57 protein-coding genes and 1 tRNA gene (1 of these 58 cut by a window edge) are annotated in these 56,881 nt (G+C 56.4%); 35 read left to right on the forward strand and 23 right to left on the reverse strand.

Translation table 11 applies throughout. The features are described 5' to 3' along the window. Positions 1-125: 125 nt before the first annotated feature. Positions 126-200, forward strand: a tRNA-Gln gene (locus QLG07_RS16940). A 148-nt stretch (positions 201-348) separates the two neighbouring features. Here QLG07_RS16940 and ubiF read toward each other — a convergent pair. Continuing rightward, positions 349-1,527 (reverse strand): 3-demethoxyubiquinol 3-hydroxylase, encoded by a 1,179-nt coding sequence (gene ubiF, locus QLG07_RS16945; protein WP_282469738.1) that lies wholly within the window; start codon positions 1,525-1,527, stop codon positions 349-351. A gap of 195 nt (positions 1,528-1,722) precedes the next feature. On the opposite strand from ubiF, the gene miaB reads away from it, so the two are divergent. From miaB to QLG07_RS16990, 9 genes are all read left to right on the forward strand, one after another. Next, entirely contained in the window at positions 1,723-3,147 is a 1,425-nt protein-coding gene (miaB, locus tag QLG07_RS16950; RefSeq protein ID WP_282469739.1) for a tRNA (N6-isopentenyl adenosine(37)-C2)-methylthiotransferase MiaB, read from the forward strand. A gap of 202 nt (positions 3,148-3,349) precedes the next feature. Next, a complete protein-coding gene (locus QLG07_RS16955) occupies positions 3,350-4,411 on the forward strand; it encodes a PhoH family protein (protein ID WP_048916759.1) in 1,062 nt (353 codons plus the stop codon). Further along, complete coding sequence (ybeY, locus tag QLG07_RS16960; RefSeq protein ID WP_048916760.1) at positions 4,408-4,875, forward strand: rRNA maturation RNase YbeY; 468 nt, start codon at positions 4,408-4,410, stop codon at positions 4,873-4,875. The genes QLG07_RS16955 and ybeY overlap by 4 nt, the downstream gene beginning before the upstream one ends. Positions 4,876-5,072: 197 nt before the next feature. Continuing rightward, a complete protein-coding gene (gene corC, locus QLG07_RS16965; RefSeq protein WP_048916761.1) occupies positions 5,073-5,951 on the forward strand; it encodes a CNNM family magnesium/cobalt transport protein CorC in 879 nt (292 codons plus the stop codon). 7 nt (positions 5,952-5,958) lie between these two features. Then, positions 5,959-7,494, forward strand: coding sequence for an apolipoprotein N-acyltransferase (lnt, locus tag QLG07_RS16970; RefSeq protein ID WP_282469740.1), 1,536 nt, complete (start codon positions 5,959-5,961; stop codon positions 7,492-7,494). Positions 7,495-7,963: 469 nt separating this feature from the next. Beyond that, complete coding sequence (locus tag QLG07_RS16975; protein WP_282469741.1) at positions 7,964-8,893, forward strand: amino acid ABC transporter substrate-binding protein; 930 nt, start codon at positions 7,964-7,966, stop codon at positions 8,891-8,893. Between the two features lie 315 nt (positions 8,894-9,208). Beyond that, positions 9,209-9,946, forward strand: a complete 738-nt coding sequence (locus QLG07_RS16980; RefSeq protein WP_282469742.1) for an amino acid ABC transporter permease — start codon at positions 9,209-9,211, stop codon at positions 9,944-9,946. Next, entirely contained in the window at positions 9,946-10,623 is a 678-nt protein-coding gene (gene gltK, locus QLG07_RS16985) for a glutamate/aspartate ABC transporter permease GltK (RefSeq protein ID WP_099753574.1), read from the forward strand. The genes QLG07_RS16980 and gltK overlap by 1 nt, the downstream gene beginning before the upstream one ends. Continuing rightward, a complete protein-coding gene (locus QLG07_RS16990; protein ID WP_048916766.1) occupies positions 10,624-11,349 on the forward strand; it encodes an amino acid ABC transporter ATP-binding protein in 726 nt (241 codons plus the stop codon). Between the two features lie 59 nt (positions 11,350-11,408). Here QLG07_RS16990 and QLG07_RS16995 read toward each other — a convergent pair whose 3' ends face one another. Next, entirely contained in the window at positions 11,409-11,891 is a 483-nt protein-coding gene (locus QLG07_RS16995; RefSeq protein WP_048916767.1) for a zinc ribbon-containing protein, read from the reverse strand. Positions 11,892-12,107: 216 nt separating this feature from the next. Between QLG07_RS16995 and leuS the strand changes: the two genes are divergently transcribed. The 13 genes from leuS to lipA all read left to right on the forward strand — a co-directional run bounded on the left by leuS (position 12,108) and on the right by lipA (position 25,848). Next, entirely contained in the window at positions 12,108-14,690 is a 2,583-nt protein-coding gene (gene leuS, locus QLG07_RS17000; protein ID WP_048916768.1) for a leucine--tRNA ligase, read from the forward strand. A gap of 14 nt (positions 14,691-14,704) precedes the next feature. Further along, the gene (gene lptE / locus QLG07_RS17005) at positions 14,705-15,304 is read left to right on the forward strand and encodes an LPS assembly lipoprotein LptE (RefSeq protein ID WP_048916769.1); all 600 of its coding nucleotides are present in this window, start codon (positions 14,705-14,707) and stop codon (positions 15,302-15,304) included. Next, positions 15,301-16,332 carry a DNA polymerase III subunit delta gene (gene holA / locus QLG07_RS17010; protein WP_048916770.1) on the forward strand — a complete coding sequence of 344 codons (1,032 nt, stop codon included), beginning with the start codon at positions 15,301-15,303 and terminating at the stop codon, positions 16,330-16,332. The genes lptE and holA overlap by 4 nt, the downstream gene beginning before the upstream one ends. Then, positions 16,325-16,978 (forward strand): nicotinate-nucleotide adenylyltransferase, encoded by a 654-nt coding sequence (gene nadD, locus QLG07_RS17015; RefSeq protein WP_282469743.1) that lies wholly within the window; start codon positions 16,325-16,327, stop codon positions 16,976-16,978. Before holA ends, nadD begins: the two co-directional genes overlap by 8 nt. Before the next feature lie 254 nt (positions 16,979-17,232). Next, positions 17,233-17,550 carry a ribosome silencing factor gene (rsfS, locus tag QLG07_RS17020; protein ID WP_048916772.1) on the forward strand — a complete coding sequence of 106 codons (318 nt, stop codon included), beginning with the start codon at positions 17,233-17,235 and terminating at the stop codon, positions 17,548-17,550. 3 nt (positions 17,551-17,553) lie between these two features. After that, positions 17,554-18,024, forward strand: coding sequence for a 23S rRNA (pseudouridine(1915)-N(3))-methyltransferase RlmH (rlmH, locus tag QLG07_RS17025; protein WP_012442067.1), 471 nt, complete (start codon positions 17,554-17,556; stop codon positions 18,022-18,024). Positions 18,025-18,058: 34 nt separating this feature from the next. Continuing rightward, positions 18,059-19,963 (forward strand): peptidoglycan DD-transpeptidase MrdA, encoded by a 1,905-nt coding sequence (mrdA, locus tag QLG07_RS17030; protein ID WP_048916773.1) that lies wholly within the window; start codon positions 18,059-18,061, stop codon positions 19,961-19,963. A gap of 6 nt (positions 19,964-19,969) precedes the next feature. After that, positions 19,970-21,082, forward strand: a complete 1,113-nt coding sequence (mrdB, locus tag QLG07_RS17035) for a peptidoglycan glycosyltransferase MrdB (RefSeq protein ID WP_048916774.1) — start codon at positions 19,970-19,972, stop codon at positions 21,080-21,082. 13 nt (positions 21,083-21,095) lie between these two features. Further along, the gene (rlpA, locus tag QLG07_RS17040) at positions 21,096-22,208 is read left to right on the forward strand and encodes an endolytic peptidoglycan transglycosylase RlpA (RefSeq protein WP_133624182.1); all 1,113 of its coding nucleotides are present in this window, start codon (positions 21,096-21,098) and stop codon (positions 22,206-22,208) included. A gap of 107 nt (positions 22,209-22,315) precedes the next feature. Further along, the gene (gene dacA, locus QLG07_RS17045; RefSeq protein WP_048916776.1) at positions 22,316-23,527 is read left to right on the forward strand and encodes a D-alanyl-D-alanine carboxypeptidase DacA; all 1,212 of its coding nucleotides are present in this window, start codon (positions 22,316-22,318) and stop codon (positions 23,525-23,527) included. Positions 23,528-23,679: 152 nt separating this feature from the next. Beyond that, complete coding sequence (gene ybeD, locus QLG07_RS17050; protein ID WP_048916777.1) at positions 23,680-23,943, forward strand: DUF493 family protein YbeD; 264 nt, start codon at positions 23,680-23,682, stop codon at positions 23,941-23,943. 84 nt (positions 23,944-24,027) lie between these two features. After that, positions 24,028-24,687, forward strand: a complete 660-nt coding sequence (lipB, locus tag QLG07_RS17055; protein ID WP_282469744.1) for a lipoyl(octanoyl) transferase LipB — start codon at positions 24,028-24,030, stop codon at positions 24,685-24,687. A gap of 195 nt (positions 24,688-24,882) precedes the next feature. Continuing rightward, entirely contained in the window at positions 24,883-25,848 is a 966-nt protein-coding gene (gene lipA, locus QLG07_RS17060) for a lipoyl synthase (RefSeq protein WP_048916779.1), read from the forward strand. A 121-nt stretch (positions 25,849-25,969) separates the two neighbouring features. Here the strand turns inward: lipA and tatE are convergent, their stop codons facing one another. The 6 genes from tatE to QLG07_RS17090 form a co-directional block, all read right to left on the reverse strand. Then, positions 25,970-26,161 carry a twin-arginine translocase subunit TatE gene (gene tatE / locus QLG07_RS17065; protein WP_048916781.1) on the reverse strand — a complete coding sequence of 64 codons (192 nt, stop codon included), beginning with the start codon at positions 26,159-26,161 and terminating at the stop codon, positions 25,970-25,972. Between the two features lie 117 nt (positions 26,162-26,278). After that, a complete protein-coding gene (locus QLG07_RS17070; protein ID WP_062818351.1) occupies positions 26,279-27,049 on the reverse strand; it encodes an amino acid ABC transporter ATP-binding protein in 771 nt (256 codons plus the stop codon). Then, on the reverse strand, positions 27,046-27,999 hold the full coding sequence (locus QLG07_RS17075) for an amino acid ABC transporter permease (RefSeq protein WP_062818352.1): 954 nt from the start codon (positions 27,997-27,999) through the stop codon (positions 27,046-27,048). Before QLG07_RS17075 ends, QLG07_RS17070 begins: the two co-directional genes overlap by 4 nt. Next, positions 27,996-28,883 (reverse strand): ABC transporter substrate-binding protein, encoded by an 888-nt coding sequence (locus QLG07_RS17080; protein ID WP_282469763.1) that lies wholly within the window; start codon positions 28,881-28,883, stop codon positions 27,996-27,998. The genes QLG07_RS17075 and QLG07_RS17080 overlap by 4 nt, the downstream gene beginning before the upstream one ends. A gap of 2 nt (positions 28,884-28,885) precedes the next feature. After that, on the reverse strand, positions 28,886-29,689 hold the full coding sequence (locus QLG07_RS17085; protein WP_187498681.1) for a deaminated glutathione amidase: 804 nt from the start codon (positions 29,687-29,689) through the stop codon (positions 28,886-28,888). A gap of 2 nt (positions 29,690-29,691) precedes the next feature. Further along, positions 29,692-30,651, reverse strand: coding sequence for a PhnD/SsuA/transferrin family substrate-binding protein (locus QLG07_RS17090; protein ID WP_282469745.1), 960 nt, complete (start codon positions 30,649-30,651; stop codon positions 29,692-29,694). Positions 30,652-30,780: 129 nt separating this feature from the next. Between QLG07_RS17090 and QLG07_RS17095 the strand changes: the two genes are divergently transcribed. Beyond that, on the forward strand, positions 30,781-32,139 hold the full coding sequence (locus QLG07_RS17095; RefSeq protein WP_282469746.1) for an aminotransferase class I/II-fold pyridoxal phosphate-dependent enzyme: 1,359 nt from the start codon (positions 30,781-30,783) through the stop codon (positions 32,137-32,139). Here the strand turns inward: QLG07_RS17095 and QLG07_RS17100 are convergent. The 3 genes from QLG07_RS17100 to pagP all read right to left on the reverse strand — a co-directional run bounded on the left by QLG07_RS17100 (position 32,123) and on the right by pagP (position 33,862). After that, complete coding sequence (locus QLG07_RS17100) at positions 32,123-32,548, reverse strand: GNAT family N-acetyltransferase (RefSeq protein WP_062818354.1); 426 nt, start codon at positions 32,546-32,548, stop codon at positions 32,123-32,125. The genes QLG07_RS17095 and QLG07_RS17100 overlap by 17 nt on opposite strands. Positions 32,549-32,930: 382 nt before the next feature. Then, positions 32,931-33,140, reverse strand: coding sequence for a transcription antiterminator/RNA stability regulator CspE (cspE, locus tag QLG07_RS17105; protein ID WP_004156612.1), 210 nt, complete (start codon positions 33,138-33,140; stop codon positions 32,931-32,933). Positions 33,141-33,292: 152 nt separating this feature from the next. Beyond that, entirely contained in the window at positions 33,293-33,862 is a 570-nt protein-coding gene (gene pagP, locus QLG07_RS17110; RefSeq protein WP_282469747.1) for a lipid IV(A) palmitoyltransferase PagP, read from the reverse strand. Positions 33,863-34,915: 1,053 nt separating this feature from the next. On the opposite strand from pagP, the gene QLG07_RS17115 reads away from it, so the two are divergent. From QLG07_RS17115 to QLG07_RS17130, 4 genes are read left to right on the forward strand one after another with little or no spacing between them, the layout of a single operon-like run. Further along, positions 34,916-35,611, forward strand: a complete 696-nt coding sequence (locus QLG07_RS17115) for an MtnX-like HAD-IB family phosphatase (RefSeq protein ID WP_282469748.1) — start codon at positions 34,916-34,918, stop codon at positions 35,609-35,611. Beyond that, positions 35,608-36,465 carry an alpha/beta fold hydrolase gene (locus tag QLG07_RS17120; RefSeq protein WP_282469749.1) on the forward strand — a complete coding sequence of 286 codons (858 nt, stop codon included), beginning with the start codon at positions 35,608-35,610 and terminating at the stop codon, positions 36,463-36,465. The genes QLG07_RS17115 and QLG07_RS17120 overlap by 4 nt, the downstream gene beginning before the upstream one ends. Next, entirely contained in the window at positions 36,462-36,818 is a 357-nt protein-coding gene (locus tag QLG07_RS17125; RefSeq protein ID WP_099753370.1) for an EamA family transporter, read from the forward strand. Before QLG07_RS17120 ends, QLG07_RS17125 begins: the two co-directional genes overlap by 4 nt. Next, positions 36,818-37,198, forward strand: a complete 381-nt coding sequence (locus QLG07_RS17130) for a hypothetical protein (protein ID WP_282469750.1) — start codon at positions 36,818-36,820, stop codon at positions 37,196-37,198. The genes QLG07_RS17125 and QLG07_RS17130 overlap by 1 nt, the downstream gene beginning before the upstream one ends. Positions 37,199-37,242: 44 nt before the next feature. On the opposite strand, the gene QLG07_RS17135 is transcribed toward QLG07_RS17130, so the two are convergent. From QLG07_RS17135 to ltnD, 6 genes are all read right to left on the reverse strand, one after another. After that, positions 37,243-38,622, reverse strand: a complete 1,380-nt coding sequence (locus QLG07_RS17135) for an aminotransferase class III-fold pyridoxal phosphate-dependent enzyme (RefSeq protein ID WP_048918648.1) — start codon at positions 38,620-38,622, stop codon at positions 37,243-37,245. Positions 38,623-39,049: 427 nt separating this feature from the next. Next, positions 39,050-40,405, reverse strand: coding sequence for a GntP family transporter (locus QLG07_RS17140; RefSeq protein ID WP_282469751.1), 1,356 nt, complete (start codon positions 40,403-40,405; stop codon positions 39,050-39,052). A gap of 97 nt (positions 40,406-40,502) precedes the next feature. Continuing rightward, entirely contained in the window at positions 40,503-41,279 is a 777-nt protein-coding gene (locus QLG07_RS17145) for an HPr family phosphocarrier protein (protein WP_282469752.1), read from the reverse strand. A gap of 2 nt (positions 41,280-41,281) precedes the next feature. After that, a complete protein-coding gene (locus QLG07_RS17150; RefSeq protein ID WP_048916789.1) occupies positions 41,282-41,905 on the reverse strand; it encodes an aldolase in 624 nt (207 codons plus the stop codon). After that, positions 41,902-43,164, reverse strand: coding sequence for a 3-oxo-tetronate kinase (otnK, locus tag QLG07_RS17155; RefSeq protein ID WP_282469753.1), 1,263 nt, complete (start codon positions 43,162-43,164; stop codon positions 41,902-41,904). The genes QLG07_RS17150 and otnK overlap by 4 nt, the downstream gene beginning before the upstream one ends. Continuing rightward, positions 43,164-44,078, reverse strand: a complete 915-nt coding sequence (gene ltnD, locus QLG07_RS17160) for an L-threonate dehydrogenase (protein WP_282469754.1) — start codon at positions 44,076-44,078, stop codon at positions 43,164-43,166. The genes otnK and ltnD overlap by 1 nt, the downstream gene beginning before the upstream one ends. A gap of 306 nt (positions 44,079-44,384) precedes the next feature. On the opposite strand from ltnD, the gene ygbI reads away from it, so the two are divergent. Continuing rightward, positions 44,385-45,146, forward strand: a complete 762-nt coding sequence (ygbI, locus tag QLG07_RS17165; RefSeq protein ID WP_282469755.1) for a DNA-binding transcriptional repressor YgbI — start codon at positions 44,385-44,387, stop codon at positions 45,144-45,146. Between the two features lie 153 nt (positions 45,147-45,299). Further along, complete coding sequence (locus QLG07_RS17170) at positions 45,300-45,545, forward strand: hypothetical protein (RefSeq protein WP_099753374.1); 246 nt, start codon at positions 45,300-45,302, stop codon at positions 45,543-45,545. A gap of 222 nt (positions 45,546-45,767) precedes the next feature. On the opposite strand, the gene QLG07_RS17175 is transcribed toward QLG07_RS17170, so the two are convergent. After that, positions 45,768-46,871, reverse strand: a complete 1,104-nt coding sequence (locus tag QLG07_RS17175) for a hypothetical protein (RefSeq protein ID WP_048916832.1) — start codon at positions 46,869-46,871, stop codon at positions 45,768-45,770. 1,038 nt (positions 46,872-47,909) lie between these two features. Here QLG07_RS17175 and QLG07_RS17180 point away from each other — a divergent pair. The 5 genes from QLG07_RS17180 (at position 47,910) to QLG07_RS17200 (ending at position 52,921) form a co-directional block, all read left to right on the forward strand. Continuing rightward, the gene (locus QLG07_RS17180; protein WP_048916794.1) at positions 47,910-49,334 is read left to right on the forward strand and encodes a cytochrome ubiquinol oxidase subunit I; all 1,425 of its coding nucleotides are present in this window, start codon (positions 47,910-47,912) and stop codon (positions 49,332-49,334) included. Between the two features lies 1 nt (position 49,335). Continuing rightward, complete coding sequence (gene cydB, locus QLG07_RS17185; protein ID WP_048916795.1) at positions 49,336-50,343, forward strand: cytochrome d ubiquinol oxidase subunit II; 1,008 nt, start codon at positions 49,336-49,338, stop codon at positions 50,341-50,343. Between the two features lie 150 nt (positions 50,344-50,493). Beyond that, complete coding sequence (locus QLG07_RS17190) at positions 50,494-50,748, forward strand: CsbD family protein (RefSeq protein WP_099753376.1); 255 nt, start codon at positions 50,494-50,496, stop codon at positions 50,746-50,748. Positions 50,749-50,907: 159 nt separating this feature from the next. Further along, a complete protein-coding gene (locus QLG07_RS17195) occupies positions 50,908-51,288 on the forward strand; it encodes a carbohydrate porin (protein ID WP_282469756.1) in 381 nt (126 codons plus the stop codon). Positions 51,289-51,583: 295 nt separating this feature from the next. Continuing rightward, a complete protein-coding gene (locus QLG07_RS17200; protein ID WP_282469757.1) occupies positions 51,584-52,921 on the forward strand; it encodes a carbohydrate porin in 1,338 nt (445 codons plus the stop codon). 506 nt (positions 52,922-53,427) lie between these two features. On the opposite strand, the gene fetB is transcribed toward QLG07_RS17200, so the two are convergent. The 5 genes in view from fetB to arnT are tightly spaced (at most 47 nt apart) and all read right to left on the reverse strand, a layout consistent with a single transcriptional unit that may run on beyond the window. Next, entirely contained in the window at positions 53,428-54,186 is a 759-nt protein-coding gene (gene fetB / locus QLG07_RS17205) for an iron export ABC transporter permease subunit FetB (RefSeq protein ID WP_048916799.1), read from the reverse strand. Further along, entirely contained in the window at positions 54,173-54,838 is a 666-nt protein-coding gene (locus tag QLG07_RS17210) for an ATP-binding cassette domain-containing protein (protein ID WP_099754947.1), read from the reverse strand. The genes fetB and QLG07_RS17210 overlap by 14 nt, the downstream gene beginning before the upstream one ends. A 47-nt stretch (positions 54,839-54,885) precedes the next feature. Then, complete coding sequence (gene arnF, locus QLG07_RS17215; protein ID WP_048916801.1) at positions 54,886-55,269, reverse strand: 4-amino-4-deoxy-L-arabinose-phosphoundecaprenol flippase subunit ArnF; 384 nt, start codon at positions 55,267-55,269, stop codon at positions 54,886-54,888. After that, on the reverse strand, positions 55,269-55,586 hold the full coding sequence (arnE, locus tag QLG07_RS17220) for a 4-amino-4-deoxy-L-arabinose-phosphoundecaprenol flippase subunit ArnE (protein WP_048916802.1): 318 nt from the start codon (positions 55,584-55,586) through the stop codon (positions 55,269-55,271). The genes arnF and arnE overlap by 1 nt, the downstream gene beginning before the upstream one ends. Beyond that, positions 55,583-56,881 carry the 3' portion of a lipid IV(A) 4-amino-4-deoxy-L-arabinosyltransferase gene (gene arnT / locus QLG07_RS17225; protein WP_230050103.1) on the reverse strand. 366 nt of this gene lie beyond the right edge of the window, so only the last 1,299 of its 1,665 coding nucleotides appear in the window; its start codon lies beyond the right edge, outside the window — the gene reads right to left on this strand; the stop codon is at positions 55,583-55,585. The genes arnE and arnT overlap by 4 nt, the downstream gene beginning before the upstream one ends.

Consider the following 56,881-nt stretch of genomic DNA (forward strand, 5'->3'; position numbering starts at 1 on the left):
AGGCTCTGGTTTCTGATACCAGCATTCCGGGGTTCGAATCCCTGCACCCCAGCCATATTTAGACGGCTGGTAATACGAGTCGCAAAGAAAAAGACGCCTGGTTCGCCAGTCGCATAAGTAATAATTGGGGTGTCGCCAAGTGGTAAGGCTCTGGTTTCTGATACCAGCATTCCGGGGTTCGAATCCCTGCACCCCAGCCAATTAGTAAAGAAGCCCGCGCAAGCGGGCTTTTTTACGTCTGAATAAAGGCGCGATCGGAAAAACATCGGCCCCGACGAAATGACCGGGCAGTGTTGCTAGCGGTAGAGGCTGACCCTCTGGTTCGGTCAGCCTGCCATCCCACCGTTGCTACAAACCTAACGCATACCTTAATGCCTGACGCTTAAGCACGCCCGAATGCTGCGCGACAATCAATCCAAGGTTACGCAACACCTTCAGGGGTGCCGACTGATTGCTGAAGGCAAAATAGAACAGGTCCATCCCGCTCTGCATCAGCAGGTTGTCCTTCAGGCGTTTGCGCTGATAGCGCTGTAATACCGCTGCGGATGCCCAGTCCTCCGCACGCAGCCGCGACGCACTCAACACCTCAATCAGCGCGTCCACGTCGCGATAGCCGAGGTTCACCCCCTGCCCGGCCAGCGGATTAATGGTGTGAGCCGCATCGCCCACCAGCGCCAGACCGGGCAGCACATAGCGCGTGGCATGGCGGCGCACCAGCGGGAAGGAACCGGCGGCGACCGGGGTCACTCTGCCCACTCGCGGCGGGAAGTGTGCCTGGATCTCCTTTTGCAGCTGGGGCATGCTCATCGCCTGCAGCTGGCGGATGCGTGCCGGGCTGTCATACCACACCAGCGACGCCCAGCGATCAAACAGCGGCAGGAATGCGCGTGGGCCATCCGGAGTGAACTGCTGCCAGGTGGTATCGCCGGCGTCATGCTCACAGCGCACGCTGATCAACATGCACGACTGAGAATAATTCCAGCCGTGTATACCAATCCCGGCCAGCTGCCGAACCTGGGAGTTCGCCCCGTCAGCGCCGACCACCAGCCGTGCGTGCAGCTGCTCACCGTTATCCAGCGTTAACTGCCAGCCGCCGTTTTCACTTTGCAGATCGCGCAGGCGAGCCGGGCAAAGTAGCTGAACCGGTTGCTGCTGCAGACGCTGCCACAGAGCCTGCTGCAACACGCTGTTTTCCACCATAAAACCCAGTTCTGGCAGGCCAAGCGACTCGGCATCAAAATTAACTGCTGCGGTCTGCCACTCCCAGGTTTCCAGCTTGCGGTAAGGCACTGTGCGCATCGCCAGCACCGCAGGCCAGACATCAAGCTGTTTTAGCAGCGCAGCGGAGGCAGCACCGATAGCGGAAATACGCACATCCGGATCGCTCCCCGCCACAAACTCTGCCGGCGTTTCCTGCTCCAGCACTGCAACCTGAAAACCGTGCTGCGCCAGACCACTCGCCAGCGCTGCGCCCACCATGCCGCCACCGACAATGGCCACGTCCACTTTCTGCTTTATTTCCGTCATTTTTTTTCCTTCGCCGGCCTGACCTGGCGTGCTGTGTGGCTACACCTCACCGGCTGAATTCTGTTATCCTGAGCGTGATTAAGTGTACCGGAATTTTCTGTGACAATCAGATCGCCGCAACACGGGCTTAATGGGCGTCTCTGCACGACAGAATACGCGCCCTGCTCCTCTTTCTGCATGACAAATGGCAAGTCGATGACAAAAAAACTACATATCAAAACCTGGGGCTGTCAGATGAATGAGTATGACTCATCCAAAATGGCTGACCTGTTAAACAGCACACACGGCTATGTTCTGACTGAAGAGGCGGAAGATGCCGACATACTGCTGCTCAACACCTGTTCGATTCGTGAAAAGGCTCAGGAAAAAGTTTTTGCGCTGCTTGGCCGCTGGAGAAAGCTGAAGGAAGCGAACCCCGATGTGATTATCGGCGTTGGCGGCTGCGTGGCCTCGCAGGAGGGTGCCCAGCTCCGCCAGCGCGCCAGCTGTGTCGATATCGTCTTTGGCCCACAGACGCTGCACCGCCTGCCGGAGATGATCAACACCGTGCGCGGCAGTAAAAGCCCGGTGGTGGATGTCAGCTTCCCGGAGATAGAAAAGTTTGACCGCATGCCGGAACCGCGGGCTGAAGGACCGACCGCTTTTGTCTCGATCATGGAAGGCTGCAACAAATATTGTACCTTCTGCGTGGTGCCCTACACCCGCGGTGAAGAGGTCAGCCGCCCTTCTGACGATATTCTGTTTGAAATTGCTCAGCTGGCCGCGCAGGGCGTGCGTGAAGTCAACCTGCTGGGCCAGAACGTCAATGCTTATCGCGGAGCCACCTATGACGGCGGGATCTGCTCGTTTGCCGAGCTGCTGCGGCTGGTCGCTGCCATTGATGGTATCGACCGTATCCGTTTTACCACCAGCCATCCGATTGAATTCACCGACGATATCATTGATGTCTATCGCGATACGCCGGAGCTGGTGAGCTTCCTGCATCTGCCGGTGCAGAGCGGCGCGGACCGTATTCTGACCCTGATGAAGCGCGCCCATACCGCGCTGGAGTACAAAGCCATCATCCGAAAACTGCGCGCTGCACGCCCGGATATTCAGATGAGCTCTGACTTTATCATCGGCTTCCCGGGCGAAACCCAGGCCGACTTTGAGCAGACCATGAAGCTGGTTGGTGAGATAAACTTCGATACCAGCTTCAGCTTTATTTACTCCGCGCGCCCCGGCACGCCAGCCGCCGATTTGCCGGACGATGTCTCGGAAGAAGAGAAAAAGCAGCGTCTCTATATTCTGCAGGACCGCATCAACCAGCAGGTGATGAGTTGGAGCCGCAGCAAGCTCGGCACCGTGCAGCGCATTCTGGTGGAGGGCACCTCACGCAAGAATGTGATGGAACTCTCCGGGCGTACCGAATGTAACCGCGTGGTGAACTTTGAAGGCACTCCGGAGCACATCGGCAAGTTTGTCGATGTGGAAATCGTTGATGTCTACGCCAACTCGCTGCGTGGCGTGCTGGTGCGCGCTGAAGATCAGATGGACCTGCGCACTCTTGAATCCCCAGCCTCCGTTATCGCACGCACGCGCAAAGAGAACGAACTCGGCGTGGGAACTTTCCAGCCTTGACCCCCAATTTTTGCGGCACGTCTTCAGATGTGCCGCATCATTTCATCGCGTTACACTTGCTTTCTGAAACACGCGCCCAAATATCCACACGGACGCTTGCAGCTTTGCGCTTCGCCATAAATAATTTCGCTATGGCTCTGCTGTTAAAGCCCGTCTCGCCATCCATTTCTCAACCTGGCCCTGTGTGACCCAAAGGATTAGTTTGAATATTGAAACACGTGAAATAACTCTGGAACCCATCGACAATACCCGGTTGCTGAGCCTGTGTGGCCCGTTTGATGACAATATCAAGCTGCTCGAGCGCCGTCTGGGGATTGAGATTAATCGCCGTGAGAATGCCTTTAAGCTGGTTGGCCGTGCGCTGAGTGTCGACGCCGCTGCCGATATCCTGCGCCATCTGTATGTGGATACCGCCCCGATACGCGGCCACATTCCGGATATCGATCCGGAACAGATCCATCTGGCGGTTAAAGAGAGCCGCGTACTGGAGCAGACAGCCGACAGCGTGCCTGAGTTTGGCAAAGCGATTCACATCAAGACCAAGCGTGGCGTGATTAAGCCACGTACGCCAAATCAGGCGCAATATGTGGCCAACATCCTCGACCACGATGTGACCTTCGGCATCGGCCCTGCCGGAACGGGTAAAACCTATCTGGCCGTGGCGGCAGCGGTCGATGCGCTGGAGCGCCAGGAGATCCGCCGCATTCTGCTGACCCGCCCGGCGGTTGAGGCCGGAGAAAAGCTTGGCTTTCTGCCGGGCGACCTGAGCCAAAAGGTTGACCCTTACCTGCGCCCGCTGTACGACGCTCTGTTCGAGATGCTCGGTTTTGAGCGCGTTGAAAAGCTGATTGAGCGCAACGTCATCGAAGTCGCGCCGCTGGCCTATATGCGCGGCCGTACGCTGAACGATGCCTTCATCATCCTCGATGAAAGCCAGAACACCACCATCGAACAGATGAAGATGTTCCTCACGCGCATTGGATTTAATTCCAAAGCGGTAATCACCGGTGACGTGACGCAGATTGACCTGCCGCGCAACCTGAAGTCCGGCCTGCGCCACGCCATTGAGGTGCTGTCCGACGTGAAAGAGTTGAGCTTTAACTTTTTCCACAGTGAAGACGTGGTGCGCCATCCGGTGGTGGCACGTATCGTCGTGGCCTATGAAGCCTGGGAAGCCGCCGACCAGAAACGTCGCGATGCTCAGGCAGAAGAACGTAAACGTGAAGCGCTTGCTGCTCAGCAGGCTTCACAGGAGAACAAATGAGTAATGTGATTCTTGATCTGCAGCTTGCCTGCGAGAACGCGCAGGGTCTGCCGCCAGAGTCGGACTTTCAGCGCTGGCTGGAGGCGGTTCTGCCGCAGTTCCAGCCGGAAAGCGAAGTCACTATCCGTCTGGTTGATGAGGCGGAGAGCCGTGAGCTGAACCACACCTATCGTAGCAAGGATAAGCCGACCAACGTGCTCTCATTCCCGTTTGAAGCACCGCCGGGTATTGAGCTGCCGCTGTTGGGCGATCTGATCATCTGCCGTCAGGTGGTTGAGCAGGAAGCGGCAGAGCAGGAAAAAGCGCTGGAGGCCCACTGGGCGCACATGGTGATCCACGGTAGCCTTCACCTGCTGGGTTATGATCACATCGAAGATGAAGAAGCCGAAGAGATGGAATCGCTGGAAACCGAGATAATGCTTGCTCTCGGGTATCCCGATCCGTACATTTCGGAGAAAGAATAACTGAATCAACCCAAAATGATTCGAATTGCAGCAAGGCGGCCAGATCGAGAGTTCCCGGCAACACAGTCAGCTATGTGACGGGGGCGAGCGAGCGCAGCCAAGGCACCTGCCGTTCGAAGTATCAAGGGTAAACACGCCTGCCCCTGAATAATTCGGGGCAGCCGATCACACAACAGAGAGACAAACTCAAAAACGCCATGAGCGATGACCATTCACAAAACAATGACAGTCCCCCGAGTAAAAAGGGATTTTTTTCACTCATTCTCAACCAGCTTTTTCACGGTGAGCCAAAAAACCGTGACGACCTGCTGGAACTGATCCGCGACTCCGAACAGAATGACCTGATTGACCCGGATACCAGGGACATGCTGGAAGGGGTGATGGATATTGCCGAACAGCGGGTACGTGACATTATGATCCCCCGCTCCCAGATGGTGACGCTGAAGCGTAACCAGACGCTGGAAGAGTGCCTTGGGGTCATTATTGACTCCGCGCACTCACGTTTCCCGGTAATCAGTGAAGACAAGGACCACGTTGAAGGCATCCTGATGGCCAAGGATCTGCTGCCGTTTATGAGCAGTGAATCTGAGCCTTTCAGCATCGAAAAAGTTCTGCGCCCTGCGGTGGTGGTACCGGAAAGCAAGCGCGTTGACCGCATGCTGAAAGAGTTCCGCTCGCAGCGGTACCATATGGCGATTGTGATTGATGAATTCGGTGGCGTTTCCGGTCTGGTCACCATTGAGGATATCCTCGAGCTGATTGTCGGTGAAATCGAAGATGAGTATGACGATGAAGAAGATCGCGATATTCGTCAGCTGAGTCGCCACACCTACACTATCCGGGCACTGACGCCGATCGAAGATTTTAATGAAGTCTTCGAGACCAGCTTCAGTGACGAAGAGGTCGACACCATCGGTGGCCTGGTGATGCAGGGCTTCGGCCATCTGCCGGCCCGCGGTGAAAGTATTGAGATTGACGGTTACCAGTTTAAAGTGGCGATGGCGGACAGCCGTCGTATTATTCAGGTCCATGTCCGTATCCCGGAAAATTCGCCGCAACCGACTCTGGAAGAGTAACTACCGTATGGCAATTGCCTCAATCTACCAGCGCCAGCGGGTTCGCCTGCTTTTAGCGCTGATTACGGGTGCCATTGGCACCCTTTCTTTCTCCCCCTATGATTTCTGGCCCGCTGCTTTAGTTTCACTGTTTGGCCTGCAGGCATTAACCCTTAACCGCACCACCCGCCAGGCCAGCGCCATTGGTTTTGTCTGGGGCTTTGGCCTGTTTGGCAGCGGTATCAACTGGGTGTATGTCAGCATCGCAACCTTCGGCGGAATGCCAGGGCCGGTAAATGTTTTCCTTGTACTGCTGCTGGCCGCCTATCTGTCGCTCTACACGCTGCTGTTCACCACGCTGCTTAACCGCCTGTGTCCGAAAGCCTCGCTGCTGCGCCTGGCGATTGCGGCTCCGGTGCTGTGGCAGATCTGTGAATTCCTGCGTGGCTGGGTGCTGACCGGCTTTCCGTGGCTGCAGTTTGGCTACAGCCAGATCAACGGCCCGCTGAAAGGGTTAGCTCCGCTGCTGGGCGTAGAAGGCATCACCTTCCTGCTGATGGTGATTGCAGGCCTGGCGGTTTATGCTCTGGTGCAGCGCCGTCTGGCCCCTGCTATCGCCGCCGCCGCCCTGCTGCTGCTGCCGTGGCCGCTGCGTCTGATTAGCTGGTTCCAGCCGCTGCCTGAACGGGCGGTGAACGTTGCAATGGTGCAGGGCAACATTGAGCAGTCCCTGAAGTGGGACCCGAATCAGCTGATCAATACGCTGAAAACCTACACGGCGCTCAGCCGTCCGTACGTGGGTAAAGCCCCGATCATCATCTGGCCAGAATCCGCCATTCCCGATCTGGAAACCAACCAGCAGCCGTTCCTGAAGTCAGTGGATGACCAGCTGCGCGACAGTGGCAGCAGCCTGGTGACCGGCATCGTCGATTCACGCCTGGAGAGTAATCGCTACCACGATTACAACACCATCATCGTGCTGGGCGGCCCGCAGCCTTACAACTACTTCAGCGGCAACCGCTACCAGAAGAATCATCTGGTGCCGTTCGGGGAATTTGTCCCGCTGGAGTCGCTGCTGCGGCCGCTGGCGCCCTTCTTCGACCTGCCGATGTCGTCATTCAGCCGCGGCAGCTACGTCCAGCCGCAGCTGCAGGTGGCGGGCTATAACCTCACCGCCGCCATTTGCTACGAAATCGTGCTGGGGCAGCAGGTGCGTGACAACTTCCGTCCGGATACCAACTTCCTGCTCACGATTTCGAACGATGCCTGGTTTGGTCACTCTATCGGGCCGTGGCAGCACTTGCAGATGGCGCGTATGCGCGCGCTGGAGCTGGGCCGCCCACTGCTGCGCAGCACAAATAACGGCGTGACGGCAGTGGTCGATGCCAGCGGTGACATCACCCACATCATTCCGCAGTTCAAAGCGGAAGTGTTAGCGGCGAAAGTGACCCCGACTACCGGCCTGACGCCTTATGCCCGCATCGGCAACTGGGGCATCTGGGCGATCTCATTGCTGTTTGCTATTGCCGGTCTGATTGGTTCACGTCGTTGTCGTCGTAAGTAGTCAGTCGGGGTCGATGCTCTTTTCGCTCGACCCTTGCCTGCCCTGTTGCGGGCTGACCGGAAAAAATGGTCAGCCCCAATTCATGCTACTCCTCCCCCTTCCCCCACAGTTTATGCTGCACTTTTGTTAAAACTCCCCCATTGGCACGATGATTGCTTCGTTTTTATGGATTGTTTCCATGGAAACCTGTGCTGGCCCCCGACGAATGTCACGATGAAATCGTCCCCGCACCGCTAAGGCGCATTAATTGCACCCTTGCGGAGCATTGCCTGGAATACCGCCCACATTTGGTGCGGCGCACCTCGCAAAAAAGAAACTTTTTCATTTCATGCCGTTAACATTCAGCTATGTTATTGGGGAACCACACGCGTTAAGCCGTGAAAAAAAACAGATAATTAGCAGGAAATACACACACAACATCACGTCGGCGCAGTTTTATTTCGCGCCACAACTGCAAAGGAGTAGGAACATGAAATTACGGAAACTGGGGCTTTGCCTTGCACTGGCAGGATTCGCCTCCGGTATCGCTCATGCTGAGGACGCCAAACCACAGGCCGCTGCAGATGCTCAACAGCAAATGCCTACCCTGGAAAAAATTGCCAAAAACGGCGTCATCGTCGTAGGTCACCGTGAATCATCCGTCCCGTTCTCCTATTACGATAATGCTCAGAAAGTGGTGGGCTACTCTCAGGACTATTCCAACGCGATTGTTGACGCCATCAAGAAAAAACTGAACAAGCCCGACCTGCAGGTAAAAATGCTGCCGATCACCTCGCAGAACCGTATCCCACTGTTGCAGAACGGCACCTACGATTTTGAGTGTGGTTCTACCACCAATAACCTCGAGCGCCAGAAACAGGCTGCGTTCTCTGACAGCATCTTTGTTGTCGGCACCCGACTGCTGGTGAAAAAAGGCGGCCCGATTAAAGATTTCGCCGATTTGAAGGGCAAAACCGTGGTTGTCACGTCCGGTACCACCTCAGAAATTCTGCTGAACAAGCTGAATGACGAGCAGAAAATGGGCATGCGTATTATCAGCGCTAAAGATCACGGTGACTCGTTCCGCACGCTGGAAAGCGGCCGCGCCGTGGCGTTTATGATGGATGATGCCCTGCTGGCCGGTGAACGTGCCAAGGCGAAAAAACCGGATGGCTGGGAGATCCTCGGTACGCCACAGTCGAAAGAAGCCTACGGCTGTATGCTGCGTAAAGGTGACGGTGAGTTTAAACAGCTGATGGATGACACCATCGCTCAGGCACAGACTTCCGGTGAAGCAGCTAAGTGGTTCGATAAATGGTTCAAGCAGCCAATCCCACCTAAGAATATGAACATGAACTTTGAACTGTCCGACGACATGAAAGCCCTGTTCAAGACACCTAATGACAAAGCATTGAATTAATAATCAAAAGAAATCCTGAATAATTAGCGTGGCGACAAGGCGGCAAGCGCATGAATCCCCGGGAGCTGACGAAAGTAAGTGACTGGGGTGAAAGAGTGAAGCCAACGCAGTAGCAACGTTAATTAGGACGGGTTAAGGGCAGGTAGCTGCCCTACGATTGTTGAAAACAGGCTCGGACAGACACAGCCAGGCTGATATGGCTCAAACCATACGGCCCGGTGAAGGTGCAAGCCGGTCGTTCCCCGGCGAGCACAGCAGAGCCTCTCATCAATCTTCAGGGTAGCGGTCGCTACCCTTTTTTTACCGGAGCTTTTTATGTCTATTGATTGGAACTGGGGAATATTCCTGCAGGAGGCCCCCTTCGGCAATACTACCTACCTCGGTTGGTTATGGTCTGGTTTCCAGGCCACCATTGCCGTCTCGGTCTGCGCCTGGATAATCGCCCTGCTGGTCGGTTCACTGTTCGGTATTTTACGTACCGTACCTAACCGTCTGCTCTCTTCACTCGGCACCTGTTACGTTGAACTGTTCCGTAACGTGCCGCTGATTGTGCAATTCTTTATCTGGTATCTGGTGGTGCCGGAACTGCTGCCAGAAGGGATAGGCATGTGGTTTAAATCGGAGATCGATCCGAACATCCAGTTCTTTACCTGTTCCGTGCTATGCCTGGGCTTGTTTACCGCCGCGCGCGTCTGCGAACAGGTACGTGCGGCGATCCAGTCGCTGCCTTCAGGACAGAAGAATGCCGGTCTGGCGATGGGCCTGACGCTGCCGCAAACCTATCGCTATGTACTGTTACCGAATGCCTACCGCGTGATCGTGCCGCCGATGACCTCGGAGATGCTGAACCTGGTAAAAAACTCGGCTATCGCTTCGACGATTGGCCTGGTCGATATGGCCGCTCAGGCCGGGAAACTGCTGGACTACTCGGCACACGCCTATGAATCTTTCACTGCTATCACCCTCGCCTACATCGCAATTAACGCGGTGATCATGCTGCTGATGAGCCTGGTTGAACGCAAAGTCCGCCTGCCGGGCCAGGGAGGCAAATAATGTACCAATTTGACTGGAGCACCATCGTTCCTAATCTGCCCTACCTGTGGAATGGCATGGTCATCACGCTTAAGATCACCGTCACCGCGGTGGTCTTCGGCATTATCTGGGGCACGCTGCTGGCAGTAATGCGCCTGTCGACGTTTAAACCGATCAGCTGGTTTGCCAAGATTTACGTCAATCTGTTCCGTTCTGTGCCGCTGGTGATGGTGCTGCTGTGGTTTTACCTGGTGGTGCCGAGTTTCCTGCAGCAGGTTCTGGGGCTGTCGCCGAAAACGGATATCCGCCTGATCTCAGCCATGGTGGCCTTCTCGCTGTTTGAAGCGGCCTACTATTCGGAAATAATCCGCGCCGGTATTTTGAGCATCGCCCGCGGTCAGGGCAACGCCGCGCTGGCGCTGGGCATGACCCAGTGGCAGTCCATGAAGCTGATTATCCTGCCGCAGGCGTTTCGCGCCATGGTGCCGCTGCTGCTGACGCAGGGCATCGTGCTGTTCCAGGATACCTCACTGGTGTATGTCTTAAGCCTTGCCGATTTCTTCCGTACCGCCGATACCATCGGGGTGAATAACGGTACCGAGATTGAAATGGTGCTGTTTGCCGGTGCGGTCTACTTTGTTATCAGCCTTAGCGCGTCGCTGTTGGTCAGCTATTTAAAGAAAAAAAGGACTGCTTAAATGATTACCCTGAAAAATGTTTCTAAGTGGTATGGTCACTTTCAGGTGCTGACCGACTGCTCAACCGAAGTGAAAAAAGGTGAAGTGGTGGTGGTTTGCGGTCCTTCCGGTTCCGGTAAATCCACGCTGATCAAAACCGTTAACGGCCTTGAGCCGGTGCAGAAGGGGTTGATCGAAGTTAATGGCACCCCGGTCAACAATAAGAAAACTAACCTGGCGCAGCTGCGCTCAAAAGTCGGGATGGTGTTCCAGCACTTTGAACTGTTTCCGCACCTGTCGATTGTTGAAAATCTGACGCTGGCGCAGGTAAAAGTTCTGAAGCGTAATAAAGAAGAAGCGCGTCAAAAGGGTCTGAAGCTGCTGGAGCGTGTCGGGCTGGGGGCACATGCCAACAAGTTCCCTGGCCAGCTCTCCGGGGGTCAGCAGCAGCGCGTGGCGATTGCCCGCGCGCTCTGTATGGATCCCATCGCCATGCTGTTCGATGAACCGACCTCGGCATTAGATCCGGAGATGATCAATGAAGTGCTGGACGTCATGGTCGAACTGGCTAACGAAGGCATGACGATGATGGTGGTGACGCACGAGATGGGCTTTGCGCGTAAGGTGGCGAACCGCGTCATCTTTATGGATGAAGGCAAGATTGTTGAAGACTCACCGAAAGATGAGTTCTTTAACAATCCGCAGTCGGAGCGTGCTAAAGACTTCCTCGCGAAGATCCTGCACTAAGCCCCAGGGGCCAGGTATACCTGGCCCCGGAGTCGGGCATGCCCGACCCGTAGGTTTATTTACGGTTCAAACGGCTGACGCACGAAGTGATCGTGGCCGCACTCCGGGCAGCGGGTCAGCACCTCAGGGGTGTAGATCGCCCGGGTAAACTGGCAGGTCTCACACACCAGATTGCCTAACCCCACGACTTCGCCACTCTGATACACGCCATGATGGTTGAGGTCCTGGAATACTTCACGCCACTCCAGCTGACTTTTGTCGGTAATATCCGCCAGCTCCTTCCAGATGCTTTGCCGGATCACGCGCATAAACACGCTGTCGCCCAGCTCCTGCTGATTTTCGGCATAGCTGCGGGCAAACTCTTCCAGATCGCGGCGTACGGCGCGGCTCACGTCATCAATTTCACTGCGCGTTAACTCGCCACGATTATTCATCCGCTGGCGCGCACTCTCAACCAGCGCATCGATATCGCGTTCTCCGCGTTCCAGACGCGTTGTCAGTGAAGATACCAGCTCACGATAATACTGAGCGACCTTGTTCATAGACTCTCCTTATTGATAACGAAAGCGTTTCCTCTCATTCTAGCGCCTGCTGAAAATTTACCGTGTTTCAACGATAAATTTTGCCGCCGCGCTTCCAGCTTGCAGAGAAATGCCCACCATCAGGACGCTTACTGTTGTTGCCACAGTTGCTTATCAGCTATGCTATGCGGATCTGAACGAACACAAAAAAATCGATACAAAGGACCACTGGCTACTATGCAAGAGCAATACCGCCCGGAAGAGATAGAATCCCACGTCCAGCAGCACTGGGATGAGAAGCAAACGTTCAAAGTGACCGAAGAGGAAGGTAAAGAGAAGTATTACTGCCTCTCCATGCTGCCCTATCCTTCTGGCCGCCTACACATGGGCCACGTGCGCAACTATACGATTGGTGACGTGATCTCCCGTTACCAGCGCATGCTGGGTAAAAACGTGCTGCAGCCAATCGGCTGGGATGCCTTCGGCCTGCCTGCTGAAGGCGCCGCGGTGAAAAACAAAACCGCACCGGCCCCGTGGACCTACTCCAACATCGACTACATGAAAAACCAGCTGAAACTGCTGGGCTTTGGCTATGACTGGAACCGCGAACTCGCCACCTGCCAGCCAGAGTATTACCGCTGGGAACAGTGGTTCTTCACCAAGCTGTATGAAAAAGGCCTGGTCTACAAAAAGACCTCGGCGGTGAACTGGTGCCCGCACGACATGACCGTGCTGGCTAACGAGCAGGTTATTGACGGCTGCTGCTGGCGCTGCGACACCAAGGTTGAACGCAAAGAGATCCCACAGTGGTTTGTCAAAATCACCGACTATGCCGACGAACTGCTGAATGACCTCGACAAGCTGGAAAGCTGGCCTGAGCAGGTCAAAACTATGCAGCGCAACTGGATTGGCCGCTCCGAAGGGGTGGAAATCGAGTTCAGCGTTATCGACAGCGCAGAGAAGCTGAGCGTCTACACCACGCGCCCGGACACCTTTATGGGTGTGACCTACTTGGCCGTCGCTGCGGGCCACCCGCTGGCCGCTCAGGCGTCTGCAACCAACCCGGCGCTGGCTGACTTCATCGCCGAGTGCCGGAACACCAAGGTGGCCGAAGCTGAAATGGCGACCATGGAGAAGAAAGGCATGGCGACCGGCCTGTTTGCTGAACATCCACTGACCGGTGAGAAATTGCCGGTGTGGGTAGCAAACTTTGTGCTGATGGAATACGGCACCGGTGCCGTAATGGCCGTACCTGGCCACGACCAGCGCGATTGGGAATTCGCCACCAAGTATGACCTGGCCATCAAGCCGGTGATCCTTGCCGCTGACGGCAGCGCGCCAGACCTGAGCGAAGCCGCGATGACCGAAAAAGGCACGCTGTTTAACTCCGGTGAGTTTGACGGTCTGTCCTATGAAGACGGTTTCAACGCCATTGCCAACAAACTGGCCGACAAAGGGGTTGGCGAGCGTAAGGTAAACTACCGCCTGCGCGACTGGGGTGTCTCCCGTCAGCGTTACTGGGGTGCGCCAATTCCAATGGTGACGCTGGAAGATGGCACCGTGATGCCAACGCCTGAAGACCAGCTGCCGGTGATCCTGCCGGAAGATGTGGTGATGGATGGCATTACCAGCCCAATTAAAGCCGACCCCGAGTGGGCGAAAACCACCGTCAACGGTCAGCCTGCGCTGCGCGAAACCGATACCTTTGATACCTTTATGGAGTCTTCCTGGTACTACGCACGCTACACCTGCCCGGACTATGACAAAGGCATGCTGGACCCGGCGGCCGCTAACTACTGGCTGCCGGTCGATCAGTATGTGGGGGGCATTGAGCATGCCATCATGCACCTGCTCTACTTCCGCTTCTTCCACAAGCTGCTGCGTGATGCCGGGCTGGTAAACTCTGACGAGCCGGCTAAACGCCTGCTGTGCCAGGGTATGGTGCTGGCAGATGCCTTCTACTACAGCGGTGCCAACGGCGAGCGTAACTGGGTTTCTCCGGTTGACGTCACCGTTGAGCGCGATGAAAAAGGCCGTATTACTAAAGCAACTGACGAAGCAGGCCACGAGCTGGTTTATGCCGGCATGAGCAAAATGTCGAAGTCAAAAAACAATGGCATCGACCCGCAGGTGATGGTGGAGCGCTACGGTGCTGACACCGTGCGTCTGTTCATGATGTTCGCTTCCCCGGCGGAAATGACGCTGGAGTGGCAGGAGTCCGGTGTGGAAGGGGCCAACCGCTTCCTGAAACGCGTCTGGAAACTGGCCTTTGAGCACACCGCAAAAGGTGCTACCGTCGCGCTGGACGTTGATGCGCTGGACGACGCTCAGAAATCCCTGCGTCGCGATCTGCATAAAACCATTAACAAAGTGTCCGATGATATCGGCCGCCGTCAGACCTTCAACACTGCGATTGCCGCAATTATGGAGCTGATGAACAAACTTGCCCGTGCCCCGCAGGAGAGCGAGCAGGATCGTGCGCTGATGCAGGAAGCGCTGCTGGCCGTGGTACGCATGCTTAACCCGTTCACTCCGCACGCCAGCTTCGTGCTGTGGCAGTCGCTGGGTGGCGAGGGCGACATCGACAACGCACCGTGGCCGCAGGCAGACGAAGCGGCAATGGTCGAAGATTCTCTGCTGGTTGTGGTACAGGTTAACGGCAAGGTGCGCGGGAAGATTACCGTCGCAGCTGACGCTAACCAGGAACAGGTGCAGGCTCGCGCTGCGCAGGAGCATCTGGTGGCCAAATATCTTGATGGCGTCACCATTCGTAAAGTGATTTACGTACCGGGCAAGCTGCTTAACCTGGTCGTGGGCTGATGTCAGGAGGAATTGTGCGACATCCGATAGTCTCGTTATTACTCGGCATGGCGGTGTTGATCACCGCCGGTTGTGGCTACCATCTGCGCGGCACCACCTCGGTGCCGCCGGAGATGAAAACGCTGGTTCTTGATACCGCTGACCCGTATGGCCCGCTGACGCGTGCCGTGCGCGAACAGCTGCGTCTGAACAACGTCACCATCCTCGATAACGCGGCGGAGCGCACCGATGTGCCTTCACTGCGTCTGCAGGGTGAGAGGAGCGGCCGCGATACCGCCTCGATCTTCCAGGACGGGAAAACCGCCGAGTACTCGATGGTGATGACCGTGAGCGCCTCGGTGCTGGTGCCGAATAAGGGCATCTATCCGATCAGCGCCACCGTCTACCGTTCATTCTTCGATAACCCGCTGGCCGCGCTGGCAAAAGACTCCGAGCAGCAGATCATTGTGAATGAGATGCGTACTCAGGCGGTTGAGCAGCTGGTGCGTAAGCTGCTGACGGTGCATGCGGCGGAAAAGAACCCGGCCATTAACACGCTCGACAGCACGCCTTCAGCGGTGGATAACCTGCCGGGTGCTGCCAACAGCGTGTCGGACAGCTCTTACACACGATGATCAGGATTTACCCTGAGCAACTGGGCGCGCAACTCCGAGAGGGGCTGCGCGCCTGTTATCTGTTAAGCGGTAATGAACCGCTGCTGCTGCAGGAAGCGCAGGACGAGATCCGCGCCGCCGCCCAGCAGCAGGGGTTTACTGAACATTTCAGCGTAGTGCTGGAAGCGGGAACCGACTGGCAGGATATATTTGCCACCTGCCAGGAGCTCAGCCTGTTTGCCAGCCGCCAGACGTTGCTGCTTATTTTGCCGGAAAACGGCCCAAATGCCGCCATGAGCGAACAGCTGCTCATGCTCTCCACGCTGCTGCACAGCGATATCCTGCTGGTGCTGCGCGCCAGTAAACTCACCAAAGCTCAGGAAAACAGCGCCTGGTTTAAGGCGCTGAGCGCCCACGGTGTGCTGGTTCCCTGCCAGACGCCGGAACAGGCGCAGCTACCGCGCTGGGTCGCGGCCCGCGCTAAAAAACAGCAGCTGACGCTGGATGATGCCGCCAATCAGCTGCTGTGCTACTGCTATGAAGGCAATCTGCTGGCCTTGTCTCAGGCACTGGAACGGCTGGCTCTGCTGTGGCCGGACGGGAAACTGACGCTGCCGCGCGTTGAGCAGGCGGTCAATGATGCCGCGCATTTCACGCCGTTCCACTGGGTTGATGCCCTGCTGGCCGGGAAAAGTAAGCGCGCACTGCACATCCTGCGCCAGATGCGTTCAGAAGAGAGTGAACCGGTAATCCTGCTGCGCACCCTGCAGCGCGATCTGCTGCTGCTGGTGACGCTGCAGCGCCAGATGGCCAGCACGCCGCTGCGCACGCTGTTTGACCAGCACCGGGTATGGCAGAACCGCCGCACGCTGTTTAGCGATGCGCTGCAGCGCCTGAGCAGCGCGCAGCTGGGCCAGGCCGTGCGCGCACTGACGCATATCGAACTGACGCTGAAGCAGGATTACGGCCAGTCGGTTTGGGCGGAGCTGGAGACGCTGGCGCTGGTGCTGTGCCACCCGGCTTTCCCGCCGAGTTTCTGTGATGTGTGACACCATTAAACTGCACGCGCTGCTCGGCGGCACGTTTGACCCGATCCACTACGGTCACCTGCAGCCGGCTGAAGCGCTGGCCGCACAGGTCGGGTTGCAAAAAGTCACGCTGATGCCAAACAACGTGCCGCCGCATCGCCCGCAGCCGGAGGCCACGCCCGCACAGCGCGTGGAAATGGTCAGGCTGGCGATTGCCGGGAACCCGCTGTTCGAGCTGGACCTGCGTGAAATGCAGCGCAGCACCCCCTCTTACACCCTCGAAACGCTGGAAGAGCTGCGCGCCGAGCGCGGGGCGCGCCAGCCGCTGGCCTTTATCATCGGTCAGGATTCCCTGCTAACCTTACATAAGTGGCACCGCTGGCAGGCGCTGCTGTCATTATGTCATCTGCTGGTCTGTCAGCGTCCGGGCTATCGCAGCGAGATGGAAACGCCGGAGCTGCAACGGTGGCTGGACCAGCATCTGACGCGCGACGCGCTGCTCCTGCAACAAACGCCCGCCGGTAAGGTGTTTCTCGCCGACACTCCGCTGGTCGACATTTCGGCTACCGAAATCCGCACGCGTCGTCATCAGGGCAAGTCAGATAGCGACCTGCTACCCCCGGCCGTCAGCGATTACATCGATCGCGAGGGGTTATACACACAATAATTCGAATTGCAGGCAGGCGGCCCACCAGCAAGTCCCGATGAGCTTACTCAAAGTGATTCGGGTGAGCGCGAGTAGCCAACCCATCTGCGGCTCGAATCAGGACGTGTATATCGCAACCTGCCACAGCGTGATATACTTCGCCGCTAATTTTTCGGGGCATTCGCCCGGCTAAAACATCATGTTACGGTTGTCGACAGCGCTTTACGCGTGAATATGCGATAACCCTTCAGACTTAAATCCCAAGGGGGAACCTTTTGCAAGGTCAAGCACTCCAAGACTTCGTCATTGATAAATGTGACGATTTAAAAGCTCAGGACATTGTCGCTATCGACGTTCAGGGCAAATCAAGCATCACCAGCTATATGGTGATTTGCACCGGCACCTCAACCCGCCATCTGGTTTCCATCGCTGAACACGTGGTTCAGGAAGCGAAGCAGATCGGTCTGGATGCTTTTCGCGTTAACAGCCGTGCGCCAAGTGACTGGGTGGTTGTTGACCTCGGTGAAGTGATCCTTCACGTCATGGAAGCAGACAGCCGTCAGCTGTACGAACTGGAAAAGCTCTGGAGTTAAGCCGTGAAGCTGCAACTGGTCGCCGTTGGCACCAAAATGCCGGACTGGGTTCAAACGGGTTTTATGGAATATCTGCGTCGGTTTCCGAAAGATATGCCATTCGAACTGACTGAGGTCCCGGCCGGAAAGCGCGGCAAGAATGCCGATATCAAACGCATTCTGGAAAAAGAAGGCGAAATGATGCTGGCAGCCACCGGTAAGGGCAACCGCATCGTCACGCTGGATATACCCGGCCAGCCGTGGGAAACCCCACAGCTCGCCAGTCAACTGGAACGCTGGAAGCAGGATGGCCGCGATGTCAGCCTGTTGATTGGCGGACCGGAAGGCCTGTCACCCGCCTGCAAGGCCGCGGCGGAACAAAGCTGGTCACTCTCAGCGCTGACCCTGCCCCATCCGCTGGTTCGCGTGTTGGTTGCAGAGAGTTTGTATCGTGCATGGAGCATTACTGCGAATCATCCTTATCATCGTGAGTAACGGATAAGGCTAACCGGACAGACAAAAGCAGCGGATGAAATTACAACGTAACTCCTTTCGTGACTATACCGCCGAGCAGACGCTGTTTGTTCGTCGGGCGCTAATCGCATTTTTTGGCATTTTGCTGCTTTCCGGTGTGCTGGTGGCGAACCTTTACCACCTGCAAATTACCCGCTTTGACGACTACAGCACGCGCTCCAATGAGAACCGCATCAAATTGGTTCCGGTCGCGCCCAGCCGTGGCATTATCTTCGACCGTAATGGCGTCCCCCTGGCGCTTAACCGCACCATTTACCAGCTCGAGCTGGTGCCTGAAAAAGTCGATAACCTGCAGCAAGTCCTGCAGGAGCTGAAGCCTATCGTCGATCTGACCGATGAAGATATTGAAGCATTTGAAAAAGAGCGCAAACGCTCGCGTCGCTTTACCTCTATTGCGGTGAAAACCAGCCTGAATGACGTTCAGGTAGCGCGTTTTGCCGTCAATCAGTACCGTTTCCCCGGCGTTGAAGTCAAAGGCTATCAGCGCCGCTACTACCCTTACGGCTCCGCCCTGACCCACGTGCTCGGCTACGTGTCGAAAATTAACGACCGCGACGTCGAGCGCCTGGATAAAGAGGGCAAGTGGCCCAACTATGCTGCCACCCACGACATCGGCAAGCTGGGTATTGAGCGCTATTACGAAGATGTACTGCACGGCAAAACGGGGTATGAAGAGGTCGAAGTGAACAACCGCGGCCGCGTTATTCGCCAGCTGCACGAGCAGTCTCCGCAGGCCGGGCGCGATATCTACCTGACGATTGACCTTAAGCTCCAGCAGTATATTGAGACGCTGCTGGCGGGCAGTCGTGCCGCCGTAGTGGTCAGCGATCCGCGTAACGGTGAATTACTGGCGATGGTCTCCATGCCCAGCTATGACCCGAACCTGTTTGTCGACGGTATCTCCAGCAAGGACTATAACCGCCTGCTGCATGATGAAAACCGCCCGTTGATTAACCGCGCGACACAGGGCGCCTACCCTCCAGCGTCCACGGTGAAACCGTATATTGCGGTGTCAGCCCTGACCGCCGGCGTCATCACCCGCAACACCAGCCTGTTTGACCCGGGCTGGTGGCAGCTGCCCGGGTCCGAAAAACGTTTCCGCGACTGGAAACGCTGGGGCCACGGCCGCCTGAACGTCACCAAATCGCTGGAAGAGTCCGCGGATACCTTCTTCTATCAGGTTGCCTATGATATGGGCATCGACCGGCTCGGCGAGTGGATGAGTAAATTCGGCTACGGCCATCTTTCCGGTATCGATCTGATCGAAGAGACCGCCGGCAACATGCCCACCCGTGACTGGAAGATGAAGCGCTTCAAGAAACCCTGGTATCAGGGGGACACCATACCGGTGGGTATCGGCCAGGGGTACTGGACCGCCACGCCGGTACAGATGAACAAAGCGTTGATGATCCTGATTAACGATGGCGTGATTAAAACTCCGCATCTGATGATGGACGCCATGCAGGGCAGCACTAAAGTGCCATGGCGTCAGCCGCCGGAGGCCCCGGTCGCAGACGTCCACTCCGGCTACTGGGAAATTGCCAAAGACGGCATGTATGGCGTGGCGAACCGTCCAAATGGTACTGCGCGTAAGAGCTTTGCGGACGCTTCCTATAAAATCGCCGCCAAGTCAGGTACCGCACAGGTATTTGGCCTGAAAGCGAATGAAACCTATAACGCCCACAAGCTGACGGAACGCCTGCGCGACCACAAGCTGATGACGGCCTTTGCGCCTTACGATCATCCCCGCGTGGCCGTCACTATCATCCTTGAGAATGGCGGCGCAGGTCCGGCCGTCGGGACTATCATGCGCCAGATCCTCGACCACATTATTCTTGGCGATAACAATACTAACCTGCCTGACGCTGCGCCAACGCCGCCAGGCTACGAAGGTGAATAACCGGTTATGAATGATAGCCATCAGAAAAGGACAATCTGGACGCGTATCCATATTGATCCGACATTTTGCCTGATCATCGCCGCGCTGCTGATTTACAGCGCGCTGGTGATGTGGAGTGCCAGCGGCCAGGATCCGGGCATGATGGAGCGCAAGCTCGGTCAGATTGCCATGGGAGTGGTCGTGATGCTGGTGATGGCGCAAATCCCGCCGCGCGTGTATGAAGGCTGGGCGCCCTACCTCTATATAATCTGCGTGATCTTGCTGATCGCGGTGGACGCCTTCGGGCAGATCAGTAAAGGGGCACAGCGCTGGCTGGACCTCGGCGTGGTGCGCTTCCAGCCCTCGGAGATTGCCAAAATCGCCGTACCGCTGATGGTGGCACGCTTTATTAACCGCGATGTCTGCCCGCCGACCTTGAAAAACACCGCCATCGCGCTGGTGCTGATCTTTATGCCAACCCTGCTGGTAGCGGCACAGCCGGATCTCGGTACTGCAATATTGATCGCTGCCTCCGGGCTGTTCGTGCTGTTCCTCTCCGGCATGAGCTGGAAGCTGATCGCCATTGCAGTGCTGCTGGTGGCGGCATTTATTCCGGTGCTGTGGTTCTTCCTGATGCACGACTATCAGCGCGACCGCGTGATGATGCTGCTCGACCCGGAAAGCGACCCACTCGGCGCGGGCTACCATATTATCCAGTCGAAAATCGCCATCGGCTCAGGCGGGCTGCGCGGTAAGGGCTGGCTGCATGGAACCCAGTCACAGCTTGAGTTCTTGCCCGAACGCCATACTGACTTTATTTTTGCGGTACTGGCCGAAGAATTAGGATTAGTCGGGGTACTGATTCTGCTGATACTCTACGTGCTGCTGATCATGCGTGGCCTGACGATGGCTGCACGTGCGCAGACCACCTTTGGTCGCGTGATGGCCGGTGGATTAATGCTGATCTTCTTTGTCTATGTTTTTGTTAATATTGGCATGGTAAGCGGTATATTGCCGGTGGTAGGCGTGCCGTTACCGTTAGTCAGCTACGGCGGCTCCGCACTGATCGTCCTGATGGCCGGGTTTGGCATCATAATGTCGATTCACACCCACCGAAAACTGTTGTCGAAGAGCGTTTAAGAGGCATAAACACATGCGTAAGGATTGGCTTTGGGTTGCCCTGGCATCAGCACTGCTGGCAGCCTGTACTACAGACAACGACCAGCAGGCGCCGGTCACGCAGCAGCAGGCCGCCTATAACGGCCCGGTGGTGGAGATTGGCGGTGCAGAGCCGCGTTATGAACCGTTTAATCCCGGCACCCTGCAGGATTACTCGGTTAACGGCAAAAGCTACACGGTAGTGAAAGACCCGTCGAATTTTAGCCAAACCGGTCTGGCTGCGTCGTATGGCGAAGAGATGGGTACCAATCGTACCGCCACGGGTGAAGAGTTTGACCCCAATGCCATGACGGCGGCACACCCGACGCTGCCGCTGCCAAGCTACGTGCGCGTCACGAATCTGGCCAACGGCCGCATGATCGTAGTACGCGTCAACGATCGTGGTCCCTACACGCCTGGCCGTATTATTGACCTGTCGCGTGCCGCCGCAGATCGCCTGAATACCTCGAACAACACCAAAGTGCGCGTTGACTTCATCAGCGTCGCGCCGGACGGTAGCCTTTCCGGCCCCGGCACCATCGGGACCACGGTCGCTAAGCAGAGCTATGCCCTGCCTTCACGCCCGGATATCGGTGGCGGCATGACCATGGGCGCAGGCGCTGCCGTTATGAGCAACTCGCAGCCGCAGCAATACAACAGCCCGCAGCCGCAGGAAGTGCAGCAGCAGCAGTCGCGCCCGGTGGATAACAGCACCCTGAATAGCGAAGACAATATGGGCGCGCCAGTGCGCAGCAGTGGCTTCCTCGGTGCCGCACAGCCATTGCAAAACGGCGTGCTGGAAGGCAGCGAACCGGTTGCCGCCCCTGCTGCAGTGGCCGCTCCGGCCGCCGCAGCGGCTGCTGCCCCAGCTGCCAGCGCCTCCGGCACCTACGTGGTGCAGGTCGGCGCGCTGAGCGACGGCACCCGCGCCCGCGCGCTCGCCAGCAGCCTCGGCAAGCAGTTCGGCGTCCCCGGCTCTGTCGATAGCCGCAACAATGTTTATCGCGTGCAGCTGGGCCAGTTCAGCTCGCGTTCGCAGGCCGCCGCTTTGCAGCAGCGACTGGCGAATGAAGCCCAGCAGCAATCGTTTATTACCGTCGCACCTTAAGCAGGTAAATCCCCCCTTTCCCGCCTGAATTAGGCGGGTTGTGGCTGGATGATTTTGCTATAGTGAGTCACTTTTTTAACTTAGCCCATGGATGTTGTAGTCCTTACATGAACACTTTGAACCCATCCCGATTACTGAAACGCCTGACGACAGGCACCCTGATCGCGCTCAGCCTCAACGCTGTCGCTCTTGCCGATGACGTCAACATCAAAACCATGATCCCCGGCGTGCCGGACATTGACGCTGAAGCCTATGTTCTGATCGACTACAACTCAGGTAAGGTACTGGCAGAGAAGAATTCCGACGCGCGTCGCGACCCTGCCAGCCTGACCAAAATGATGACCAGTTACGTTATCGGTCAGGCGGTGAAAGCGGGAAAAATCCATCAGGATGATATCGTCACCGTGGGCAAAGATGCCTGGGCAACCGGTAACCCGGTATTCAAAGGCTCTTCTCTGATGTTCCTGAAGCCGGGCGACCGCGTGCCGGTTTCCCAGCTGACGCGCGGTATCGTGCTGCAGTCCGGTAATGACGCCTGCGTGGCGATGGCCGACTATGTGGCCGGCAGCCAGGACGCCTTCGTCGGGCTGATGAACAACTATGTGAAAGCGCTGGGCCTGCAGAATACTCACTTCCAGACCGTGCACGGTCTCGATGCCGAAGGCCAGTACAGCTCGGCGCGCGACATGGCGCTGATTGGCCGTGCGCTGATCCGCGACGTGCCGGATGAGTACGCGGTTTACCATGAAAAAGAGTTCACCTTTAACAATATCCGCCAGATAAACCGTAACGGCCTGCTGTGGGATACCAGCCTGAACGTTGACGGCATTAAAACCGGGCATACTGATGCGGCGGGTTACAACCTGGTGGCCTCCGCGACAGAAGGCCAGATGCGCCTGATCTCTGCGGTAATGGGCGGTCATACCTACAAAGGGCGTGAAACAGAAAGTAAAAAACTGCTGACCTGGGGCTTCCGTTTCTTTGAAACCGTTGCGCCACTGAAGGCCGGTAAAGAGTTTGCTTCTGAGCCGGTGTGGTTCGGTAACAGCGATCGCGTACAGCTGGGCGTCGAGAAAGATGTCTATCTAACGATTCCACGCGGCCGTATGAAAGACCTGAAAGCCAGCTACACCCTGAGCAATACTGAACTGCACGCGCCGCTGAAGAAAAATCAGGTGGTAGGCAGCATCAACTTCCAGCTGGATGGCAAAACCATTGAACAGCACCCGCTGGTGGTTCTGAACGATATGCCGGAAGGCGGTTTCTTCGGCCGCATCGTTGACTACATTAAGCTGATGTTCCATCACTGGTTTGGTTGATCCCCGCTGTCATTAAGGGTCGAGCGCCGTGCACCAGACGGGCCGAGCGCCGATCGGCCCCTACTTGAAATCTTCCTGAAATATCCCCATATTGTTAGTATCTGTGAACTCCCGCTACGGCGGGAGTCCTTATTTGTGTCACCGGAGTCAATATGAAAACCAACCTTAAAGAACTGCTCGAATTCCCCACCTCTTTTACCTATAAAGTGATGGGGCTGGCGCAGCCAGAGCTGGTCGATCAAGTGGTTGAAGTGGTGCAGCGCCATGCGCCGGGTGACTACTCACCGGACGTGAAGCCCAGCAGTAAAGGCAACTACCATTCGGTGTCGATCACCATCACCGCAACGCATATCGAGCAGGTCGAAACCCTGTATGAAGAATTAGGCAAAATCGAAATTGTTCGCATGGTGCTGTAATTCCTGAATGCTGGTGAGGGCATGGTTCTTGCCCTGCACCAGCGTTATACTACTCCCCCTGTTTTGCCAACCGGACCCTTCGCTTTGCCTCCAGAAACTCTGATCGTTCGCCAGCTTGGCCTGCAGCCATGGGCACCCGTTTCCCTCGCTATGCATCAGTTCACTGACCAGCGCGATGATGCGACGCCGGATGAGATCTGGCTGGTCGAGCATCACCCGATATTTACCCAGGGTCAGGCGGGAAAAAGTGAGCACCTGTTAATGCCTGGCGACATTCCAGTCGTGCAGAGCGATCGCGGTGGCCAGGTGACCTATCATGGCCCCGGTCAGCAGGTGATGTACGTGATGGTGAATCTGAAGCGGCGTAAAGTTGGCGTGCGCCAGCTGGTCACCGCCATCGAACAGACGGTGGTGGAGACGCTGGCACAGCTCGGCGTTAGCGCCAGCGCGCGCGCGGATGCCCCCGGGGTCTACGTTGACGGCAAAAAAATCTGTTCGCTTGGTCTGCGCATTCGCAACGGCTGCTCTTTCCATGGCCTGGCGCTCAACGTGGCGATGGATCTCACCCCGTTCCTGCGCATCAACCCCTGCGGTTATGCCGGGCTGGAAATGACCCAGCTGTCGCAGCTTAAGCCGGCGGTGCAAATGGCTGATGTAAAGCCGTTGCTGATTGAGAATTTTGCCCGTCAGCTGGCAATTACTGACATTCAGTGGAGCAATAGCGCAGAACTCCCGCTAACATAGCGGATAAAATGGCGATTGATTTACAATTCTGTAACGCTTCTCGCACTGCCAGTGCTGAATCTGCCGCGCGGAGATGATATAATTTTTTGCGCTTTATCAAAAAAAGTTGAAAGTCACCAACTCATTGAGTGTTCGCGGTAATGCAGATTCGGCAACGAATTGACTACCGTAATCCAACCTGGAACCTGCAAGATTATGAGTAAACCGATCGTGATGGAACGCGGTGTCAAATACCGCGATGCAGACAAAATGGCGTTGATACCGGTGAAAACCGTGGTCACCGAGCGTACGGAAGTGTTACGTAAGCCGGAATGGATGAAAATCAAACTCCCCGCCGATTCCAGCCGTATTCAGGGCATCAAAGCCGCGATGCGCAAAAATGGTCTGCACTCCGTTTGCGAAGAGGCTTCCTGCCCTAACCTTGCCGAGTGTTTCAACCACGGCACCGCGACCTTTATGATCCTCGGGGCTATCTGTACCCGCCGCTGCCCATTCTGCGATGTGGCACACGGCCGCCCAACCCTGCCAGATGCTAACGAGCCGGGTAAACTGGCGCAGACTATCGCCGATATGGCGCTGCGCTACGTGGTGATCACTTCCGTTGACCGCGACGATCTGCGCGACGGCGGTGCTCAGCACTTTGCCGACTGCATTACCGCCATCCGCGAGAAAAGCCCCACGATTAAGATCGAAACGCTGGTGCCGGACTTCCGTGGCCGTATGGATCGCGCCCTGGACATTCTGGTTGCCACTCCGCCAGACGTGTTCAACCATAATCTTGAGAACGTGCCGCGCGTTTACCGTCAGGTTCGCCCGGGTGCTAACTACGACTGGTCGCTGAAGCTGCTGGAACGCTTTAAAGAAGCGCATCCGCACATTCCAACCAAGTCTGGCCTGATGGTCGGTCTGGGTGAAACCAACGCCGAAATCGTTGAAGTAATGCGCGACCTGCGTCGCCACGGTGTGACCATGCTGACGCTGGGGCAGTATCTGCAACCAAGCCGTCACCACCTGCCGGTACAGCGCTACGTTAGCCCGGCTGAGTTTGATGAAATGAAAGAAGCCGCAATGGAAATGGGCTTCACCCACGCGGCCTGCGGCCCGTTTGTGCGCTCTTCTTATCATGCCGATATGCAGGCGAAAGGATTAGAGGTCAAATAAGCCTGAAGGGGTCAGGCATGCCTGACCCGGTTTAAAACGGGAGGGGCATGCCCCTCCCCTACGGTTTCAGGCATAAAAAAACGGATGACCCAGTCATCCGTTTTTTTATGCCTGAACAGCATCACTCTTTAGGAGCAATCTTTTCGGCGGGCTTTGCTTCAGCCGCAGCAGCATTATCGTCATTCATGGCCTTCTTGAAGCCCTTAATCGCTGAGCCCAAATCGCCACCCAGGGTACGCAATTTCTTAGTGCCGAATAACAGTACGATTAATGCGCCGACGATCAGCAGTTTGGCGAGACTGATACCTTCCATACTTACCTTCTTCTATTTACCTGACCGTCATCACGGTCTTTAACCGACCTGTATTAACGCGCTGAACGTGCGGGAATACAACTGCAATCTGTAACAGAATATGCAGCGGCGATCTTATCAGATAAAACGGCTGAGAAAAGCCTGGGTGCGCGGATGCTGCGGGTTGACCAGCACGGCTTCCGGCGGCCCCTGCTCCACCACATGTCCACCGTCCATAAACACCACCCGGTCAGCCGCTTCACGCGCAAAGCCAATTTCATGCGTTACCACCACCATGGTCAGCCCGCCATCGGCCAGCGTGCGCATCGTGGCCAGCACCTCTCCGACCAGCTCCGGGTCGAGTGCCGAGGTCGGCTCATCAAACAGTATCAGTTTCGGCTTAATTGCCAGCGCCCGGGCAATCGCCACGCGCTGCTGCTGCCCCCCTGATAGATGGCGCGGCCAGGCATCGGCCTTATCGCTTAAGCCAACGGTCGCCAGCAGCTCACGCGCCTCACTCATCGCTTCTGCCCGCGGGCGCTTGTGCACACCGACCGGCGCTTCAATAATATTTTGCAGCACCGTCATATGCGGATAGAGATTGAACTGCTGAAACACCATGCCAATCTCCTGGCGCTGGCGGGCAATACGCTTTGGCGACAGGCGATGCAGCAGCCCCTTTTTCAGCTCAAAGCCAACCTGCTGTTCGCCGATCATAATCGAGCCGGCGTTAAGCTCTTCAAGATGATTAATGCAGCGCAGGAAGGTCGACTTACCGGAGCCGGAAGGGCCGAGGATCACCACCACTTCCCCCGGCAGCACGTCGAGGTCGATCCCCTTCAGCACCTGATTATCGCCGTAACTTTTTTGTACGTTGCGCGCCCGTACCAGCGGTTCAGCTCTGCTCATCGTTCTTCCTTCTGGACCAGGGGACGTACTGCCATCGCTGGCGGGTGCTTTTTACTGCTGGCAACCACCCGGCGCGTACCGCGAGCGTAGTAGCGCTCAATCGCCGACTGGCCGACGTTCAGCACCGAGGTGATCAGCAGATACCAGATCACCGCCACCATCAGCATCGGGATAATTTCAAAGGTGCGGTTGTATACCGCCTGCACCGAGTACAGCAGGTCACCCATCGCGATGACGCTAACCAGAGACGTCGCTTTAATCATGCTGATCAGCTGATTGCCGGTCGGTGGAATAATGGCGCGCATTGCCTGCGGAATAATAATGCGCCGCAGCGCCCGCGCCCGGCTCATGCCGAAGGCCTGGGTGGTCTCAACCTGGCCGTTATCCACCGACTGCAGCCCGGCACGAATGATCTCCGCCATATACGCGGCTTCGTTTAACGCCAGCCCGGCAATCGCCGCGGTCAGCGGGGTGATCACATCGTTGGTATTCCAGCTCGCCAGTATCGGCCCACCAAACGGCACCGCCAGCGAGATCTGCGGAAACAGCGTCGAGAGGTTGTACCAAAATATCAGCTGCACCAGCAGCGGCGTGCCGCGAAAGAACCAGATGTACAGACCGGCCAGGCCGCTCATCAGGCGATTATCGGACAGGCGCGCCACCGCCAGCAGCAGGCCAATCGCCACGCCAAGCAGCATGGAGACCACGGTCAGACCGAGCGTCACTTTCAGCCCGGTCAGCACCGACCCCTCCATAAACCACTGGTACACCACGTTCCACTCGAAATTAGGATTGGTGGCGATTATCCAGAGAAAATTCACCGCGACCGCCAGCACCAGCAGCCAGCCGAGCAGTCGTCCGTAGCGGGGAGCGCTGAGAGCCGAGGCCACATCGCGTCGCTGTGCGTCTGTCCGATCCCTGGTTGAAGATTGCGTGGCGGGCTGGGTCATTTTGCTGCCCCCTGTGCAAGGTTACGTCCCGGCGCGCTGATAATGTTGCCGCTCAGCTGCCATTTTTTCATGATCGCTGCATAAGTCCCGTTAGCAAACAGCACTTTATAGGCGTCGAGCACCACTTCCCCGAGCGGAGAGTCTTTCGGCACCACGGTGCCCTGGAAAATATCGCCAAAACCATTTTTCTGGCCGGTGCCGGTCAACTCCAGCTGCCCTTCCGCCTTCTGCACAAAATAGACCAGCGGCGCCTGAGAGGAGAAGAACGCATCGGAACGTTTTGAGCGCACCGCCAGAATCGACGATGGCTGGTCGGTGAACGACTGCACGGTCACCGCCGGTTTGCCTGCGGTGGTACAAACGGTCGACTGCTTGCGGATCACCTGCTCAGCTGAACCGCCCGCCATCACTGCAATGCGCTTTCCGCAGGTATCTTCCAGCCCGTTGATGTGAGCCGGGTTGCCTTTCTGTACGGCAAACACCACGAACTCCTGTACAAAATCGATAAAGTCATTTTTCTGCTGACGGTCCGGATAGTCGCCAACCGGGCCGATTGCCAGCTGGTAGCGGCCGGATTTTATTCCGGCCAGCAGGCCAGGCAGACCGCTGACGGTGGCGTGCTCAATTTTCACTCCCAGCAGCTGTGCCAGCGCTTCGGTGAGGTCGGCTGAAGCACCGGTCATCGACGTTGGGCCTTCCACTATTTCATACGGCGGGAAGGAGCCGTTGTTTACCGAGGTCATCTTTCCGGCGCTCTTCACCGTGTCCGGCAGGCGATCGTGCAGGGCCGGGTCCATCTTCTGCACCGGAATAGCCTCAGCCGCGTGGCTGGCCGCGCTCAGCGTGGTCAGCATCAGCGCCAGTGCAATAGCGTGTTTATTCATGGTCATTGCGCCTCCCCGGCGTCAAGTTCTGGGCGGGAAAAACGGCGATTAGCCAGCACGGGCAAGGCACGGCGCACATCCTGAATACGCTGTGGATCAAGGTCAGCAAACACCAGCGCCGGGCCTTCTGCGGCCCTGGCAATCGCCACGCCGAGCGGATCGACCACCAGACTGTTGCCAATATTACGTGGACCACACTCGCCGACCGCCACAACGTAGCAGGTATTTTCCAGCGCACGCGCCGTCACCAGCACTTCCCAATGCATCTCCTTCAGCGGGCCTTTTACCCAAGCCGCAGGCAGCACCAGCAGGTCCGCACCGTCCAGCACCAGGCGGCGCGCCAGCTCCGGGAAGCGGATGTCATAACAGGTCATCAGCCCGACCTTCATGCCGTCAACCTCCACCAGCGGCGGCACCTCGTTACCGGCGGTCACATTGCGCGACTCCTGCATCGCAAAGGCGTCGTACAGGTGCAGCTTGTCGTAGCGGGCGATAATCTCGCCATTGCGCATCGCCACCAGCACGTTCAGCGCACGGCCATCTGGAGTCGGTACGTGTACCGTCATCATGGTGGTCAGGGTATTTTCCCGGCTTGCCGCCAGCATCTGAGTGAGAAACGGCCCGTCGAGCGGCTGCGCGGCTTTCAGTACCAGATCCGGATCGGTGATATCACGCGCCAGCACCCCTTCCGGCAGCACCAGCAGCCTTGCCCCCTGCTGCTGCGCCTGAGCCATTAAACCGATGCAGATATCGGCGTTTTCCTGCCACTCGCGGCTGACCGCGAACTGTCCTAATGCCACTTTCATCGTTATGCTCCTGGGGTCATTGCCGGAAACAGTGCTTGCGCAGTCAGGCGTTCAGCCGTCAGCCCCTGAGCAAACAGCTCCTGGCAGAAATCGTTAATCATCTTCTTATTAGCCTGGAAGCCGTTGGCATTCCAGCCGGCAGGTAAATCCTGCGCGGTGCGCCGCAAATCGTCGAGCAGCCACGGGGTCGTGTCGGCATACTTCTCGCGCTTCTGCTGCCAGACGCGGGCAGATTCATCAATCAGGGCGCTGAGTTCGCTGGCGATACCCGGGTGGCGCTCTTCCAGCCCGGCTTTCAGCGCCAGCAGATGAATGCCGGGGATATAACCGCAGCGCTGAAAGTACTCCAGCTCGGCCTGGCGAAAGTCGGTTTGCAGCTGACGTAACCCGGAATCCGGCAGGAAAAAGCCCTCCGGCATAAAAGGCGTAAACACCGCATCCAGCTCACCGGCGCGCAGCAGGTCGATCAGCGGGTGCTCTCCCGGCACGGCCTCTATCCGGCCTGGGCGACCAAAACCATTCAGGCGATCGACGATCGGATGGTCCCCCGTCAGGCGGCCGACAAACCAGTAAGCATCATCGATTTCGACTCCGGCTTCACGCAGCAGCGTGCGCGTCCAGGTGTTGCCCGAATCCTGCCAGCCGGTAAGACCGATTTTCCTGCCTTTCAGCTGGTCCAGGGAGGTCAGCGGGCTGTCAGCGGTGGTGATAATGCAGCGCTGGCGGAAACCGCGCATCAGGAAATGGGGCACCGCCAGCAGGCTGAAATCCCCGCGCGCGCGGGCCTGAGCAAAGCGACTGAAAGAGACCTCGGCCGCGTCGTACTGCTCGCTGTTTGCCAGATCGCCGACCAGCGTCGCAACGCGATGCACCTCCAGCTTAAATCCCTGAGGGCGAATATCCCCCAGCGCCAGCGGCGTAAAATAGTCCCAGTCGCGTACCGCCAGCCTGATGGTCACCATGTGCAATCTCTCCGGTTTAGCGCAGCCCTGCCGCGTTCAAAAAAACACCAATACCTGCTTGAATTTGATACTAGATCGATAATATTATCTGTACAATGTTTTCTTTGTTACTGAACAAATGGATTTCTTATGACCACGCTGCTGGATGTGAACTGGTTGAGTGCCCGCATAGAAGAGGCTTCGGTGAAAGGCATCACCGCGACGACTGCGCGGCTGATCCGTGAAGGTGAGATCCCGATTGGCACCCAGCTGCCGGCGGTGCGCGATCTGGCAGAGAAGCTCGGCGTCAGTCCGGCCACGGTCTCCGCCGCATGGGGAGAGTTAAAGCGCCATAAGGTCATTGCCGGTAAAGGCCGCAGCGGAGTGTGGGTATGTGGCGATCAGGTCACGCCACGCCCGGTGCGCTTTGAAAAAATTGGTCACTACGGCAGCCAGATCAAAGCCGATCTGGCGATGGCTTCCCCCGACCCTGACCTGCTTCCCGATCTCAGATGCGCCATGCAGCAGGGGATCCTGGCGCCCAATCTCAACAGCTATCAGCGCGAGGCGATCGCCCCGGCCCTGCTGGCCGCCGTGCAGGGCGACTGGCCTTTTGTCGCCGAAGCCTTTCTGGCAACCGACGGGGGCTATGATGCGATGAACTGCATTATGCAGACGCTGTTTTCACCCGGCGATAAAGTGGTGATCGAAGATCCGACTGCCACGCGCCTGTTGGATATGCTGGATAATGTCGGGGCGGAAGTTCTGCCCCTGGCCTGCGATGAGCAGGGGCCGCTGCCCGGCCCGCTAAGCCTGCTGCTGCGCCAGCGCCCGGTAGCCATTATTTACCAGCCGCGCACCCACTCCGCCACCGGTCATACGCTCAGCGAAGCGCGCAGCAGTGAGCTGGCAGCGGTGCTGAGCGGTACAACGCCGTGGATTGTTGAAGATGACGGTATCGGCGCACTGTCAGCGCATCCGCTGTGGAGCCTGGGGCGTTTCTTCCCCGAGCGCACGCTGCACGTGCGTTCATTCTCTAAAGCGTATGGCCCCGATCTGCGGCTTGGCGTGCTTTCGGGGCCGGAAGCGCTGGTGAAGCGCATTCGGTCATGGCGCAACTTCGGTGCCAGCTGGACCAGCCGCATTCTGCAGCAGAGCGTAGCATGGATGCTGGCTGACGAGGGGGTTCAAAAGAGTATTGCGCAGGCGCGTGAAGTGTATCGTCAGCGGCGGCAGCGCCTGCTCTCCGCCCTGATCCTGCGCGGCGTGGCGCTGCCGGATCGGGACGGGTTAAGTATTTATCTGCCGGTGCAGTCGGAGCAGTTTGCGATGATCACCCTGGCCGCCAGGGGCATTGCCGTGCTGCCAGGGGAGCGCTGCCGCAGCGGCAGCGGGCAGTTTGTGCGCGTCAGTACCTCCATGCTGCCTGAACATCTGGTAGACGAAGTTGCCGACGCGCTGCTGATCGCCAGTGGTCGCGAGCCGGGGGCGATCAGGTCAGATCTTTGATGTGATAGCGCGGGGACTCTTCATAACCCTCGCGCGCATAAAAAGCATTGGCCTTTTCGCGGCGCTGGTGACAGTGGACTTCCATACGGTCGCAGCCGCGCTCGGCGGCCAGCCGTTCAGCGTGCTGCAACAGCTGCTGCCCGGCCCCTTTACTACGCTCTCCTTCGGCAATACAGAAGTAGCTGATGCGCGCAAAATCTCCGGCCAGCGCCAGCTGTGGGATAAAATGCAGCGAGAGGAACCCCAGCACCGTATTACCCTGCTCGGCCATTAGCAGCCTCTCTGTATCATCCGCCATCAGTTGGGCAAGACGCCGTTCAATGAACGGCGCGGTATCGGCATATCCCAGTTCCGCTAACAGAGCGCTGAGGGCAAATGCATCTCTCGATTCAGCCAGACGAATATTCATTACTCATTCTCCGAAGTCAGCCAGCAGCAAAGGTTAGCAGTCAACATCTCTGCTTATGTTTATAGCCTTAGCGCAGCGATCCCTGCAAGGAGACAGATCACACGGTAATGTTACAGAAGCTGATTAATGTAAGATTTAGCTTACTCATTAACGATGAGGGCGAGCGTTAATGTTTCCTTAATACTGTTTCGCCACACTGGTTATCATTCAGCCATCCGAGGGGATAATGATGAACTGGCTTCCGCGCAGTAAAAACGAACTACTTGCTTTCACTCTGGCCTGTGCCGCAACGCTCGCCTGGCTGGTACAGTATCTCAGCTAGCGATCTGCAGGCGAAAAAAAACCCGCCTTCAGGCGGGTTTTAAGAATTCTGTCTGATAACTTAAATAGCGGCAACGTTAGCAGCAGATGGGCCTTTGGCGCCGTTGGTGATTTCGAACTCTACGCGCTGACCTTCTGCCAGAGTTTTGAAACCGTTGCTCTGGATGGCAGAGAAGTGAACGAACACATCTTTGCTACCATCTTCAGGAGTAATGAAACCGAATCCCTTGGACTCATTAAACCACTTAACGCTACCTTTGATCTTAGACATCTATATTACCTTTACATGAAAAATGGACACTAAACTGTGTCGAGGGTTAGTACAGCAATTGCGAAGGCTTTTGTCCAGTAGCCGACGACGAAAAAGTGATAAATATCGACTTTTTTTTACCCTATGTCATTTTGATGACAGGCCTGGCGCCATCAAAACTGCCAGCGCAGCCAGGCGAAATAGACGTTACCGTTATTGTAAGTACCCGGAATATAAGTCATCTGGAAAGTTGCTGGTCCATATCCCACCGAGGCTAATGGCAGCACTAATGGGATGGGAATATAGTTCCAGTTGTCACGCATCGTCACCCCGGCGGTATAACCAAGGCCAAGATGAAAATCGCGATCGTTCAGTGGTCGCCAGGTTTTCTCCCAGCCATAGCCACCAATCGGCTCCCACTTATTGAAGGAGTCCTTAAACGCCATCAGATAGATGCCGTTCCAGTTACCCTTTTCATCATAATGGGAGATCCCGCCCCCGGCACCCCACGGGCGTTCGTTGTACTTATCCGTTTTCTCTTTGTCATAAGTCCAGCGGTTATGCCATGTGATAGCCGGGACATAGAGATCGACCGTCTGCGGGTCGTTCCACGTTTCGCTGACGTTATCACTAAATGCCTGCCAGGTATCAGAAATGCCATTTACCAGAGTCGCGGCCTGTGCAGCCTGAAGCCCTACCCCGGCGACCAGCGCGGAAAGGGATATAATCGTTTTGATTTTCATACTAAATTTCACTGCTCCCTGGATGGCGCTATCTTACGGCATCCTGAAAAGGTCAAAAAATGTCGACCGAAAATAATCAATGCTTGTGGAAATGATTATATCAAACTCACCTAAACACTCCATTAATCACTAACTTATTAAGAGATTGATGAAAATGAATTTTTATTCACTCAGTGAGCAAAACTATTGATATGGTTGAATAAAACAGAATCTCCCCGCAGAGTTAAAACTCCAGGAATTTTCGCAATTATCAGGAAACATATTCCGATTATCACGCCAGTACTAGCTTAGTTCTGTCTTTACACTTTGTTTTAAGCATTATGTAAACAAAATTGACTGAAATCATCAAAAGGCCATCACAGTTGATAGTTTTTATCATTTAACAATCTATAATGTCGAGAAAAATCAGTTTAAATTATTTAATTCAATGAGTTATGCGTTTAAGGGATTTTACTAAATCAATTAATTTTATTTATAGATCTCTGCGTTTTTTTTGATAAGATAATTCTTACCAACCACGGGACTGGGAACGGTGAGGTGTCAATAATGCTAAGGTGTGGCAGATGCGGGTGTCGTAAGTTTATTTTTACTACCGCCGGCGATGAATTCGATAAACCCCACGGTGCTATCTGCGCGCTTTGTCACAAGCAGCTAAACGCGCGAGATATACGTATCAATTTTAGGGAAGTTTCTTCAACCTGGCCGGCCACCTACGGTGATGACACACCTGTCTACCATCATCCTGATAAAAGCTGAAAATTTTCTCACCCCGCAGCGGCTCATGGTGAACGCCTTTCACCATTATTATTCTTTATCTCTTCCTGCTACTCCCTATTATCTCTCATCGCGATTTACCCCCCGTTGATATCCGCTGACTTACTCTGCCCATGCAAACCAAAGAATAACCGCTGCGGACAATTACGGCGTTAAGGATGACAAATGAAGAGGTTATTTCCTTCATCAAACCAGGCCTCCAGGCCAGATGGTCAGTTATCAGGAAACTTACTCCTGATATAGCGTAATCAGTTATCAAATTAAGTTGCGGGTAAATCAATGACGCTTCCCGAAATAATCCTTCCCGGCAGCCACGCCTGCTGGACTGTTTTTTGCGATTTTGACGGCACAATTAGCGGCCAGGACGTGACTGACACGCTGATGGCGCAGTTTGGTATGCCGGGATGGCAGCAGCTTGAAGAGCGATGGGTGCAAGGGGAAATTGGCTCCCTCGCCTGTCTGAGTGGGCAAGTCGCCCTGCTGGATGCATCGCGCCAGCAGCTGGAAAGCTGTCTGGATAATATCGAGCTCGATCCTCATTTCGCGGCTTTCGCGCGCTGGTCACGCTTAAACCATGTTCCTCTCTATATTGTCAGTGACGGGTTGGATTATGCCATCGCGTATCTGCTGCGCAGGGAGCGGATTTCCGGGGTGCCCATTTTCGCCAACCGCTTGCAGCAGATTGCGCAGCGGCGCTGGCGGTTAAGCTCACCCTATTCTGACCCACTGTGCAGCCAGGCCAGCGGTACCTGCAAGTGCGCCCTCGTCAGGCGTCTGTCCAGACAGCATCTACTGACGATCGGCGATGGGCGCTCTGATTTCTGCGTCGCCGCTAAGGCCAGCCATGTGCTGGCCAAAAGCAGCCTGATCGCCGAGTGCCAACGAGCCGCTCTTCCCTTCACCCCATTCCATGATTTCAGCGAGGCTCAAACCTATTTTGAGGCTCTGCTCACTCGCCCGCAGGCATCTTCATGAAATATGACTATTGGCTATCCGGGGGCAGCCAGGGGGTATTGCTGATTCATGGCTTAACCGGAACGCCGACCGAAATGCGCGGCGCAGCGAGAGCGTTTAATCGCGCCGGTTTTACCGTCTATGCCCTCCAGCTGGCCGGGCATTGTGGCACGGTTGAAGACCTGGTCGCCACGCGCTGGCAGGACTGGTATCAGAGCGTGATCGACGGGGCGGATCGCTTGCGCCAGCAGGTCAGTACGCTGTTTGTTGCGGGGCTGTCAATGGGCGCATTGCTGGCGCTAAAGTACGCCTCTGACTATCCCAGCCGGGTTGACGGTGTGCTGGTTTATGCCGTTACCTTTCGCGGAGATGGCTGGAGCGTCCCAGCGCTAAAACGTATTGTCGGCCCCTGGCTACTGCAGTTGGCCGCACGACTGAAAATAGGCAGCTGCCGTTGCGTTGATGAACAGCCCCCCTACGGCATTCGTAATGAACGCCTGCGTAAAAAAATTGCGGCAAAGATGTTGAGCGGTAACAGCGCCGCCGCCGGGCTTCGGGGTACCCCGTGGGCATCGCTGAACGAAATGATCGTGCTGTCGCGCACGGTGCGTCTCAGGCTGCACTGCACCACTTCACCCTGCCTGATCCTGCACGCCAGCGAAGATGATATTTCCCACCGGCGCAATGCGGAACTGGTGCGCGACAGCGTGAGTGGCCCTGCAGAACTGGTGCTGCTGGCCAATAGCTACCATATGATCACTATTGATAACGATCGCCGTGAACTTTTTCAGCGTTCCATCGCTTTTATCAATCACTTCTCATCCCCTGACGGCACTCCCCGACCTGCGGTAGATGACGACCGCCTGCTGCAATGAGCCGCCTGACGCTGCTGCTGTGGCTACTGACTACCCTGCTCGACTGCTGCGGGCAGCTCGCCTTTAAGACCGCAGCGCTAAGCAGCGCCCACAGCTCAGGCACGCAGCCGTGGCGTTATATGCTGGCCCGCCCCTGGGTCTGGCTGGGCTTTGTCAGTTACGCAGTCCAGTTTCTGCTGTGGCTGGCATTTCTCTCGCGGGTCGCGCTGTCGCAGGCCGTGCTGCTGGCATCGATTAACGTGGTAGCGATCATGCTGGCAGCCCGCTGGTGCTTTAACGAACGTCTTACCCGCTGGCGGCTGGCCGGCATGCTGTTGATTTCACTGGGCGTTATTATCGTGGGGCTCGGCTGATGAAAAAGTTTTACCTGGTCGGTTTTCTGGCGCTACTGATGTTCGATACGCTGGCGCAGGTCAGTTTTAAGCTTGCCGCACTTCACGCGGCCCCACTGACGCTGGATGCGGCATGGCTGTTACGTCTATCTAGCCAGCTATGGATTTACGCTGCGCTTCTCGGCTATGCCGGGGCATTCTTTACCTGGATGAATTTGCTGAGGTCTGCCCCACTCGGCCCGGCGTTTGCCGCCTCGCACCTTGAGATCCTCAGCGTGACGCTGGTTTCCGTCTGGCTGTTTGATGATGCATTAACGCTGGTCAAAGCCCTTGGCGGCCTGTTGATTCTCGCTGGCGTACTCTGCCTGGCGAAAGGGGAAACGGTGGCTCAGTCAGCATAAAAAGAGGCGCCAGATGGCACCTCAACAACGGAAATAAAGCAGGATTAGCGCTGCTGTTTGGCGCGGGTCAATGCCTGGTCGAGCAGCGTTATGGCCTGGTCAATCTCCGCCCGACTGATTTCCAGTGAGGGTGCGAAGGTGATGACATTTTTATAGTAGCCGCCGACATCCAGCACCAGTCCGGTTTTCTGCCCCTGGTACTCCAGCGTGCCGGAGAGACCAATATCCACCATTTTGTCGAGCAGCGCTTTATCCGGGGTAAAGCCATCGGCCTGGCACAGCTCGGCGCGCAGGGCCAGGCCAAGACCATCGACATCACCGATCTCTTTATGCTGGCGCTGCAGGGTTTTGAGCCCCTCCAGGAAATAAGCGCCTTTTTCTGATACCTGCTTTTCATAATCCTTCTCGGCCAGCATCTGCATCACTTCCAGCCCCACCGCCGTTCCCAGCGGATTAGAGGCAAAGGTGGAGTGGGTGGAACCCACCGGGAAGATCTGCGGATTGATCATCTCTTCGCGTGCCCAAATTCCGGCGAGCGGGTTCAGTCCGTTGGTCAGCGCTTTGCCGAAGATCAGCACGTCCGGCGTTATACCAAAGTGTTCAACCGACCACAGTTTACCGGTGCGGTAAAAGCCCATCTGGATCTCATCCACCACCAGCAAAATACCGTGCTCATCCAGCACTTTTTTCAGCGCCGGGAAGAAATTGCGCGGTGGAATAACGTAACCGCCCGTGCCCTGAATCGGCTCAATATAAAAAGCCGCAAATTCCGCTTCGCGCACCCTGGGGTCCCAGACGCCGTGATACTCATTTTCAAACAGGCGGGCAAAATCGGCCACCAGCTTCTCGGCATACTCTTCCGCCGTCATCCCTCTTTGACGGCGGAAGGGATAGGGAAAAGGAATAAACTGGGCGCGTTCACCAAAGTGGCCAAAGCGGCGACGGTAACGATAGCTGGAGGTGATGGCAGAAGCGCCGAGCGTACGCCCGTGATAGCCGCCTTCAAAAGCAAACATCCGGCTTTTGCCGTGGGTGAAATTGCGCACCAGCTTCAGCGAGTCATCAACGGACTGCGACCCGCCCACGTTAAAATGCACCCGGCCCGGCAGGCCAAATTTGCGCTCCATATCCTGAGCAATCACCTTCGACAGCTCAATTTTTGTCGGGTGCAGATACTGGCTCGCCAGCTGTGGCAGAACATCGATCTGTTTTTTCAGCGCGTTGTCGAGACGGGGATTGGCATAGCCGAAATTCACGGCGGAGTACCACATCTGCAGGTCAAGATAAGGGGTTCCCTGGGCATCAAACAGATAACTGCCCTGGCAGCGTTCAAAGATTTTGGGGGGATTAACATAGTGGACGGTATCACCGTGCGAACAGTACCTGGCTTCATCTGATAACAGCTGCTCTTCATTCATGCTCATAGCATTTCCCGCATTTTCATTTTGAGAAGTGCGAGTATATCTGTTGGGTTTTATATTTAATGTAGTGAAAGGGTGATATTGAAGCGGTATTGATATTATGCGCAGGAATCGTCAAACGACACCTCAGGAAATAACAAACCAATAAAATAAATAATAAATTACATTTCAAAATCGTGGTTATAATTTCAAAACATACAATTACAGGCAGCCCGAATGAGTGACTCTTCAGGCTGCCAGAACGTAATCTTAGAATATCAACTTAAACACGCCCGTCACTGTTAATAAGCCAACGATAAAGATGATCGCAATAATCCAAAGGATAATTTTCATTCCATGCCCTCTAATGTAAAAAAAAAGTCACTACGTTGTAGTGACTTGAGTATAGAAGAAGATAACTGATTCGCCTGGTTTGCGATGTTACCCGCTGTTACAGCAGCGCTGACAGCAGCCACACCAGCACAAAACCGGTCAGCCCCATCGCGGTAGTCAGCACGGTCCAGGTTTTCAGACCGTCGGCCACGGACAGGCCGAGATAGCGCGTCACCACCCAGAAGCCGGCATCATTGACGTGCGACAGGCCCAGCGCACCAAAGCAGGCCGAGAGCGTGACAAGCACCAGCTGAATGTCGCTAATGCCCGCTACCGCCTGGGTCAGCAGACCGCTGGTGGTGAGGATCGCCACGGTCGCGGACCCCTGCGAAGCGCGCAGCGCCAGCGACAGAATAAACGCAGCGGGGATCAGCGGCAGATGAATGGTTTCCAGCGAGAGCGCCAGCGCTTTACCCACCCCGGACTCCACCAGCACCTTACCGAATGCCCCACCGGCGCCCGCCACCAGGATCACTCCGGCAGAGCTGGGGATCGCGCGGTCCAGTATATCGCTCAGCTTGTCACGGCTCCAGCCACGGCGCAGACCGAGCAGCCAGGCCGATAGCGCCAGCGCAATCAGCAGCGCAATCGCTGGCGTACCGATCAGGGTTAACAGCTGGCGCAGTGTATTGCCTTCCGGCAGCACGGTATGCGCCAGCGTCCCGACCACGATCAGCACAATCGGCACGACAATCAGCGAAGAGATCAGCAGCGCGCCTGGCGGCTTCTCCTGGTTCTGGCGCGGACTGTTTTCCGGTTTTGCCAGCTGCAGCTGCTCCAGCACGCTGAGCGACAGATGATACTGACGGCGGTTCATCGCCTTCGCCACGAAGTACCCCACCACGCCCACCGGGATCGATATCGCAATCCCCAGCAGCATCAGCCAGCCCATGTCGGTCCCCAGCAGTCCGGCCGCGGCCGCAGCGCCGGGGTGAGTCGGCAGCGCCACATGGACGGTCAGCATCACGCCCGCCATTGGCAGGCCATACTTCAGCGGCGAGACGCGGGCCACTTTGGTAAAACCGTAGATCAGTGGAATAACAATAATAAAGCCGACTTCAAAAAAGACCGGAATACCCAGAATAAACGCTGCCATGGTGAGCGCCGCGACGGTGCGTTTAATCCCCAGCGTATGGGTAAAGCGCTGCGCCAGCGATTCTGCTCCGCCGGAGGCTTCAATAATTGCGCCGAGCATCGCCCCCAGCACAATGATGATGGTGATGGACCCCAGCAGACCGCCCATTCCTGAGACGATCACTTTCATAATATTATCTGCCGGGATGCCGGTAGCCATCGCCACCATCAGGCTGACAACCAGCAGAGCGACAAACGGGTGGATCTTTATTTTAATCACCAGCAGCAGCAGTATCAGCACGCTGGCAACAGCAATGGTTAAGAGCAGGGCGGTGGACATCTTTCAGACCTCATTATCGTTATATTGCCGCCGGATTCAGGCCGCAAGATTTCAGCGCTGCGCGTCATAAACACGCAGCGTTTAGCTAAACGTCCGCTTATTTATAGGCTGAGAACCAGCCCAGTCCTTCCAGCGTGGTGGTTCGTGGGAAATATTCGCAGCCGATCCAGCCCTGATACCCGCTGCTGTCCAGCAGATCGAACAGCCAGGGATAATTGATCTCGCCTTCATCCGGCTCGTGACGATCCGGGGCAGAGGCGATCTGAATATGCTGATACTGCCCGGCAAACGCGGTGATCAGGTGGCTTAAATTGCCGTCCACCCGCTGCGCGTGGAACAGATCGAGCTGGCTGTACACGCCAGGCCGGTCGATGCGCTTCACCATCTCCAGCACCTGGTACTGGCTTGAGTAGAGATAGCCCGGCTTGGTTTGGGGATTTAACGCTTCCAGCAGAATGCGCACGCCGTGCGGGGCAAACTTATCGGCGGCATAGCGCACGTTGTCGATAAAGGTGCGGCAGTACGCCTGGCGATCGGCCCCCTCCGGCACCACTGCTGCCATAATATGCACCTGGCGACAGTCAAGCGCCAGCGCGTACTCCAGTGCGTTATCGATATCGCGACGCGCATCCTCTTCACGCCCCGGGATGGCGGAAACGCCCCACTCCCCGGCGGCGGTGTTGCCCGGTGCGGTATTAAACAGCACCAGCTCAAGCCGATTGCGCGATAACGCCTGCTTCAGCTGCGCGGCGTCATACTCATAGGGAAACAGAAACTCCACCCCACGAAAACCGGCCTGCGCCGCGGCGTCGAAGCGCTCCATAAAGGGAACTTCGTTAAACAAGGTCGAGAGGTTAGCAGCAAACTTAGGCATGTTCAGCTCCGTAATTCAGCCACTTCGGCATCGTTGAGATATCGAATCGGGCGGTCGCCCAGGGTAAAGATCAGCCGGGCAGTCTCTTCCAGCTCTTCGGTATTATCTGCCGCTTCGCGCAGGGTTTTCCCCACCACCACCGGGCCGTGGTTAGCCAGCAGGAATGCCTTATAGTGCGGAGCCAGTTTCGCGAGATCCTCTCCCAGCCGTGCATCGCCCGGACGGTAATAGGGCACCACCGGCACATCGCCGACGCGCATCACCACATACGGCGTGAACGGGCGAATGCAGTTCTGGGTATCCAACCCTTCCAGGCAGGAGAGCGCGGTCAGGTAGAGGCAGTGCAGATGCACAATCGCCCCGGCTTGCGGGTTGTTGAGGTAGATAGCCCGGTGGAAGCTGATCTCTTTCGAGGGTTTATCCCCACCTATCCACTCCCCTTCCGGCGTCACTTTTGATAAGCGATCGGCGACCAGTTCGCCAAGACAGGACCCGGTCGGCGTCGCCAGCAGGGTGCCATCCTCCAGACGCATCGATAAATTACCTGCCGAGCCGGTGGCATAGCCGCGCTGGAAAAACGAGGCGCCTAATCGCACCATCTCTTCACGTGCCTGTTGCTCTGTCATACTGTGAACTCCGTTTGTGCGCGGGCAAAAAAGTTTTCATCGCCGAAATTACCGGATTTGAGCGCCAGCGAAACCGGCTGCCCGACGCCGCGCACCCAGGGAACGCCAGGAGAGATGGCCGGGCCAATATGGAAGGCATGAATGCCCAGCGTCTGTGCCACCACGCCGGAAGTCTCGCCCCCTGCGACGATAAAGCGCTGCCAGCCGCGCTGCTGCAGTTCGCGCACCACGGCAGCAAACAGCTGTTCAATCGCTTCGCTGCTGTGCTGGGCGCCGTACTGCTGCTGAATACGCTGCAGCACTTGCGGTTCGGCGGTGGCAAACAGCAGCGGGGCCAGCGCGTCAGTTTCATGCTCAGCCACCCAGTCGCATAGCGCGAGGGCATACTCTTCCCGCTGGTTGAGCGCACGTTCAACATCCACCGCCTGCGCCGCAGCCTGCTGGCGATAGCGCGCTACCTGGCGGTTAGTCATGGTTGAGCAGGAGCCAGAGAGCACCACGGCACGCTCGCCCTGCGGCGCACCAGCGGCCTGAGCCTGAGCGCTGTCGTGCGCTGCGTTGGCCCACTGACGCGCCAGGCCGATTGCCAGCCCGGAACCGCCGGTGACCAGCCGCATGTCGCGCAGCGCTTCGCCCTGGGTCAGCAGATGCTGTTCATTCAGCGCATCCAGCACCACGTAGCGCACACCCTGCTCTTGCAGCGCGCTCAGCGCTGCGCGCACGGCAGCGGCCCCGCGATCCAGCGTCGGGCTGGCAACCAGTCCTGCCTTACCGCGACTCTGCGCTTCCATCAGGCGCAGCAGATTACTGTCGGTCATCGGCGTTACCGGATGGTGGCGCATGCCGGAATCGGACAGCAGCTGGTCCATCACGAACAGATGCCCCTGATACACCGTGCGGCCATTGACCGGCAGCGACGGGGAGATAATGGTTTGCGATTCACCCAGCGCATCCAGCAGCGCATCGGTCACCGGGCCAATATTGCCCTGGGCGGTGCTGTCGAAGGTGGAGCAGTATTTAAAATAGAAGCGCTCGCAGCCCTGCTGCTGTAGCCACTGCAACGCCTGGAGAGAATCTGCCACCGCTTTTTCAGGCGCACAGGAGCGCGACTTCAGGCTGACCACAATCGCATCGGCGTTCAGCGCCAGCGCCTCAGCAGGCACGCCATTCACCTGTACGGTGGACATGCCGTTCTGCACCAGGAAGCTGGCGATATCGGTCGCCCCGGTAAAATCATCTGCAATCACACCAAGACGCATTATTCCTGCTCCTTTTTACCCGGCAGCGTAATGCCGCTGAAAATTTTGATCACCGCGCTGTCATCTTCACGGCCATAGCCTGCGTTGCTGGCGGAGGTGAACATATTAAAAGCGGTGGAGGCCAGCGGCAGCGGGAAGTGCAGTGCTTTGGCGGTGTCGGCAACCAGGCCAAGATCTTTCACAAAGATGTCGACCGCAGATTTTGGCGAGTAGTCGCCATCAACCACGTGGCGCATGCGGTTTTCAAACATCCAGGAGTTACCCGCCGCGTTAGTCACTACGTCATACATGGTATCGAGCGGGATACCGGCCCGGGCGGCGAGCGCCATCGCTTCAGCCCCGGCAGCGATATGCACGCCTGCCAGCAGCTGATGAATAATTTTCACGGTCGAGCCGAGGCCGATTTCCGCGCCGATGCGATATACCTTGCCCGCCACCGCATCCAGCACCGGTTGCAGCAGCGTAAACGCCTGCTCGCTACCGGAGGCCATCACCGTCATCTCACCGCTAGCTGCCTTAGCCGCTCCGCCGGAAACCGGCGCATCCAGCATGATCAGCTGATGGGCCGCCAGCTGCTGTTCAATCGCCAGCGCATCCTGAGAAGAGATGGTCGAGGAGACCATGACCGCCGTTCCCGGCTTCAGCTTTGCTGCCAGCCCGCTCTCGCTAAACAGGATCTGCTTCACCTGTGAGGCATTCACCACCAGCAGCACGACGGCGTCCAGCTGCGCGGCAAAGCTATCGGCGCGGGATTCAGCAGCCACGGCACCGCTGTCGCGCAGGGTTTGCAGCGCGGTCGGGTTGAGATCGACGCCGTAAGTTTTCAGGCCAGCTTTAATACAGGATTGCGCCGCACCCATCCCCATAGAACCGAGGCCAACGACACATACCGACATAGATGTTGCGTTTGACATACGCTCTCCGTGTTAATTTTGGTGATTATTTGTTTTGTTGTGTGAAGTATAGGCGCTTTATGGCGATAATTTGGTGACCGTGCTCACATTAATTAACAAGAGAAAGCGCATATTTCACAACGCTTAACATCTTTAACTCATCCACTCACGCTGGTAAATAGAATAAATTTCAATGAGTTATCTAAAAAATAATGCGAATAGCTTCATGCTCAGCAGGGAATAACGTGATAATTTGATAAAAATTGTGGTGCAGAGCCGCGCTGCGCTCCGTTACACTCTGATAAACCGTTAATTTCAGGAGCCGCGATGATCCCGGTTGAACGTCATCAACAAATTCTCACGCTGGTACAGGAGCGCGGTGTGGTCAGCATCGCCGAGCTGACCGAGCGCCTTGCCGTCTCGCATATGACCATCCGCCGCGACCTGCAAAAGCTGGAGAAACAGGGTGCCGTGCTGCTGGTCTCCGGCGGCGTACGTTCCACCGAGCGCCTGTCGAGCGAGCCTTCGCACCTTGATAAAACCAGCATGTTCAGCCAGGAGAAACAGGCTATCGGTGCCGCCGCTGCGCGCCATATTCCCCGCAACAGCTGCATCTACCTGGATGCCGGGACCACGACGCTGGCGCTGGCGCGTGAGCTGGGCGCGCGTGACGACCTGCTGGTGATCACCAACGATTTTGTCATCGCCAATTTCCTTATCGATACCAGCCAGTGCCGTATGATCCATACCGGCGGCACGCTGTGCCGCGATAACCGCTCCTGCGTCGGCGATGCGGCTGCGCAGTCTCTGCGCGGGCTGTCGGTTGATATCGCCTTTATCTCGGCTTCCTGCTGGGGGCCGCGCGGCATCTTCACGCCAGACGAAGAGAAAATTGCCGTCAAGCGGGCGGTGAACGAGGTCAGCAGCAAACGCGTCCTGCTGGCGGACAGTTCGAAATACAACAAGATTGCCACGTTTCTCGCGCTGCCGCTGACGCGTTTTGACAGCATCATCACCGATCCCCATCTTGCCAGCGCGGCCCGTCAGGAACTGAATACGCTGGACGTCGGTGTGATCATTGCGGAGTGATCCTGCCGCCCTGTTTTCGCGATCGCGATCACGGCCTTTCACTTCTTTACGCTGGCGCCAGGGAGAAGTCGCAGGCGGGTGGCTAAACTTATCCAGGCTGTTTTATGGACTCACTTGCCACCCTTTTCCTTGAAAATGCGATGAGGTGACCTTATGAGCACTATCAGTACCAGTATGGGACGTTACAGTCTGACCGCGCAGAATTCTGGTGGCCATATTAAAGGCGCGATTGCGATTAATGATGAGGGCGGAGCACAGCTCACCCGGCAGGAATTTAACGAACATGATGTCGATGACGTGGTCAATAACGTGATTTATCCGGTCACTGGCGGTAACCGGGTGATCGCCAGCGCCATGCGTGAAAAGATGATTGAAGCGGGATTTGAGCAGCCGCACTGAATGGGTTAACAGAGAAAATAGCCGGGGTGCTTCACACGATTAGCAGGTTATCCAACCAATCGGATTATTAGATCGATAATCTGCTATCGATCGGTATAAACGCTTATAATTTCTAGTTAAATAGTGCCATTATTTTAGTGCGACAACTCATCGCAAAGCCACAATCAAAGCATTATTGCCCGCATAACCTGCGGGCTTTTTTTGGCCGCAAAAGCGCAAGCGTTACGATCGAACCGAGGGAGGCACCTCCCCACTTTTGATCTCCTCATTGACGCCCTCTTCATCCTCCTCTCTGCGGCGGCTGCGTAAGCGCTGGCTGACCAGGAAAACCGGCGCGGCGAGAAACAGCAGCAGGCTGCCCGACATGCCACAAATCACCAGGCTCACCAGCCCTAACCCGCCGCTGCCGGCGGTCACGCCCGCCGCCACCAGCGACAGCAGGAAAAAGAACATCAGCGTCATGCTGACCGGCCAGATATTGACAATGTCCATATCGCTGAGCGCCATTTTCACCGGTCTGGCGGCCTGCAGCTGTGCCTGCTTCTCCGCCTCTAGCTTCTCTTGCAGCGCCTGAAGGTCGACGCAGGGGGCAACAAAATCTTCTGCAGGCTGCGGATCGTACAGGGCTTCAAACACCGAATCGGGCGCTGGAAAGGTGTGTGGCCATGTTGCGCTGTGCACCCCATAGGTGCTGAGTGCAGGCAGCGTAATACGCGGCCACTGAATCGCCTGCAGATAGCGGTCGTTGAGCACTACCCAGCTCTGACGGATTTTGCCTTTATTCATATGATAGATCTTCAGGCGGTCTGCCGGCGGGTAAGAGAGATAAGTCACTCTGGCGGCAATCAGCGGAATATGGCGCATGCGGCAGTAGTTCACCCGGCTCTGACCCTGCACGGCTAACAGTAGCGCCAGCGCCGAGATAAAGTACCAGGAGGTGCTTTCCGCAGCGGCTGGGCTGGCAAGGTGCTCACGCAGCTTCTCTTCGCTATTGCCGCTCAGATGCTCCGGCCACCAGCGCCAGCTGCGGCCAATCACCCGTTCGGTCGGCACCTGAAACACGCCCAGCGGTTCGGTTTCCGACGGCAAAATGGCAAAGGGGAAAATTTTACTGAAAAAGGTCAGCGCATCATCCGGCCCGTTCCACTCCCCGCTCGCCTCCAGGCCGTGCAGATTAGCGGTCAGCTCACCCCAGCCTTTTTTCCCCAGCATATCAATCTGATATTTGGTATCGGCCAGTCGCTTACCCAGCAGCATGATATCGCGCGGGATCGCCGCAAGATCCAGTAATGGAATGCTGCTGGGCTCTGTCTGTTCATTTTCCATACTGCTGTTTACCCCAAAGGCTGCTTCATATACCATAAAAAAATTTGGCTTTAGTAAAAAAACCAATAAATATCAATGAACTAGTATATGTAGCAAGCGGCCCGGTTAGCAATACACCGCATCTGATTTGCCGCTAATTTAAACGCGTAAGAGCGCTATTTCTGTGCGGTCTTCAGGGGAAAACACCCATTAATCGTTTAAAAATAAGCAGTAACCTTCGGCTTAAAGGTGATGGCCGCCCAGGCGATGGGGGCGTATTAGCCGTAGGTTTATGGCATGCCTGGATCGGGCGGGGCATGCCCCGCCCCTGCGATATTGCCTGACGGGAAAACAGAGCAAAAGCACCCTGCACGTTCATGGGTAACCGTTTTTGATTTCCAACAAACATTTGCCAGTAAACTGCCTTAAAAGTGTTACAAAATGATTCAATATGAATATTTGTATGTATTACAACCTTAACATTTGCCGGTCAAAAGTCGCGGGAAAGTGACGTGACGATATTATTAAGCGGGAGCGATTTAAGCCTGACGGCGCAGGAATATAATAATTAGCTAACTAATAACATTTTTACAACACCAGGGTCATAATAAGTGATAAAGCAGAGGGTTATTGTGCTGAACTGATACTTAAGGGCGGTCCATCAGGCTTAATCGTTATATAAAATCCACTTGGTTATAAGCAATCAATTCGCTGCCCCGTCATAGTTTCACGGCGAAAACATGCATCCTGCGAGGGTAAAAAGTGCTTCCCCGCCAGAAAGTTACAGTTTCTTCACATATTGGGATCATCCCGCCATCTTGCCTTAACATTCCAGCGCCCTGATTTAACCTGTTAACGAAACAATTTCTCGTAATATCCATTACTGTTATACGTCAGATCAATATTACTGTTGCTACTCCTTCACCTGATTTGGTCTTACGATCAAACCTTCGATGAGAAGTCCCCAATTGGCACCGCTACATTTTTATCAAATGTAGTCTATTTGTTAATAGTGGGTAAAAAAAATAAAAGGCAGTTTATGTTAGATCGAGGTAAGCAATGTTCGGATTAGATGCGTTCCATCTGGCAAGGATACAGTTCGGTTTCACCGTAGCCTTCCACATTCTCTTCCCGGCCATCACCATCGGGCTGGCCAGCTTTCTGGCGGTGCTCGAAGGACTGTGGCTGAAAAGCAAAAATGAGGTTTATCGCGACCTCTATCACTTCTGGTCGAAAATCTTCGCCGTTAACTTCGGTATGGGCGTGGTTTCCGGTCTGGTTATGGCCTATCAGTTTGGTACTAACTGGGCAGGGTTTTCTCAGTTTGCCGGCAGCATTACCGGCCCGCTGCTGACCTACGAAGTGCTTACCGCGTTCTTCCTTGAAGCTGGCTTCCTCGGCGTGATGCTGTTCGGCTGGAACCGAGTCAGCCGTGGCCTGCACTTCTTTGCTACCTGCATGGTCGCGCTGGGTACGATTATCTCAACCTTCTGGATCCTCGCGTCCAACAGCTGGATGCAGACGCCGCAGGGTTATGCGCTGCAAAACGGCATCGTGGTGCCGGTGGACTGGTTGAAAATTGTCTTCAACCCCTCCTTCCCCTACCGCCTGCTGCACATGTCCGTCGCGGCATTCCTGGTAACGGCGTTCTTCGTCGGCGCTTCTGCGGCTTACCACCTGCTGCGCAAAAACGACACGCCAGCAGTGCGCAAAATGCTGTCAATGGCTCTGTGGATGGCGCTGATTGTCTCCCCTATTCAGGCAATGATTGGTGATGCCCACGGCCTGAACACTCTGGAACATCAGCCGGCGAAAATCGCGGCGATTGAAGGGCACTGGGAAAACCCACCGGGAGAAGCGACCCCGCTGATCCTATTCGGTATCCCGGATATGAAAGAAGAGCGCACCAAATACGCGGTGGAAATTCCGTATCTGGGCAGTCTGATCCTGACGCACAGCCTGGATAAACAGGTTCCGGCGCTGAAAAGCTTCCCGAAAGAAGACCGCCCGAACTCCACCGTGGTGTTCTGGTCATTCCGCGTGATGGTGGCGCTGGGCATGCTGATGATCCTGTTGGGCGTGGTCAGCCTGTGGATGCGTCGCGGACAGCGTCTGTATACCTCGCGTGCATTCCTGTGGTTTGTGCTGCTGATGGGGCCATCAGGTCTGATTGCGCTGGTCGCAGGCTGGATCACCACCGAAATGGGTCGTCAGCCGTGGGTCATCTACGGCCTGCTGCGCACTCGTGATGCCGTGTCGCTACACAGCACGCTGCAGATGAGCATCAGCCTGATTGCTTTCCTGCTGGTCTATTTTGCCGTATTCGGCGTTGGCTACAGCTATCTGGCCAATCTGATCAAGAAAGGCCCAGAGACGGGCGAAGGCGACCATACGCCAGATGGCGGTCCGGGCACCTCCCACACCCCTTCACGCCCGCTGTCCGCCGTGAAAGAAAAACTTAATTCATCGGAAGAGGGAAAATAAGATGGGAATCGATCTCTCCATTATCTGGTTTGTGATCATCATTTTCTCCACCCTGATGTACATCATCATGGATGGTTTCGACCTTGGCATCGGTATCCTGTTCCCGTTCAATAAAGATCCGGTTGAGCGCGACATGATGGTTAACACCGTCGCGCCCGTCTGGGACGGCAACGAAACCTGGCTGATCCTCGGAGGCGCTGCTCTGTATGGCGCCTTCCCGCTGGCTTACTCGGTCATCACCTCCGCTCTGGCCGCTCCGCTGACCATCATGCTGATTGGACTGATTTTCCGCGGCGTGGCGTTTGAGTTCCGCTTTAAGGCCACTGAAGAGCACCGTCCATTCTGGGATAAAGCCTTTATCGGTGGGTCATTCCTGGCGACCTTCAGCCAGGGTGTGGTACTCGGCGCGTTCATCAACGGTTTTGAAGTGACCAATCGTACTTATAGCGGCCCGGAGCTGGCGTGGCTGACGCCGTTTTCTCTGTTCTGCGGCGTGGGCCTGGTTCTGGCCTATGCGCTGCTGGGCAGCACCTGGCTGATTATGAAGACCGAGAATGAGCTGCACCGCAAGATGACCGCGCTGACCAGGCCACTGCTGCTGGGTCTGCTGGTGGTGATAGCCATTGTCAGTATCTGGACGCCGCTGCAGCATGCGGACATCATGCACCGCTGGTTCACCCTGCCAAACCTGTTCTGGTTCCTGCCGGTTCCGGTGCTGGTACTGGTGGCAAGCTGGGGCCTGTTGCGTGCGCTGAAGCGCCATGCGCACTATACGCCGTTCCTGCTGACGCTGGCGCTGGTGTTCCTCGGCTTTACCGGGCTGGGCATCAGCGTCTGGCCGAATATTATTCCGCCAACCATCACCATCTGGGATGCCGCATCGCCACCGCAGAGCCAGGGCTTTATGCTGGTCGGTGGTCTGCTGATTATCCCGGTGATTCTGGTGTACACCTTCTGGAGCTACTACGTGTTCCGCGGCAAAATCAAGCCGGATGAAGGGTATCACTGACAGTCAGGGCGGACCGCAGAGTCCGCCTTTTTTTTGTCAATCTTTCGCTCCTGCAGTCATATTTTTACATACAACCGCAGCGGCAAACTCCGGATGATGGTCTACGCTTAATGTTCTGATTGAGGAAATCATGCCATCAAAGGAGGCAGTATGAGTCTGTTTGATAAAGCGAACGATAAAGCACAAGAAGCTGTTGGAAAAGGCCAGGAAGAGTTTGGCAAAGCCATAGATTCGCCTGAGCATGAATTCAAAGGCAAAGCGCGCCAGCAGGCGGCAAGAGCCTCTTACGCCATCGATGATGCGCTGGACTGTGTGAAGAGTAAAACTCAGGATTCACCGCTGGTTTCACTGGTGATTGCTGCAGGTGTCGGTTTCCTGGCTGCCAAGATCTTCGGCCGCCGTTAACCCCATCGCGTTGTGAAACAAACGCCCCTTCGCGGGCGTTTTTTTATGGGCGCTATCCTGAAAACCTCGCGCTGCGCATTAAACAGAGTAATGCGCGCAGGCTGTTGTGCTGTACTGGTGGCGGACCCTGTATTCGCTAAACACAACAAGAGGTGAATCATGGAAAGAACATCACGTCTGATAAAGGGTATTGCCATTATCGCGGTAGCCACAGCGCTGATCGGCCCCCAGGCCGCTGCAGCGCCAGAGCATGTATTACATGACGCACTGCGATATCAGGTTACGCCAACAGCACCTTATCTCATCCAGGCGCCAAATAGCGTGAGCAAACAGCCCAGCGCACCGCCGGAAGATTATCGCGCCGCCAAACCACAACCGTTAATGCGCGGCGAAGGCTTCAACTATCATCTGTATTACAACTACCGTTTAACACCGCACATCATCCTGCGCCCTAATCTGCAACAGAGCACTAAGCCCGGTGCAGTCAGTGACCATTCACAGCGTTTTGTCGGTGGTATCGGCGCTGGCATTAACTTCTGACCAGACTACCGCTCGTTCTCCCGAATGGGCGGGCTATTCCGTTACTCTACAAACCCGCACCTGATACATCCCCTCACACATTAAATCATTCGCATACACAATAAGTTTTTTCACTTATGGAACTTAGCACAAATCTATAATCGGGATAATTCCCTGACATGCTGTTATATACAACGCCGCGTAACTTTGTGCGGTAATACCCTATTAAGCATTAAGCACCCAACATTCCGCACGGTTTCTCACTTTCAGGATGATTGTACGCGTAGCGGATTTGATAATTTAAAAGGCATGAATAATGAAAAGAAAAGCGTGTTGCCAGCAGCATCTAAAAAAATCCGTATTACTCAGTTCCCTGCTGATGGCGTCTGCTGCGGCCTGCGCCGATATGGCTCCGCTGAGCGTTGACTCACAATATATGTTCGGTGACTGGGACGGTTATCGCAGCCAGTTAAAAGAGGACGGGGTGGATTTCCAGGTGAATTACACCATGGAGTCGGCCGCCAATCTCGCCGGCGGCTACCATACCTCCACGACTGCACGCTACACCGACCAGTGGGCATTTGGCACCACGCTCGACCTGGAAAAGCTGCTTAACTGGGACGATACCCAGTTCCAGACCACTATCACCAGCCGTAACGGTCGCGACCTGACCCAGCATATCAACGATCCGCGCACTGGCGGCCTCTCTTCCGTAGAAGAGGTCTGGGGGCGTGGGCAGACCTGGCGTCTGACTCAGTTCTGGATCAACAAAGGCTTGTTTAATCATCTGGTGGAGGTTAAAGCGGGGCGCCTGACGGTCGGGGAAGATTTTGGCTCTTTCGACAGCAAATTCGAAAACCTGGCATTCGGCAGCGGCCAGGCCGGTAACTGGCGCGGAGACCGCTGGTTTAACTGGCCGGTTTCGCAATGGGGCGGCCGCATTAAATTAAACCTGCCGGACGATATGTTCTTCCAGGTCGGCTTCTATAATCAGAACCGTAATAACTACGATCGCGGCAACGGTTTCTATCTGGATGGCAGCCCAAGCCTGGGGAATCTGGTGCCGTTCGAATTTGGCTGGAAACCTCTGCTGGGCGCTGACAAGCTGCCGGGTAACTATCGCATCGGCGGTTACTACTCCTCGGTTAACGGGGATAAATACGCCAGCTATCACAACGGCAGCTACGGTAATCAGGCCAAAGCTTACGGCGGCTACGTGCTGTTACAGCAGCAGTTGACGGCAACGGATGGCGATGTCAATCGTGGCCTCGGCGTAACGGTTCAGGCGGTCATGAATGACCACAAAACGTCCAAAACCGACAATTATCAGGCCGTTTCATTTACCTGGAAAGGGCCGTTTGCTGCGCGCGCGCAGGATGAGATTGGCCTGGGCGCTGCGCGTATTCACGTCAACAGTGACTACAGCAAAATGCAGAAAGAGAGCAACGAATTCAACGGCGAATACGACTATAACAGCCCAACCTATCTGCCGATCCAGCACGGTTCCGAATGGAACTACGAGGTGTATTACAACGTGCATGCCACTAACTGGCTAAATCTGCGCCCAAGCCTGCAGTACGTTGCCTCTCCGGGTGGCGTCAGCGGCGTGAAAGATGCGTTTATTGGTGGTCTGAGCGCCAATGTGAACTTCTGATGTAGCGAAAATTCGCAGGCAGCAGGCGGACCGAAACAGAGGGTCCGCCGTTATGACTACGTAAAGGGGGCGACCTCTGAGGTATTCCCAGAAATGACTTCCCTCGCTAAACGTCCGCTAACCGGTCTGAGCTCAGCCTGAGCACGCCGGAACGGCAAAAGACGCTCCCTGCGGGCCTCGGCACGCGGCATCCCTGCCGCGTGACGTCCGGCTTACCTCAGGCTGAGCTCATCCCCCACTCGCATCGTGCTCGCTGTGGTTTTTAAACCGCGACGCTGAAGCTTTGGGTGCAAGGAGGCAGGGCTGATTGCAGCAGGCCCACGGCCAGGGATGGCCGTGAGCCAGGCTACAGGGATGTATTCATGCCGGTGCGGAAAGCAGCCCTCCCTCCTGAAACCGGGCATCTGTCATCCCGCGATAATATTCAAATCAGTGTTTGTGGAGATACTTCAGGGGTCGACCTTGTTTCCGGTCGCCCCTCCGCATTCAGTCGTCAATCCAGTGGATTATTTCAACTGCACGCGCGCGGTATAGAAACGGCGGGCGGCCAGATATCCGGCAACAATGGTCGACAGGCTGGCCGTTCCCAGCAGCATGAACGTCACCATGATCTGATATTTAATCGCCTTCACTGGATCAATCCCGGCAAAAATCAACCCGGACATCATTCCCGGCAGGCTGACCAGCCCCACCGTTTTTGCGGCGTCCACGGTGGGGATCATTGCGGCGCGAATGCTGTCACGCACGATACTCCCTGAAGCCAGTTTGGCACTTGCTCCCAGGCTGAGCATCTCCTCCACTTTCTGCCGGTTATCGCTGAAGCGCTGATTGAGATTGCTAAAGCACAGCCCCACCGCCACCATCGCGTTACCGGCAATCATCCCGCTAATCGGGATCACCTGCATCGGCATAAACTCAATCGCGCCGCTGAGCAGCAGAATCGCCAGCGTCAGCGTGGTGCCCAGCGTAATCGCAATAAATGAGATAACAAACCCGTGGTCGATCGCCCGGCTGCGTTTCTTGGCATTGAGCGCGGCATTCACGCAGATAAACAGCACCATCAGGATGGTGAGCCAGCGGTTGTTCAGGTCGAAGATATATTTCAGCACGTAGCCGACAATCACCAGCTGGACGATGGCACGCGCCACGCTCCAGACGATATCTTTCTCCAGCCCCAGCCGCTCTTTCTTACTCACCAGCAGGGCAATCAGCACCAGTACCAGCGCCAGAGCCAGCGACTCATTGGTAATATTATGCTGGTTCATGCTGCTCTCCTTTTACTGCTGGCTCCAGCCGCAGCACCCGCCGCTCGCCGCCGATTTCATGGGGATCGTGGCTGATCCAGATCGCCGCACAGCCCTGCTCTACCTGCCGATCAATCAACTGCTGCACCCGCTGCTTATTCTCTTCATCCAGCGCGCTGGTAATCTCATCCAGCAGCAGGATATCCGGTGGAAACTGCAGATTGCGCAGCAGCGCCACGCGCTGTTTTTCACCGCCCGATAGCTGGTCAATTGGCTTGTCCAGCAGCTCTGCCGCCAGATTGACCCTGGATAGCCACTCGATCATGCGTGCACGATCGGCAGAGCGCTGACGAATCTGGTAAGGCAGCGCCAGATTGTCATAGACCGTGCTGCCAAACAGCTGCGGCGTCTGAAACACGTATGAAACACGCTGGCGGTAGCTTTCCACCTTCAGGTCCGCAAGCGGCTTACCGTTGAAGCGCACTTCCCCGGCGCTCGGTTCCAGCAGCGAGGCAATAATTTTTAACAGCGTACTTTTTCCGGCGCCCGACGGCCCGGTCAGCCAGAGAAACTCGCCGCTGTGCAGCTCAAATGAAAGCGGCGCCAGCAGCGTTTTTTCCTGCAGCGCAAAAGAGACCTCCCTGACCTGCAGGAGAGGAGATGTGGTGGTCATAGATTATTGAAACTCTGAAAAAATGAATGGAGAGAATAATAGCACCGTCAGCGCGTTTTTTTCTGCGGCCAGCAGATCAATAGCAGCCCGGCGAGGATTAAACCGCCGCCCGCCAGCTTGCCCCAGACAAACTCCTCGTTTAGCCCCGGCAGCCACAGCGCGGCGGCCCACACCAGCAGATAGCTCAGGCTGAGTAGCGGATAGGCGCGGCTCAGCGCTATGCGCTGCAAAGCCAGCAGCCAGCACAGCATCGACAGTGCATAAGCCAGCAATCCGGCGAGCAGCGCCTGCACCGCCGGGACCAGACTAAACAGCACCGTGAAAAATGCCGACGGCTCGCCGATCGCCGGCAGCCGCACCATCGCCCACTTCAGCAATAGCTGCGCCGCGCTGACCAGCAGCACGCTACAATACGCCAGCAGCCAGCCCATCAGGTATAGCTCCCCATCACCGCAACCCCGGCAACAATCAGGATAATCCCCAGCGCATGACGCAGCGGAATGGCCTCATGCCACAGCCAGCGGGCGGCAAGGGTCACAAAGATAAAATTCAGGCTCAGCATCGGGTAAGCGACGCCAAGCGGCGTGGTTTGCAGCACGCGCAGCCACACCAGCATCGCCAGGCCCAGCAGCAGCACGCTTAATGCCAGCCAGCGCCAGAGTGCGGCGCGCTGCACCGTCGCCTGCTTCTGGCATAACTGCCCGCCACAGCTGAGCAGGCTGGCAAGGAGGATCAGCAGCATATTCATGGCTGCTGCAGATACAGGTAATAGAGCATTCTGCCGTGCTGAAAGCTGCGATCGGGCTGCGGAATACGATCGTCCGTCGGGCGTTTATCGTCCGACAGCTTCATCACCAGCGACACCTCGCCCTGGCGACGATGCTCACTCAGCCACTGGGCAAACTGCGCTGCGGTGACCAGGCGCTGGCGACTGTCGGCATAGCTCACCCCGTACGCCAGCTCGCCCGGCTGGTCGAAGAGCAGAATATCGCTGCGCTTAAGCTGCCACGCCAGCGCCGAGGCCATGCCAACATTATTCGCCAGGATAAAGCGACTGTGCGTCAGTTCAGGCATCAGGCTGGCAATAAACGGCTGAGGCTGCTTGGAGTAGATTACCTTGTCCGGTATCGCCGCGCCGACCACCAGTGCCAGCATCAGCGGGCACAGCGCCGCCAGCTTCCAGAATTTCGCCCCGCCAAGCAGGGTGATCATCCCCATCACCGCCCAGAACAGGAACGCCAGCGTGGCCAGCTGAGCCTTGAACAGTTCGGCATAAGGATAGAGCGGATGATGCATCAACCCCCACGGCGCCAGCACCAGCAGCACCGTCAGCGTCAGCAGCGCGCCGAACGTCAGATTGATGATGCCATTGGCTTTCAGGCCGCGCCCCCCCTCGGAAACCAGCCGCACGCCGTGGTGCGCCAGCAGGATCGCCAGCGGCGCGAAGCACGGCAGAATATAGGTTGGCAGCTTCCCTTTGGCGAGACTGAAAAACAGCAGCGGCATCACCACCCAGCACAGCAGATAGAGCGATCCCTGATGGCTGTTTCTTTCGCGCCATGCCCGGGCTAAAGCCCCCGGCAGCAGCCCGAGCCACGGCAGCGTACCGGCGATCAGCACCGGAATGTAGTACCAGAACGGTGCCTTATGCTGCGCATCCTCTTCGGCAAAGCGCTGAATATGCTCCACCCAGAAGAAGTAGTGCCAGAAATCCGGCTGCTGGCGCGCAATGCTGACTGCCCAGGGTGCGGAGATCAGTGCCGCACTGACCAGCGCCAGCGGCCCGTACAGCAGCAGCTCCTTAAACCGCCGCTGCCAGATCGCCCACGGCACAATCGCCACTACCGGCACTGCCAGCGCCAGAAAGCCTTTGGTCATAAAACCCATGCCGCAGGCCAGCCCGAGCAGCAGCCAACCCAGTACCTTTTGCCGCGTGCTGCTGCCTGCTTCCGCCGCCAGCCAAAAGCTGCACATCGCTGCCACCAGCCACAGGGTGATCATCGGGTCAAGCACCGCATAAGTGCCAATGGCATACACCAGAAA

The organism is Erwinia sp. V90_4 (assembly GCF_029967685.1).
Taxonomy (GTDB): domain Bacteria; phylum Pseudomonadota; class Gammaproteobacteria; order Enterobacterales; family Enterobacteriaceae; genus Erwinia; species Erwinia aphidicola.

Excerpts from the sequence above, each read along its gene's own strand:
- arnF (WP_048916801.1), bottom strand. The coding sequence starts at position 55,269 with ATGGGCTGGCTGCTGGCGTATTGTAGCGTGCTGCTGGTCAGCGCGGCG.
- QLG07_RS17130 (WP_282469750.1), top strand. The coding sequence starts at position 36,818 with ATGAAAAAGTTTTACCTGGTCGGTTTTCTGGCGCTACTGATGTTCGAT.
- holA (WP_048916770.1), top strand. The coding sequence starts at position 15,301 with ATGATCAGGATTTACCCTGAGCAACTGGGCGCGCAACTCCGAGAGGGG.
- QLG07_RS17145 (WP_282469752.1), bottom strand. The coding sequence starts at position 41,279 with ATGCCTAAGTTTGCTGCTAACCTCTCGACCTTGTTTAACGAAGTTCCC.
- lipA (WP_048916779.1), top strand. The coding sequence starts at position 24,883 with ATGAGTAAACCGATCGTGATGGAACGCGGTGTCAAATACCGCGATGCA.
- QLG07_RS16990 (WP_048916766.1), top strand. The coding sequence starts at position 10,624 with ATGATTACCCTGAAAAATGTTTCTAAGTGGTATGGTCACTTTCAGGTG.
- QLG07_RS17175 (WP_048916832.1), bottom strand. The coding sequence starts at position 46,871 with ATGGAAAATGAACAGACAGAGCCCAGCAGCATTCCATTACTGGATCTT.
- QLG07_RS17150 (WP_048916789.1), bottom strand. The coding sequence starts at position 41,905 with ATGACAGAGCAACAGGCACGTGAAGAGATGGTGCGATTAGGCGCCTCG.
- QLG07_RS17090 (WP_282469745.1), bottom strand. The coding sequence starts at position 30,651 with ATGGTGACCATCAGGCTGGCGGTACGCGACTGGGACTATTTTACGCCG.
- fetB (WP_048916799.1), bottom strand. The coding sequence starts at position 54,186 with ATGAACCAGCATAATATTACCAATGAGTCGCTGGCTCTGGCGCTGGTA.
- nadD (WP_282469743.1), top strand. The coding sequence starts at position 16,325 with ATGTGTGACACCATTAAACTGCACGCGCTGCTCGGCGGCACGTTTGAC.
- QLG07_RS17120 (WP_282469749.1), top strand. The coding sequence starts at position 35,608 with ATGAAATATGACTATTGGCTATCCGGGGGCAGCCAGGGGGTATTGCTG.
- QLG07_RS17170 (WP_099753374.1), top strand. The coding sequence starts at position 45,300 with ATGAGCACTATCAGTACCAGTATGGGACGTTACAGTCTGACCGCGCAG.
- tatE (WP_048916781.1), bottom strand. The coding sequence starts at position 26,161 with ATGGAAGGTATCAGTCTCGCCAAACTGCTGATCGTCGGCGCATTAATC.
- QLG07_RS17080 (WP_282469763.1), bottom strand. The coding sequence starts at position 28,883 with ATGAATAAACACGCTATTGCACTGGCGCTGATGCTGACCACGCTGAGC.
- mrdB (WP_048916774.1), top strand. The coding sequence starts at position 19,970 with ATGAATGATAGCCATCAGAAAAGGACAATCTGGACGCGTATCCATATT.
- ybeY (WP_048916760.1), top strand. The coding sequence starts at position 4,408 with ATGAGTAATGTGATTCTTGATCTGCAGCTTGCCTGCGAGAACGCGCAG.
- arnE (WP_048916802.1), bottom strand. The coding sequence starts at position 55,586 with ATGAATATGCTGCTGATCCTCCTTGCCAGCCTGCTCAGCTGTGGCGGG.
- QLG07_RS17190 (WP_099753376.1), top strand. The coding sequence starts at position 50,494 with ATGAGTCTGTTTGATAAAGCGAACGATAAAGCACAAGAAGCTGTTGGA.
- QLG07_RS17095 (WP_282469746.1), top strand. The coding sequence starts at position 30,781 with ATGACCACGCTGCTGGATGTGAACTGGTTGAGTGCCCGCATAGAAGAG.
- miaB (WP_282469739.1), top strand. The coding sequence starts at position 1,723 with ATGACAAAAAAACTACATATCAAAACCTGGGGCTGTCAGATGAATGAG.
- gltK (WP_099753574.1), top strand. The coding sequence starts at position 9,946 with ATGTACCAATTTGACTGGAGCACCATCGTTCCTAATCTGCCCTACCTG.
- pagP (WP_282469747.1), bottom strand. The coding sequence starts at position 33,862 with ATGAAAATCAAAACGATTATATCCCTTTCCGCGCTGGTCGCCGGGGTA.
- ltnD (WP_282469754.1), bottom strand. The coding sequence starts at position 44,078 with ATGTCAAACGCAACATCTATGTCGGTATGTGTCGTTGGCCTCGGTTCT.
- QLG07_RS16995 (WP_048916767.1), bottom strand. The coding sequence starts at position 11,891 with ATGAACAAGGTCGCTCAGTATTATCGTGAGCTGGTATCTTCACTGACA.
- QLG07_RS17210 (WP_099754947.1), bottom strand. The coding sequence starts at position 54,838 with ATGACCACCACATCTCCTCTCCTGCAGGTCAGGGAGGTCTCTTTTGCG.
- otnK (WP_282469753.1), bottom strand. The coding sequence starts at position 43,164 with ATGCGTCTTGGTGTGATTGCAGATGATTTTACCGGGGCGACCGATATC.
- dacA (WP_048916776.1), top strand. The coding sequence starts at position 22,316 with ATGAACACTTTGAACCCATCCCGATTACTGAAACGCCTGACGACAGGC.
- QLG07_RS17075 (WP_062818352.1), bottom strand. The coding sequence starts at position 27,999 with ATGACCCAGCCCGCCACGCAATCTTCAACCAGGGATCGGACAGACGCA.
- QLG07_RS17115 (WP_282469748.1), top strand. The coding sequence starts at position 34,916 with ATGACGCTTCCCGAAATAATCCTTCCCGGCAGCCACGCCTGCTGGACT.
- leuS (WP_048916768.1), top strand. The coding sequence starts at position 12,108 with ATGCAAGAGCAATACCGCCCGGAAGAGATAGAATCCCACGTCCAGCAG.
- QLG07_RS16980 (WP_282469742.1), top strand. The coding sequence starts at position 9,209 with ATGTCTATTGATTGGAACTGGGGAATATTCCTGCAGGAGGCCCCCTTC.
- mrdA (WP_048916773.1), top strand. The coding sequence starts at position 18,059 with ATGAAATTACAACGTAACTCCTTTCGTGACTATACCGCCGAGCAGACG.
- lnt (WP_282469740.1), top strand. The coding sequence starts at position 5,959 with ATGGCAATTGCCTCAATCTACCAGCGCCAGCGGGTTCGCCTGCTTTTA.
- QLG07_RS17135 (WP_048918648.1), bottom strand. The coding sequence starts at position 38,622 with ATGAGCATGAATGAAGAGCAGCTGTTATCAGATGAAGCCAGGTACTGT.
- corC (WP_048916761.1), top strand. The coding sequence starts at position 5,073 with ATGAGCGATGACCATTCACAAAACAATGACAGTCCCCCGAGTAAAAAG.
- QLG07_RS17180 (WP_048916794.1), top strand. The coding sequence starts at position 47,910 with ATGTTCGGATTAGATGCGTTCCATCTGGCAAGGATACAGTTCGGTTTC.
- cspE (WP_004156612.1), bottom strand. The coding sequence starts at position 33,140 with ATGTCTAAGATCAAAGGTAGCGTTAAGTGGTTTAATGAGTCCAAGGGA.
- QLG07_RS17085 (WP_187498681.1), bottom strand. The coding sequence starts at position 29,689 with ATGAAAGTGGCATTAGGACAGTTCGCGGTCAGCCGCGAGTGGCAGGAA.
- QLG07_RS17195 (WP_282469756.1), top strand. The coding sequence starts at position 50,908 with ATGGAAAGAACATCACGTCTGATAAAGGGTATTGCCATTATCGCGGTA.
- ygbI (WP_282469755.1), top strand. The coding sequence starts at position 44,385 with ATGATCCCGGTTGAACGTCATCAACAAATTCTCACGCTGGTACAGGAG.
- cydB (WP_048916795.1), top strand. The coding sequence starts at position 49,336 with ATGGGAATCGATCTCTCCATTATCTGGTTTGTGATCATCATTTTCTCC.
- ubiF (WP_282469738.1), bottom strand. The coding sequence starts at position 1,527 with ATGACGGAAATAAAGCAGAAAGTGGACGTGGCCATTGTCGGTGGCGGC.
- ybeD (WP_048916777.1), top strand. The coding sequence starts at position 23,680 with ATGAAAACCAACCTTAAAGAACTGCTCGAATTCCCCACCTCTTTTACC.
- QLG07_RS16975 (WP_282469741.1), top strand. The coding sequence starts at position 7,964 with ATGAAATTACGGAAACTGGGGCTTTGCCTTGCACTGGCAGGATTCGCC.
- rlpA (WP_133624182.1), top strand. The coding sequence starts at position 21,096 with ATGCGTAAGGATTGGCTTTGGGTTGCCCTGGCATCAGCACTGCTGGCA.
- QLG07_RS17140 (WP_282469751.1), bottom strand. The coding sequence starts at position 40,405 with ATGTCCACCGCCCTGCTCTTAACCATTGCTGTTGCCAGCGTGCTGATA.
- QLG07_RS17125 (WP_099753370.1), top strand. The coding sequence starts at position 36,462 with ATGAGCCGCCTGACGCTGCTGCTGTGGCTACTGACTACCCTGCTCGAC.
- QLG07_RS17100 (WP_062818354.1), bottom strand. The coding sequence starts at position 32,548 with ATGAATATTCGTCTGGCTGAATCGAGAGATGCATTTGCCCTCAGCGCT.
- QLG07_RS17070 (WP_062818351.1), bottom strand. The coding sequence starts at position 27,049 with ATGAGCAGAGCTGAACCGCTGGTACGGGCGCGCAACGTACAAAAAAGT.
- QLG07_RS17200 (WP_282469757.1), top strand. The coding sequence starts at position 51,584 with ATGAAAAGAAAAGCGTGTTGCCAGCAGCATCTAAAAAAATCCGTATTA.